Source organism: Actinomycetospora atypica (genome assembly GCF_042653685.1).
Classification (GTDB): Bacteria; Actinomycetota; Actinomycetes; order Mycobacteriales; family Pseudonocardiaceae; genus Actinomycetospora; species Actinomycetospora atypica.
Window position 1 is genome coordinate 221,949 of record NZ_JBHSIV010000002.1, and the last position, 56,292, is coordinate 278,240.

54 protein-coding genes (2 of these 54 running past the window's edge) are annotated in these 56,292 nt (G+C 68.7%); 32 read left to right on the forward strand and 22 right to left on the reverse strand.

The window, feature by feature from the left end; translation table 11 throughout:
- The 4 genes in view from drmB to ACFPBZ_RS02860 are tightly spaced (each overlapping or abutting the next) and all read right to left on the reverse strand, a layout consistent with a single transcriptional unit that may run on beyond the window.
- A protein-coding gene (drmB, locus tag ACFPBZ_RS02845) for a DrmB family protein (RefSeq protein WP_378034484.1) crosses the window boundary here: on the reverse strand, positions 1-728 show its start. Its footprint begins 1,165 nt before the window's first position; 728 of the gene's 1,893 nt are visible here — the first part of the coding sequence; it begins with the start codon at positions 726-728; its stop codon lies off the left edge, out of view.
- Entirely contained in the window at positions 728-4,252 is a 3,525-nt protein-coding gene (locus ACFPBZ_RS02850) for a helicase-related protein (protein WP_378034485.1), read from the reverse strand. The genes drmB and ACFPBZ_RS02850 overlap by 1 nt, the downstream gene beginning before the upstream one ends.
- Entirely contained in the window at positions 4,252-5,952 is a 1,701-nt protein-coding gene (locus tag ACFPBZ_RS02855) for a nuclease-related domain-containing DEAD/DEAH box helicase (protein WP_378034486.1), read from the reverse strand. The genes ACFPBZ_RS02850 and ACFPBZ_RS02855 overlap by 1 nt, the downstream gene beginning before the upstream one ends.
- The gene (locus ACFPBZ_RS02860) at positions 5,940-7,196 is read right to left on the reverse strand and encodes a hypothetical protein (RefSeq protein ID WP_378034487.1); all 1,257 of its coding nucleotides are present in this window, start codon (positions 7,194-7,196) and stop codon (positions 5,940-5,942) included. The genes ACFPBZ_RS02855 and ACFPBZ_RS02860 overlap by 13 nt, the downstream gene beginning before the upstream one ends.
- A gap of 1,853 nt (positions 7,197-9,049) precedes the next feature.
- On the opposite strand from ACFPBZ_RS02860, the gene ACFPBZ_RS02865 reads away from it, so the two are divergent.
- The 5 genes from ACFPBZ_RS02865 (at position 9,050) to ACFPBZ_RS02885 (ending at position 11,256) form a co-directional block, all read left to right on the forward strand.
- On the forward strand, positions 9,050-9,406 hold the full coding sequence (locus tag ACFPBZ_RS02865; RefSeq protein WP_378034555.1) for a hypothetical protein: 357 nt from the start codon (positions 9,050-9,052) through the stop codon (positions 9,404-9,406).
- The gene (locus ACFPBZ_RS02870; protein ID WP_378034556.1) at positions 9,295-9,879 is read left to right on the forward strand and encodes a DDE-type integrase/transposase/recombinase; all 585 of its coding nucleotides are present in this window, start codon (positions 9,295-9,297) and stop codon (positions 9,877-9,879) included. The genes ACFPBZ_RS02865 and ACFPBZ_RS02870 overlap by 112 nt, the downstream gene beginning before the upstream one ends.
- 155 nt (positions 9,880-10,034) lie before the next feature.
- On the forward strand, positions 10,035-10,433 hold the full coding sequence (locus tag ACFPBZ_RS02875) for an IS110 family transposase (protein WP_378034488.1): 399 nt from the start codon (positions 10,035-10,037) through the stop codon (positions 10,431-10,433).
- 270 nt (positions 10,434-10,703) lie between these two features.
- The gene (locus ACFPBZ_RS02880; protein WP_465251505.1) at positions 10,704-11,066 is read left to right on the forward strand and encodes a transposase; all 363 of its coding nucleotides are present in this window, start codon (positions 10,704-10,706) and stop codon (positions 11,064-11,066) included.
- Positions 11,062-11,256 (forward strand): integrase core domain-containing protein, encoded by a 195-nt coding sequence (locus tag ACFPBZ_RS02885; RefSeq protein WP_378034557.1) that lies wholly within the window; start codon positions 11,062-11,064, stop codon positions 11,254-11,256. Before ACFPBZ_RS02880 ends, ACFPBZ_RS02885 begins: the two co-directional genes overlap by 5 nt.
- Before the next feature lie 838 nt (positions 11,257-12,094).
- Here ACFPBZ_RS02885 and ACFPBZ_RS02890 read toward each other — a convergent pair.
- Positions 12,095-12,631 carry a very short patch repair endonuclease gene (locus ACFPBZ_RS02890; protein ID WP_378034490.1) on the reverse strand — a complete coding sequence of 179 codons (537 nt, stop codon included), beginning with the start codon at positions 12,629-12,631 and terminating at the stop codon, positions 12,095-12,097.
- Positions 12,632-12,928: 297 nt separating this feature from the next.
- Between ACFPBZ_RS02890 and ACFPBZ_RS02895 the strand changes: the two genes are divergently transcribed.
- On the forward strand, positions 12,929-14,191 hold the full coding sequence (locus ACFPBZ_RS02895) for a DNA cytosine methyltransferase (protein ID WP_378034491.1): 1,263 nt from the start codon (positions 12,929-12,931) through the stop codon (positions 14,189-14,191).
- Between the two features lie 34 nt (positions 14,192-14,225).
- Here ACFPBZ_RS02895 and ACFPBZ_RS02900 read toward each other — a convergent pair whose 3' ends face one another.
- Positions 14,226-15,098, reverse strand: coding sequence for an NgoMIV family type II restriction endonuclease (locus ACFPBZ_RS02900; RefSeq protein WP_378034492.1), 873 nt, complete (start codon positions 15,096-15,098; stop codon positions 14,226-14,228).
- Positions 15,099-15,459: 361 nt separating this feature from the next.
- On the reverse strand, positions 15,460-16,227 hold the full coding sequence (locus tag ACFPBZ_RS02905; protein ID WP_378034558.1) for an HNH endonuclease signature motif containing protein: 768 nt from the start codon (positions 16,225-16,227) through the stop codon (positions 15,460-15,462).
- A 794-nt stretch (positions 16,228-17,021) separates the two neighbouring features.
- Here ACFPBZ_RS02905 and ACFPBZ_RS02910 point away from each other — a divergent pair.
- From ACFPBZ_RS02910 to ACFPBZ_RS02950, 9 genes are all read left to right on the forward strand, one after another.
- Positions 17,022-17,690: a hypothetical protein gene (locus tag ACFPBZ_RS02910; protein WP_378034493.1), complete on the forward strand. Its 669-nt coding sequence runs from the start codon at positions 17,022-17,024 to the stop codon at positions 17,688-17,690.
- 720 nt (positions 17,691-18,410) lie between these two features.
- Positions 18,411-20,516: a hydantoinase/oxoprolinase family protein gene (locus ACFPBZ_RS02915; protein ID WP_378034494.1), complete on the forward strand. Its 2,106-nt coding sequence runs from the start codon at positions 18,411-18,413 to the stop codon at positions 20,514-20,516.
- 2 nt (positions 20,517-20,518) lie between these two features.
- Complete coding sequence (locus ACFPBZ_RS02920; protein WP_378034495.1) at positions 20,519-22,825, forward strand: hydantoinase B/oxoprolinase family protein; 2,307 nt, start codon at positions 20,519-20,521, stop codon at positions 22,823-22,825.
- Entirely contained in the window at positions 22,822-24,429 is a 1,608-nt protein-coding gene (locus tag ACFPBZ_RS02925) for an FAD-dependent monooxygenase (RefSeq protein WP_378034496.1), read from the forward strand. The genes ACFPBZ_RS02920 and ACFPBZ_RS02925 overlap by 4 nt, the downstream gene beginning before the upstream one ends.
- Positions 24,426-26,021, forward strand: a complete 1,596-nt coding sequence (locus tag ACFPBZ_RS02930; RefSeq protein ID WP_378034497.1) for a (2,3-dihydroxybenzoyl)adenylate synthase — start codon at positions 24,426-24,428, stop codon at positions 26,019-26,021. Before ACFPBZ_RS02925 ends, ACFPBZ_RS02930 begins: the two co-directional genes overlap by 4 nt.
- A complete protein-coding gene (locus ACFPBZ_RS02935) occupies positions 26,018-26,791 on the forward strand; it encodes a maleate cis-trans isomerase family protein (protein WP_378034498.1) in 774 nt (257 codons plus the stop codon). Before ACFPBZ_RS02930 ends, ACFPBZ_RS02935 begins: the two co-directional genes overlap by 4 nt.
- A 72-nt stretch (positions 26,792-26,863) precedes the next feature.
- Complete coding sequence (locus tag ACFPBZ_RS02940) at positions 26,864-27,577, forward strand: DUF4253 domain-containing protein (protein WP_378034499.1); 714 nt, start codon at positions 26,864-26,866, stop codon at positions 27,575-27,577.
- A complete protein-coding gene (locus ACFPBZ_RS02945) occupies positions 27,556-28,137 on the forward strand; it encodes a hypothetical protein (protein ID WP_378034500.1) in 582 nt (193 codons plus the stop codon). Before ACFPBZ_RS02940 ends, ACFPBZ_RS02945 begins: the two co-directional genes overlap by 22 nt.
- Positions 28,134-28,541, forward strand: coding sequence for a hypothetical protein (locus ACFPBZ_RS02950; RefSeq protein ID WP_378034501.1), 408 nt, complete (start codon positions 28,134-28,136; stop codon positions 28,539-28,541). Before ACFPBZ_RS02945 ends, ACFPBZ_RS02950 begins: the two co-directional genes overlap by 4 nt.
- Before the next feature lie 105 nt (positions 28,542-28,646).
- On the opposite strand, the gene ACFPBZ_RS02955 is transcribed toward ACFPBZ_RS02950, so the two are convergent.
- Positions 28,647-29,594, reverse strand: coding sequence for a hypothetical protein (locus ACFPBZ_RS02955; protein ID WP_378034502.1), 948 nt, complete (start codon positions 29,592-29,594; stop codon positions 28,647-28,649).
- 229 nt (positions 29,595-29,823) lie between these two features.
- On the opposite strand from ACFPBZ_RS02955, the gene ACFPBZ_RS02960 reads away from it, so the two are divergent.
- From ACFPBZ_RS02960 to ACFPBZ_RS02975, 4 genes are read left to right on the forward strand one after another with little or no spacing between them, the layout of a single operon-like run.
- Complete coding sequence (locus tag ACFPBZ_RS02960; RefSeq protein ID WP_378034503.1) at positions 29,824-30,558, forward strand: TetR/AcrR family transcriptional regulator; 735 nt, start codon at positions 29,824-29,826, stop codon at positions 30,556-30,558.
- A 31-nt stretch (positions 30,559-30,589) separates the two neighbouring features.
- Positions 30,590-31,222 (forward strand): VOC family protein, encoded by a 633-nt coding sequence (locus ACFPBZ_RS02965; protein WP_378034504.1) that lies wholly within the window; start codon positions 30,590-30,592, stop codon positions 31,220-31,222.
- The gene (locus ACFPBZ_RS02970) at positions 31,219-31,461 is read left to right on the forward strand and encodes a hypothetical protein (protein ID WP_378034505.1); all 243 of its coding nucleotides are present in this window, start codon (positions 31,219-31,221) and stop codon (positions 31,459-31,461) included. Before ACFPBZ_RS02965 ends, ACFPBZ_RS02970 begins: the two co-directional genes overlap by 4 nt.
- Entirely contained in the window at positions 31,458-32,708 is a 1,251-nt protein-coding gene (locus ACFPBZ_RS02975; protein WP_378034506.1) for an alpha/beta fold hydrolase, read from the forward strand. The genes ACFPBZ_RS02970 and ACFPBZ_RS02975 overlap by 4 nt, the downstream gene beginning before the upstream one ends.
- Positions 32,709-33,186: 478 nt before the next feature.
- Here ACFPBZ_RS02975 and ACFPBZ_RS02980 read toward each other — a convergent pair whose 3' ends face one another.
- Positions 33,187-34,167 (reverse strand): helix-turn-helix transcriptional regulator, encoded by a 981-nt coding sequence (locus tag ACFPBZ_RS02980; RefSeq protein ID WP_378034507.1) that lies wholly within the window; start codon positions 34,165-34,167, stop codon positions 33,187-33,189.
- A 97-nt stretch (positions 34,168-34,264) separates the two neighbouring features.
- Between ACFPBZ_RS02980 and ACFPBZ_RS02985 the strand changes: the two genes are divergently transcribed.
- Positions 34,265-34,720: a VOC family protein gene (locus ACFPBZ_RS02985; RefSeq protein ID WP_378034508.1), complete on the forward strand. Its 456-nt coding sequence runs from the start codon at positions 34,265-34,267 to the stop codon at positions 34,718-34,720.
- A gap of 4 nt (positions 34,721-34,724) precedes the next feature.
- On the opposite strand, the gene ACFPBZ_RS02990 is transcribed toward ACFPBZ_RS02985, so the two are convergent.
- The 3 genes from ACFPBZ_RS02990 to ACFPBZ_RS03000 form a co-directional block, all read right to left on the reverse strand.
- Positions 34,725-35,150 carry a Rieske (2Fe-2S) protein gene (locus ACFPBZ_RS02990; RefSeq protein ID WP_378034509.1) on the reverse strand — a complete coding sequence of 142 codons (426 nt, stop codon included), beginning with the start codon at positions 35,148-35,150 and terminating at the stop codon, positions 34,725-34,727.
- A 79-nt stretch (positions 35,151-35,229) separates the two neighbouring features.
- Positions 35,230-35,460 (reverse strand): hypothetical protein, encoded by a 231-nt coding sequence (locus ACFPBZ_RS02995; RefSeq protein WP_378034510.1) that lies wholly within the window; start codon positions 35,458-35,460, stop codon positions 35,230-35,232.
- A gap of 27 nt (positions 35,461-35,487) precedes the next feature.
- Positions 35,488-35,904, reverse strand: coding sequence for a hypothetical protein (locus ACFPBZ_RS03000; RefSeq protein ID WP_378034511.1), 417 nt, complete (start codon positions 35,902-35,904; stop codon positions 35,488-35,490).
- Positions 35,905-35,995: 91 nt separating this feature from the next.
- On the opposite strand from ACFPBZ_RS03000, the gene ACFPBZ_RS03005 reads away from it, so the two are divergent.
- Positions 35,996-36,427, forward strand: coding sequence for a VOC family protein (locus ACFPBZ_RS03005; RefSeq protein WP_378034512.1), 432 nt, complete (start codon positions 35,996-35,998; stop codon positions 36,425-36,427).
- Here ACFPBZ_RS03005 and ACFPBZ_RS03010 read toward each other — a convergent pair.
- A complete protein-coding gene (locus ACFPBZ_RS03010; protein ID WP_378034513.1) occupies positions 36,408-37,223 on the reverse strand; it encodes an SMP-30/gluconolactonase/LRE family protein in 816 nt (271 codons plus the stop codon). The two genes, ACFPBZ_RS03005 and ACFPBZ_RS03010, sit on opposite strands and share 20 nt — an antisense overlap.
- Positions 37,224-37,295: 72 nt before the next feature.
- On the opposite strand from ACFPBZ_RS03010, the gene ACFPBZ_RS03015 reads away from it, so the two are divergent.
- Positions 37,296-38,681, forward strand: coding sequence for an amidase (locus ACFPBZ_RS03015; protein WP_378034514.1), 1,386 nt, complete (start codon positions 37,296-37,298; stop codon positions 38,679-38,681).
- On the opposite strand, the gene ACFPBZ_RS03020 is transcribed toward ACFPBZ_RS03015, so the two are convergent.
- The gene (locus tag ACFPBZ_RS03020) at positions 38,623-39,411 is read right to left on the reverse strand and encodes a HemK2/MTQ2 family protein methyltransferase (protein ID WP_378034515.1); all 789 of its coding nucleotides are present in this window, start codon (positions 39,409-39,411) and stop codon (positions 38,623-38,625) included. The genes ACFPBZ_RS03015 and ACFPBZ_RS03020 overlap by 59 nt on opposite strands.
- A gap of 271 nt (positions 39,412-39,682) precedes the next feature.
- Between ACFPBZ_RS03020 and ACFPBZ_RS03025 the strand changes: the two genes are divergently transcribed.
- A complete protein-coding gene (locus ACFPBZ_RS03025) occupies positions 39,683-40,675 on the forward strand; it encodes an iron-containing redox enzyme family protein (protein ID WP_378034516.1) in 993 nt (330 codons plus the stop codon).
- Here the strand turns inward: ACFPBZ_RS03025 and ACFPBZ_RS03030 are convergent.
- The 4 genes from ACFPBZ_RS03030 to ACFPBZ_RS03045 are packed head-to-tail and all read right to left on the reverse strand — an operon-like array spanning position 40,612 to position 43,142.
- Positions 40,612-40,875 (reverse strand): CDGSH iron-sulfur domain-containing protein, encoded by a 264-nt coding sequence (locus ACFPBZ_RS03030; protein WP_378034517.1) that lies wholly within the window; start codon positions 40,873-40,875, stop codon positions 40,612-40,614. The genes ACFPBZ_RS03025 and ACFPBZ_RS03030 overlap by 64 nt on opposite strands.
- A gap of 46 nt (positions 40,876-40,921) precedes the next feature.
- The gene (locus ACFPBZ_RS03035; RefSeq protein ID WP_378034518.1) at positions 40,922-41,365 is read right to left on the reverse strand and encodes a hypothetical protein; all 444 of its coding nucleotides are present in this window, start codon (positions 41,363-41,365) and stop codon (positions 40,922-40,924) included.
- A 2-nt stretch (positions 41,366-41,367) separates the two neighbouring features.
- Positions 41,368-42,180, reverse strand: coding sequence for an ABC transporter permease (locus tag ACFPBZ_RS03040; RefSeq protein WP_378034519.1), 813 nt, complete (start codon positions 42,178-42,180; stop codon positions 41,368-41,370).
- A complete protein-coding gene (locus tag ACFPBZ_RS03045) occupies positions 42,177-43,142 on the reverse strand; it encodes an ATP-binding cassette domain-containing protein (protein WP_378034520.1) in 966 nt (321 codons plus the stop codon). Before ACFPBZ_RS03045 ends, ACFPBZ_RS03040 begins: the two co-directional genes overlap by 4 nt.
- 319 nt (positions 43,143-43,461) lie before the next feature.
- On the opposite strand from ACFPBZ_RS03045, the gene ACFPBZ_RS03050 reads away from it, so the two are divergent.
- From ACFPBZ_RS03050 to ACFPBZ_RS03065, 4 genes are all read left to right on the forward strand, one after another.
- A complete protein-coding gene (locus ACFPBZ_RS03050; RefSeq protein ID WP_465251504.1) occupies positions 43,462-45,285 on the forward strand; it encodes a DHA2 family efflux MFS transporter permease subunit in 1,824 nt (607 codons plus the stop codon).
- Positions 45,282-45,947 (forward strand): TetR/AcrR family transcriptional regulator, encoded by a 666-nt coding sequence (locus ACFPBZ_RS03055; protein WP_378034521.1) that lies wholly within the window; start codon positions 45,282-45,284, stop codon positions 45,945-45,947. Before ACFPBZ_RS03050 ends, ACFPBZ_RS03055 begins: the two co-directional genes overlap by 4 nt.
- A gap of 181 nt (positions 45,948-46,128) precedes the next feature.
- Positions 46,129-46,524, forward strand: coding sequence for a hypothetical protein (locus tag ACFPBZ_RS03060; RefSeq protein WP_378034522.1), 396 nt, complete (start codon positions 46,129-46,131; stop codon positions 46,522-46,524).
- Positions 46,525-46,604: 80 nt separating this feature from the next.
- A complete protein-coding gene (locus tag ACFPBZ_RS03065) occupies positions 46,605-47,528 on the forward strand; it encodes an NAD(P)-dependent alcohol dehydrogenase (RefSeq protein ID WP_378034523.1) in 924 nt (307 codons plus the stop codon).
- A gap of 18 nt (positions 47,529-47,546) precedes the next feature.
- Here the strand turns inward: ACFPBZ_RS03065 and ACFPBZ_RS03070 are convergent, their stop codons facing one another.
- Positions 47,547-47,888 (reverse strand): hypothetical protein, encoded by a 342-nt coding sequence (locus tag ACFPBZ_RS03070; RefSeq protein ID WP_378034524.1) that lies wholly within the window; start codon positions 47,886-47,888, stop codon positions 47,547-47,549.
- Between the two features lie 147 nt (positions 47,889-48,035).
- Positions 48,036-48,173: a hypothetical protein gene (locus tag ACFPBZ_RS03075; RefSeq protein WP_378034525.1), complete on the reverse strand. Its 138-nt coding sequence runs from the start codon at positions 48,171-48,173 to the stop codon at positions 48,036-48,038.
- Positions 48,174-48,465: 292 nt separating this feature from the next.
- On the opposite strand from ACFPBZ_RS03075, the gene ACFPBZ_RS03080 reads away from it, so the two are divergent.
- The 4 genes from ACFPBZ_RS03080 to ACFPBZ_RS03095 are packed head-to-tail and all read left to right on the forward strand — an operon-like array spanning position 48,466 to position 53,389.
- A complete protein-coding gene (locus tag ACFPBZ_RS03080; RefSeq protein ID WP_378034526.1) occupies positions 48,466-49,167 on the forward strand; it encodes a hypothetical protein in 702 nt (233 codons plus the stop codon).
- Positions 49,167-51,215: an Rv1355c family protein gene (locus ACFPBZ_RS03085; protein WP_378034527.1), complete on the forward strand. Its 2,049-nt coding sequence runs from the start codon at positions 49,167-49,169 to the stop codon at positions 51,213-51,215. Before ACFPBZ_RS03080 ends, ACFPBZ_RS03085 begins: the two co-directional genes overlap by 1 nt.
- 28 nt (positions 51,216-51,243) lie before the next feature.
- Positions 51,244-53,094 (forward strand): putative bifunctional diguanylate cyclase/phosphodiesterase, encoded by a 1,851-nt coding sequence (locus tag ACFPBZ_RS03090; protein ID WP_378034528.1) that lies wholly within the window; start codon positions 51,244-51,246, stop codon positions 53,092-53,094.
- A complete protein-coding gene (locus ACFPBZ_RS03095; RefSeq protein WP_378034529.1) occupies positions 53,072-53,389 on the forward strand; it encodes a hypothetical protein in 318 nt (105 codons plus the stop codon). The genes ACFPBZ_RS03090 and ACFPBZ_RS03095 overlap by 23 nt, the downstream gene beginning before the upstream one ends.
- Here the strand turns inward: ACFPBZ_RS03095 and ACFPBZ_RS03100 are convergent.
- Positions 53,355-53,564 carry a hypothetical protein gene (locus ACFPBZ_RS03100; RefSeq protein WP_378034530.1) on the reverse strand — a complete coding sequence of 70 codons (210 nt, stop codon included), beginning with the start codon at positions 53,562-53,564 and terminating at the stop codon, positions 53,355-53,357. The genes ACFPBZ_RS03095 and ACFPBZ_RS03100 overlap by 35 nt on opposite strands.
- A 47-nt stretch (positions 53,565-53,611) precedes the next feature.
- Between ACFPBZ_RS03100 and ACFPBZ_RS03105 the strand changes: the two genes are divergently transcribed.
- Positions 53,612-55,546 (forward strand): S9 family peptidase, encoded by a 1,935-nt coding sequence (locus ACFPBZ_RS03105; RefSeq protein WP_378034531.1) that lies wholly within the window; start codon positions 53,612-53,614, stop codon positions 55,544-55,546.
- A gap of 85 nt (positions 55,547-55,631) precedes the next feature.
- Here the strand turns inward: ACFPBZ_RS03105 and ACFPBZ_RS03110 are convergent, their stop codons facing one another.
- Positions 55,632-56,292, reverse strand: partial view of a LuxR C-terminal-related transcriptional regulator gene (locus ACFPBZ_RS03110; protein WP_378034532.1) — the end only. 902 nt of this gene lie beyond the right edge of the window; 661 of the gene's 1,563 nt are visible here — the last part of the coding sequence; its start codon lies beyond the right edge, outside the window — the gene reads right to left on this strand; its stop codon occupies positions 55,632-55,634.

Genomic DNA, 56,292 nt, shown 5'->3' on the forward strand with positions numbered 1-56,292 from the left:
GCCCTTAGTGGTTGACCACAGCCAGACCCGGGGTCCGCGACCCAGGGGCGACTACCCTTGCACGGGAAGGGCTCCTGCTTGGAAAGCTCGGTTGTTAGGGCGGTCTCCTCCCCGCGGTCCGTCCGCTTTGAGGTCGTTACACGGTCAAGGGTGCGCTCGGCGCCGCACTGATCGCAATGGACGATTTGGCCGGCCAACGAGCCACCACCACGAGCAAAGAGACGAAGGGGCCCGTGGCAAGAGGGAGCCACGTTCCGATGCACCCACTCAAGCCACGGGAAGTCATCAAGATGCCCAGACTCACAGATGGTTACGAAAGGCACCTGCACCATCGGCGGGCGTCTCTTCATCTCGTTGTGCCGATCATCCTTACAACGAACACGTTCAGACAGAGACAGCGGACTCCGCTGCAGTCTCTTGCAGTAGATACAGAACGACCAGCGAGGGAACCTCAGGACTGGTACGGACAAGTTGCGATTGATCGGACTCTGGCCAGCCGAACGCCTTCGATAGTCCGGCGGCAGCCGAAGCTGGTGAACGTGAAGTCGCTCTTCGAGTCGCCATTCGGGCGCCACAAACTCGTCCACAGAGACGTTACTCGGGTCGTCGCTTACGAACCACTGGTCTAGACCGGCCGTGATAACCGACGTACCGTCCACTAACATACTCATGGCGCCGACGCCAAAAGGGCTCACTAACTGCGATCGTCGCATATTTCCGGTGCCCATTACTCGTCTCCCTCGTGAGCCGACGGGACAGACAACGTGTAGTTTGAAGTTATGCGGAGCATGCACTCCGAATCGACTGACCTCATACTTGTGGGAACCTCCCAGCTCATCCCAGCACCCTCCATAGGAGGAACGCCCGGGAAGCGCATAAGACCCTGAAGAGGGTTTCCGCTACCGCGGTCAGACGCATCCCATTCAGTCCGTTCGCCACGCTTCCACTGTTCGGCTCGCTGACTAGCCACCCGGTCGAAACTCGCGAGTTCGTCTGGATCGGAGAGTGCCGCCCTTTCTCGTAAGACCTTGGTTGCAGCTTCTACCCAATCTGAGGGGTACGGATCGGGCACGAGGTTTATTGGTGCTTGTTGCCTGATGTAAGACAACAACGCTCCCACGAACGCTCGCTGTAGGACGGGCGGTGAGAACGGGGTTAGAGAGGTGGGTTCGACTTGGGCGTACAAGCGCTGGTGGTAAGCAGCAAAGCGCTCGAAATGGCTTCGGTCCCTAGGGCGAGAAGGCGCATAGATCGTGACGACGAGTCCTGGTCGCTCAGCCCACTTTCGGCCAACGCGCCCTGAGACTTGGATGTACTGTGCAGTCGTCTTCGGCTGGCCCACGATTGTCATTAATGACAGTCGGTCGATGTCCACGCCAACTTCGATGATATTCGAGGCTAAGCAGACGTCTACACAGCCGTCCTTGCCGTAGGTGAGCGAAAGCTCCTCAATGGCTTTCGGAATCTCGTCACTCCGTCGTCGACTAGTGAGCTCGAGGACGTTGCGTGGATTACGAAGTCCGCCACGCTCAAGGCCATCGCGCCGCCAAACGCCCTGAAGGTAGTCGGGGATGTCCGATTGCAGTAAAGATACAGTGTTACCCAGCTCTCGCAGGCTGTTTAGGAAGTTCAAGTTTGTCCAGTACGGGTCCCGTTCATCAGGGGGAAGACTCTGGACGGCTTGGAGCGATGCAGCTCCAACCCGTACCTGTGCCGACTGGATTGAACCTAGTGCCGGAGCAAGTACACCGAGATACCGTCTACCAGGCGCAAGTCGTCCATCAGGCAACCGCGCAGGCTCTGCAAAGAACGAATGACCCTCCTCCAGGCCGTGGGGAGGAAAGAGTGCCGTCCGAGTTCGGCCATATAGATCGCGGACTTGCCGTTCGAATTGTCTAATGGTCGCCGTAGACGCGATAATCTTTGGTTTCACTTCTGACCTATCGCGCCGGTCGGTGCACAAGTCCTCAATCACCGACTCGTATAAACCCACCATCGAGCCAAGAGGTCCCGAAATAAGGTGCAGCTCGTCCTGGATGATGATCGTTGGAGGCGAAAATGCACGACTACCGTCATTTCCAAGTCCGAAGATTGCTCTAGCCTCGGGTCTCCATGCCAACATCGCAAACTTGTCCACAGTTCCGATGACAAGAGAAGGTCTCTCAAGATAGATATCTTCGTCGATCACATATACAGGTAGCCCCCGCCGCCCGCTGAAATCACAGTCGGCATCGGGACAATGCAGTCGCACTTTCTTATTCGCTTCGGCCGAATACCCGGCCATCTCCTGATTTCGCTTCGTGCCTTGAGATGCAATAGGCCCCATTCTCGCGCCGCACCAAGGGCAGCGAAGTAGCAGAAATCGATTCTCGGCCGATGGCTCGGTACGCAGTCTCTTGAGGGTTTCGAGCGCCACCCTGTGTGTATTCGGCGTCGAATCGCCGCCTAACCAGATGCCGATACTGATGCGTCTCATTCCCATATCGCCATAATGAAGGCGTTGGTTCTCAAGGACGCAGATTAGAGATGCTGCCCTAACGAACTGCTGTGCAGTAAGTAAACGAAGCGTATAACGCATGATGACGTCGGTACCGCCATCGGCTGGGTCGCGCAAGCGACGAGAGATCAGACTAATCGCCGCTGCTCCGAGGTATGCTTCAGTCTTGCCTCCACCCGTAGGAAAGAAGATTAGCTCGACAATTTCCCGGTTGGGGTGATGCGGGTAGACGATTTCTTCAAGACAGGTAAGGATGAAAGCAATCTGGAAGGGCCGCCAGTATCCTTCCAGAGTCATCGGATCAACGACGGGCTGCTGGCCGTCGACTTGGAAAAGCCGATTCTTGTCCAAACGAACGGCTCGCAGCGGTAGTCGTGATCGAACTTGCTGAAGCAACATTGCTTCGTTCGCCCGACAGAACGCAGTACGCACGTAGTTATCGGTCTGGACGAGCGACCATCCGGACTCCATCCTAGCGAGTGCATCTCGACATTTCTGCATATGCACCATCGCCTGGCTTTGCAAATGTGCGGAAAGCTCTCCGATCTCAGCTTCTCGCGACTCGATCCATGCCTTGTAGGCAGCTAGTAGTTGCTCGACCTCGCGGTCGGCTGAACCGTCGTCAATCCCGTAAGCGAGAGTGCGCATACTCACTTGCAACTTCTTGATATCCCCATCTGCACCCGTGACAGTGATGTCAGGGGTGAGGCTAGGAACTTCGTAAACAGGCAGGGGATCGGCGCGGACGAACTCAATTGGGCCGTTCTCCCGATCGTCCCAGGCTGCAGCACAACCGTGGCCTACTGCGTACGGCTGCTTGTGACGGTATAGGAGCTGCTGCGATAGTTCCTCCGACTCTTCGACCACGTAATCGCCCGATTCCCTCGCCGGATAGGCTTCAATTGCCGCCTTCGCGCTTGGGACTACCTCGAAGCCGGCCTGAAAGAAGGCACCTGCGGCCCCACTCACCTTTGAGGAGTTGATGACAGCAACAGTTACGATGTACGACCCGTGTATGTCTTTCGCGTGTCTCTTACGTGCATACAAAGCGATCTGCGGCACGATAGACGCTGCCGGAGGCTGGGGATTGCTATTGAGCGTGACGAGTCGGTGTTCAGCAGATTTGATCGTCTCATGATCTACGATGGTGTGAATCACTACCGGACGGCGAACCCACCACGTAAGCTGTTTCTTAGAGGCTGCCACCGACACCTTTACGGCTTCGTAGTAGGCCCCTGAACATCTGATCGATATTGTCCCGGTAACGTCTTGTAGATCGAGTCTAAACGATAGGCCTTGTGCACTTGGCTGGAAGGAGTTCGCATCGCTGAGGTCGAAATCGTCGCTATCGGCATCCGCCGACTCGGCTAACTGCCGTGGAACGATTTCGGCGGAAGTTGGGGCAACGTCGGGATCGTCGTTCGTCGGCAGGTTCACGACCCCGATGAGTGCTTGTTCAACCCCGCCACTAGGCCCGACTTCGTCTACGTTCTGCTGTTTCTTGTCTCCCACCGAATCGGTCGCCCGCCCGCGGGGAAACAGAATCCCTACGCCATACCGTCGCAGCGGATCGGTCTCAGTCAAGATCTCTTGCTTCGAGATCTCGTCATGCCACGGCCCACGGGCCTCTTCCCAGGTCTGGAAAAGGACGGGACGAGTCGAAATGTCCAGAGCCCGCCCTAACGGTGCTGCTGATTCGATCGGGCCAAAGAGCTCGCGCCGGAGCTCGTTCTCCATGTGGTCACGGGCCTTCATTAGAACGTCCTTTCCGGCAGAACCTGGCTGCCGATGGCGTCTCTAGTCGCAAGAATAACTAGGCGATCTGTCGCGCGGGACAAACCAATATAAAGAAGGTCAGCGAAGTCGCGACGCGAAGAATCGTCAATGTCGGTCAGAACCACTGCGGCGGATTCGAGGCCCTTGAAGGAGTGAACAGTGCATGTGCGTATTCGATTTGCCGGGGCCTCAGTGCTTTCCGAGAGCTGCGGGCTCAACCACGAGTCGTCGCACCGCGCAGCGGCGGAGTCTTTCGCGCGAAGGCTGAGGATAACGATCTCTCCAGCCGTGAAGCCCTCATCTCGAAGCTCACGAACCGCGCGAATCAAGAGAGGAACCTGCTGGTCGTCGGTTTTATACCAGTAATGCTTTGTGGTCTGTCCATCATCCTGGCGCCGGAATCTTGCGTAACCTGGTTCCATGTTCGATAAGTATTCAACGGTATGGCCGATTCGCGGAAGATTTCGACAGTTCGAACTCAACTTATAGCTGACCAGCGTTCCTGCGCGCGATTTCAGGACATCGCGACCGTCTCGTGCTCCATAAATTGCCTGCCGATCAAAGTCTCCGAAGTACAGGCACCTTCCGCCGGCTAGCCCGCCTTTCACCAGTAGGTCTAGTACGTCAAGGTACTGAGGAGAGCAGACGTCTTGAATCTCATCTACTACTAAGAAATCGTAAGCATACTCAGCATCAAGCAGGATCTCGACCGCCGCATTGGGTAGTTCGTTAGTCCAGAATTCATCAGTTGGACTCTCTGGCACTTGCAGTTTCGTCAGCTGCAGCATGAAGCGGTGGAGCGTGCTCACTTCCAACCCTGCGATCTGCACAGTGCGCTCTAGATGCCGACCTAGCCCACTATTAAAACAGAGAAGTAGACCGGTGGCATGGTTAGATACTTCCCGCCTGCACGCTTCAACAGCGAGAAAAGTTTTTCCAGAGCCAGCTGGGCCTGTAAAGATGACTGTTCGCTCTTCGGCCATAGCGTCTAGAGCGTCGTACTGCTCCTCCAGAAAAGAACTCAACGCGCGACTTCGGCTGGTCTTTAGCTCATTCGCAGTGGTCGCCAGTTCAAATTTAGGGCGCAACGCGGACACAATTGCGGCAGTCTTCTTCGAGCTTGGCTGATCTGCATCAATCTGAAGCCCCGAGACCCGGTCCCTGAGGTGCTTTCGACCTGCCTCGAGCGTCCTTGAGACTGCAGAGCCTGGGCCTCCTTCTAGATCGTCTCGATCTAAGAGCTGCCACGGATGCCATTCAGGACTGGTAGGGAGGATCCTGCGTGCTCTAATGTGAGTGAACCACACGGCAAAGACGATGGGAGTTCCTTGAAGTGCAACTCTGCGCTTCTGTAAGTAGTCGCGAATGCTGTGCATCTCGTCTGAGGCCTGCTGAAATGGACTCTTCGCGCGAGGTGGTTGCGACCCGAGCACCCAAGTTCCGTTTTCTTCCCTGCGTATGCTTCGATGAGATTTCACCTCGATCACGGCTACGCCCAGTCCCGGTGCAACTACAACGAAGTCAGCCTCACCTTGAACCTGCCGACGATGGCGTGCGATATCGAGCGAGTGTAATACCGACCAGCCTGCTGTTGAGGGGTCGGACGCAAAGCGCTCGAACAACATTCTCTCGCCCGGCGGGCAGCCCTCTGGCATGATTGGAGGAATCATTCGAGCCATCGGGCACTCCTATCGAACTCGGGAATACGTACAGCGGTTCGGGGGACGAGGTACTCGTCGGGGGAGATCGCAAGTACTCGTGCGGCGATGATGCTGGCGAATCCTGATGTCTCTAGGCGCAGCTTAACGATGCCGTTGGCGCGAAGGAGGTCGAGGTCCGTGGCGCTTAGTGCGCTTTCAAGCGCGCCTCGTACTTCGTTCACAGCCCGGTACCTCGCACGCGAGTAATTGTCGGCGTTCGATATGTACGTTTCTACTGGTTCGAGACCTAACCAGACCAGGAGATTTCGAAAGTCATTGGTACTCTGAGGTCGAGCAAGAGTTGGTTCTATCCATGCTGGGGCGCGCGTGGAAGCCTCAACGCCTGCTCGGTCCAGCTGACGAGCGACTTGGTGAGTCCCGTGCCGACGGAGGGCCCGCGCAAGTGAATCCTTCCACTCACGTTGAGCTGTTTCTACCGCGTGTCGCTTTTCCCCTAGAACGTACATGGTCAGTTCGTAGAGTGCATCGGAATTGGTAATGCCCTCGCGTAAGATCAGGTAGACTCCAGGCACGATCGTCTTCTCATCCTGCTGGTAAACCCTCTCGCCAGCGGGTTGGTCAGGGTCGAGTGCGCGAATCCAGCCGCCATCTTGGTCTAGTAGCATTGAGCGCCCTCCCGCAAGCATCACGCGCCGGGCGAGTACTTCATCATCAAGCGGGGCTCGCGAGGGTGGAGACACGTCGGACCAACTGAGATTAGAATGAGTATCATCGACGAAGTCGTCGTCAGATTGTTCGTGTACGTCCTCGTGGTCCAAGGCGTCAGTAACGGTCGTATCAATCGCGATCCGTATAGATGGTTTAGGGCGGACACCATCAGTCGAGTGCTCCGTTAGAAATGATATGGGAAGAGCACGATCAGGAACCCAGCGTGGGTAGATGTAGGAGAGCTTGGGGCACGTCGGCGCCAGGTAACTCTTTGGTCCAAGTAGAGCAGGTGGACCGAGGAGATAGGAATGACAGTCCCGTTGGACGTCACCCCGACCGACCACCTGTATATTGGCCGGCTCAAGGTCGCAATGTGACAGCCAGTCGCGAATTCCCTGCTCCGCACGGGCATTCATCACAACAATAACGGATTTGGCATGTCCGCTCGTCTGAACGGCTTCGAGAAGTACATTGCCCATTGGGGATGGGCTGCTTGCGAGGCCGTCGGCGTGATCCGACAGCATCCGCAAGAAGTCCCGCGTGTCGGAGCCCACGAAAGGGGCTCCTCGTGCCACGACCCCGTGTAGTTCCTCCACGGCTTTCGCGTGCCGAACGCTGAACGTTGCGGGGAAGGGTTCAGTCGAGCGAAGACGCCTGAGGTACCTGGCGATTGGGAGAAGATCTTCCCACATCTCGAGTGGTTGCTCTAGCTGCAAGCGCCCGGCAGCTCTTACTAAGTTGCTGAACGCCCTACCGCGCTTGTCCTCGACTATTACTAGTTCTACTGCATCTGCCGCTCGGCTAACCGATGCAGAAGCAGTGTAGCGGCTGTTTAGCGATTCGATAGAAGTTTCTGGAGTCGTAGTCACAGTTTGACCTCAAAGGCCATGCATTCCACACCGGGTATCTGCCGCCAGCCGAGAAGTCCCGGGTTAGCCGGTTTACCGTATGCGCGGTGTTGCATGATTGTTGCCTCAGCTGATTCGACTGCGGCGCCTCGATCGACGATAGCTAGAATGAGCGGGCATTCAAGGAGTGGAAGCCAACGAATTGCTGAACTGCCGTCTAGGATTGCAATCTTAGTGTTTGCTGATAAGTTAGGTTGCGCTTCGCTTGAACCCGATTCGAGATGAGTGCCCCAAGCCGGGGTGCGTCCGGTCCTGGGCCTCAGTAGATTTTGAAGGGAATCAGGCTGTGCAGATGCAGAACCCGAAACGAGCTGCAGACTCAGTTCTTCCAGAATGCGAACCTTAGAGCCAATAATGGAGAGTAAATCGGGGCTTCCTGCGTAGTAGTACGGCCAAGCAGCAGGACTGATGTGAGTTTGAACGAACGATCCTGGACGAGGCACTGCCGCGCCGCCAAACTCGTCCTGGTGGGCGTCAACGGGTGTGACACTCAGAATGTTCTGAACACGCCATGATGACGGGCCGACCTGAATGGTTCCTGGACGACGTTGTCCGTGGAACCTACCGAGGACTACTCTCTGTTCGGTTAGGAGCCTTACTAGCTCACCATGCTCGAGCGCGTCGATCTGGGCGTCGACGTCGTTGCGATTCTTGTGAGAAGATCGTCCCACTAACCATCCTGAGCCAATCAGTGCCGCTGCATACTTCCTACTTGGAACAGTCAGTACGAGTATTCGTTGCCGGTCTGCCAGCTCTTGGATTTTAGCGACACGCTTACCGAAGGCGACAAGTCCGCCTGCCCATGGAGCCGGCAGCGCCGGGCCTCCGCCCTCAGAAAGGAGCAGGGGCCGGGGTGGCGCGCTCCCCGGCCCGCCAGGACGTTGCCCTGCCCCCACTGCGCCTGCCTCGAGTGTCGTGGTTAGTGGTGTAGATCTCTATCACACTGAGTCGGAGCGGAGGTCAGGCCCCACAGAGAACGTGGTCCAGCTGGTGAGGCCGCTCGTGCGACGCGTGGGGACGGTGCCCCACGTATGGTGCGGTCACGCATGACAGACGGGCAGCCGACTCATGTCTGCACACCGATGTCCAGAGAACTTGGCGGCGGCATCAACGTCCGACTCCTGCACCGGCGGGCAGTTGGGTGCCCTCAACTGCACCCGTGTCCGCACGCGCTCTGGCCTCGTGTTTGTGGACCCAGCCGCGTATCGATACCGAGCGCGTTCGGTGGTGCTCTTAGAGACCGCGCTGGAGATCGTAGGTCTGGCAAGCGCACGTAATAACTAGGTGGCGCGGAGTGCGCGACGCGTCGTGACCCGAGACGTTGTGTGAAGCGGCGTATCGGGTTGATCGAGGAGGGCCTCCGAGGCGGGGTGGGTGTGTCTGACGCATCCATCTCGACTACCGGAGGCACTCGGTGTCGCACCGTAATGCCCCCCTATCCGTGCACGTGCGCGTGCTGATCGTTCGCCGCAAACCAGGCCGCCTGGGCCCAGGCCCGCATCGCCGAGCAGCTCGAGGTCTCCCGCGCCACGGTCGCCAAGTGGCTGGCCCGCTACGAGACCGAAGGCCCGGCCGTGCGCGGGACCGCCCGTCGCGCCCGCACTCCAGCCCGCGGCGCACCAGCGACGAGATCGAGGCCCATGTACTTGAGCTCCGCGCCCAGTATCGTCTCGGGCCGGTGTTCCTGGCCGGTGAGCTCGGCCTGGTTCCCTCCACCGTCGGCCGGATCCTGGCCCGCCACCAGGTGCCGGCCCTCGCGGCGATCGACCCGATCACCGGTGAACCGGTCCGCCGCCGACGCGGCGGGCCACGCTACGAACGCCGCCGCCCCGGTGAACTGCTCCACGTCGACGTGAAGAAGGTCGGGCGGGTCCCCTACGGCGGCGGATGGCGTGTACACGGACGCCAGGAGGCCGTACCGGGACGCGGCATCGGCTACGACTACCTCCACGTCGCGGTCGACGACCACTCCCGGGTGGCCTACATCGAGGCCCTGCCCGACGAAAGCGACCCGACCTGCGCGGCGTTCCTGCACCGCGCCGCCAGCTGGTTCCACGACCACGGAATCCACATCGAACGGGTCCTCACCGACAACGCGCTGAGCTACCGCCGCGGCCGCAACTGGCGTGCAGTCTGCGTCGCACTGGGCATCCGGCGACGGTTCACCAAGCCCGGCTGCCCCTGGACCAACTGCGAGGGTGTGATCACGCCCGTTCCCGGGGTCGGCCTGACTCGTAGACCAACCGGCCCACTGGTGCCTTGTTCCCGAAGCGTCGACCGGTCCCGGGGCGGGCGTGTTCGGGCTGCCGAGTCCCGGTTCGTGACCTGATAGGAGCCTGGCCAGAGGCCCCGTCGCAGTTCTGTCCGTCCCCCGAGCCCGGCAGCCCTCGCCACCGCGAGAACGAGTCCCGGGAGGACACCGCAGTGACTGCGTCCAGCGTCGCACCACACCCCGCCGACGTCACCGCCGAACCTGCGGGCGTCATGGTCGGGGTCGACACCCATTCCGATGTCCACGTCGCGGTCGCCATCGACACGCTGGGACGACGCCTCGGACAGCTCTCGATCCCGGCCACTCTGGAGGGCTCGCAGCGCCTCGAGGCCTGGAGCGCCGGCCTCGGCAAGGTCGAAGCGTTCGGAATCGAGGGCACCGGCAGCTGGGGCGCCAACCTGACCCGATTCCTGCTCAGCGGCGGGCACCGCGTTCTCGAGGTCAACCGGCCCGACCGCTCCGTCCGTCGAAGTCGCGGCAAGAGCGATCCGATCGACGCCGAAGCGGCCGCGCGAGCGGTGCTGGCCGACAACGTGACCTCGACGCCGAAGTCCGGCGATGGGCACGTGGAGATGATCCGCTCGTTGCACCTGGTGCGGCGCTCGGCCTAGAAGGCCCGACGTCAGGCAGCCAATCAGCTCCACGCCCTGGTCGTCACCGCCCCCGACGATCTGCGCGACCAACTCCGGGTTCTGTCCATCGACAAGCTCGTCGCGCTGGCGCTGACCTGGCGTCCTGGATCGGCCTCGACCGCCACCTCGGTCAGCAAGCTGGCGCTGCGCAGTCTCGCTCGTCGCTACCAGCCACTCGATGCCGAGGCCGCTGAGCTCGACCGACACCTCATCCGCTTGATCAACCAGGTCGCCCCGCAGCTGCTCGCGGTGAAGGGGCTCGGCCCGCACACCACTGCCGCGCTGCTGATCGCCGCCGGCGACAACCCGCAGCGGCTACGCAACGAGTCCGCCTTCGCACACCTATGCGGGGCGGCGCCAGTCCCGGCCAGCTCGGGCAAGACCGTCCGCTACCGACTCAGCCGTGGCGGCGACCGACAAGCCAACTACGCCCTCTACATCCTCGTGGTCTCTCGCATGGCCTGGGACCCCGTCACCCGCGCCTACGTCGCGCGCCGCACCACTGAAGGCAAGACCAAGAAGGAGATCATCCGCTGCCTCAAGCGTCACGTCGCCAGAGAGGTCTACAAGCTCCTCGTCCAGCCGCGAACAGGGCTCGCAGGCAGCGATTGACACCCATAGGAGCTTCGGCAAGGCTGAACGGCTCAACCGCACCCTGCAGAACGAGTTCGCCTACGCCCGCCCCTGGACCAGCAACCACCAGCGGCCCGCCGCCCTCGACAGCTGGGTCAGCAACGACAACGCTCGCCCAGCCCACTCCGCCCTCCGCGGCCAGCCACCGATCACCCGGCTCGCATGCTAACAACGTGGGTCACGACAGCTAAGGGGTCTGAGTCGAGGGCAGGTGGGGGGTATCCGGGGCCCGGGAACTCATCATCGGTGCCCCTTGCCGCACGTCGGCAGACCGCCGGAGACCGTGCGAAAGCCGGACTCTCTGTGTATTGGCGCTGGTAGCTCTGTCGGCTTGACCTTGCCGGGCCTTTGTAGATTGGCACGTAAGACAGTGACGGCCTGACCGGAGTCAAGAACCACTCGAGCAAGCTTAGGGTCCAGGTCCGGAGAAGGAACGACCGACACTAGCCGTCCCTCCAGCGCGCCGCGTATTATCACTGTACGCCGGAATCTCATGTGCTTCCGCTTTCCCATGCAAGCATCTCGCGAGGGTGGCGCCGAGCGTTTCAGGTGTCACCTGTTCGTGCGACGAAGTTCAGCCGAACAGCTAATTGCGGCAGCGGATTGCGGCGTCCTGCCGACGTGGACGCCGAGCGTGGCCAGCAGGGCTCGATGCTGGCTTCCGCTTGCGCCTGCCAGAGGACGCTCTGGGGAGGCCCGGGCGGCTAAGGCCGCCCTTGGGAGGACGACAGGGGTGTGACAGTCCACCGCGGGCCCAGGTCCGAGGCCCGGAGACGCGGCCGAGGAAGGCGGGCGGGCCCGTGGGGTTGAGCTTCAGAAGGCTGTTCTGCGGCATGGGCCGCAAGCTCATACCGCAGCGCCGGGTCCTGCGGCTGTGGTTCCCCAACTGCACGCCCCCACCCGGCTTCGCTTCGCCTCGCCTCGCCTCGGCTTTCGCGTCCATCCTTCAATGGGCCTAGGGCCGGATTGGAGCCAAGGCCGTGATCGCGCTGAGAACGCGGCTTGGCTTACGATGTGGGCGTATTGTTTGCCTGATTTTCAAGGTCGCTCGGGTACGTTCGGGCTGGAGGGCGGCGAGCGGCAACTGCACCGGCCACCACCTCTGCGACGTGCTCAGGCGGATCGTGTTCCCAAGCGCGCACGACGAGCCAGCCGGCGGCTGCAAGTCGTCGGTCCGTGTCGGCGTCTCGATCACGATTCCGCTGAATCTTCTCGGGCCAGTACCAAGCGTTGCTCCTCGGGCGGGGGTTGCCGTGCTCGGGACACCCATGCCAGAAACAGCCGTCGATGAAGACTGCGACTCTGGACGGGCCGAACACAAGGTCAGCGCGACGTCGAAGGCCTGGCAGCGGCGGGCGATCGACCCGATAGCGGAGTCCCTGAGCGTGCAACAGCCGTCTAACGGCCATCTCTGGCTCGGTGTCACGGGTCCGCTGGAGCTGCATGCGGCTTCGTACGCCACCGCTGCTGGCGTACGAGCCGACGGCGGACTCTGGCCGTGGTTCTCGGGCTGTGTGTACCGGGCGGCGGCTGCCGTCGCGCATCCTCTTCTCCCGCAGAGTCAGGCTGCAGCCGAGTGCAGGTAGCGACCGTCATAGAGGTCAAGCGGAGTAGTCCGTGTGGCTCGCCCGTGCAGGGTCTGGACTCCGGTGCCTAGACTGACCGGTCCCTCGGCCGTTGACCTGCAAGGCGAGACTAGCGGGCGGTGCTCGGCCAGGGCCGCTCCAACGTCCCGCCGACACAGCTACGGCGCCTGCTTGGAGTGTCGTCATGCTGGGGCATGATGCTCTGGAGGTCTTAGCGGCCTGGGCTCGTACGGGCGAGGGTGGGAGGGAGGCGCCATGAGCAGGCCACTGAGGGTAGTTGAGATCTGTGCCGGCGCAGGTGGGCAGGCGCTCGGCCTGGAGAAGGCCGGCTTCGAACACGAACTTGCCGTCGAGCTAGACGCCCATGCCTGCGACACCCTGCGCCGCAATCGCCCGGCCTGGAAGATCGCTGAGGGCGACGTGGCCGACCGGCTCACTTGGGATCCTCGGTCCTATGCGGGCGTGGATTTGCTGGCCGGGGGTGTGCCGTGCCCGCCGTTTACCGTCGCAGGGAAGCAGCTCGGAGCGACCGATGAGCGGGACCTATTCGCTTGGGCAGTAGAGCTGACCTCAACCGTGACACCGCGGGCGCTTGTGCTCGAGAACGTCCGGGGTCTGAGTAGCCCGCGCTTCGCTGGATACCGTCAGCATGTTCTTGACCGACTCGCGGAGTTAGGGTACGTCGCGCAGTGGAAGCTGCTACACGCCTCGGACTTCGGCGTGCCGCAGCTTCGGCCACGTTTCGTGCTCGTTGCATTGCTCCCGGAGGACGCGCGCTACTTCAGATGGCCACAGCCCCGGGGCGAGGCTCCCTCCGTTGGCCGGGCGCTCGCTGGACAGATGGCAAGCGGGGGGTGGGCAGGTGCGGCTGCATGGTCCCAGCTAGCCAACGATATTGCCCCCACGATCGTCGGTGGATCGAAGAAGCACGGTGGCGCCGACTTAGGCCCAACTCGTGCAAAGCGGGCGTGGGCCCAGCTAGGCGTGGATGCGCTTGGGGTGGCAGATAACCCACCATGCCCGGAGGACATCTTTGCTGTCGGTCCAAAGCTTACGACCGAGATGGTTGCGGTCCTGCAAGGGTGGCAGCCCGGCGAGTGGGAGTTTGTCGGCCGTAAGACAGCGAAGTACCGGCAGATCGGCAATGCGTTTCCCCCGCCGGTCGCAGCTGCTGTTGGCGCGAGCGTGCGGGCAGCACTCGAACACACTGGAGAGCCAGCCTCGGACGTAGCGGGCAACTCGGAGCAGGATCCGCTCTACCGCACGTTGCGAACCGCTCGACAGCGTGACGGCAACACGTTCTTGTCGCATGCTCAGATTCAGCGGGCAATGGGCCAGCAAATTGAGGTGGCGGAACTGGAGCGCAGGTTGGCGCTGCTTAGTCGAGATTTCGATCTAGAGATAAGCGAATTGAAAGGAGCAGTCACCTACCGGCTCGGCGATTTCAAGGCCTTTGTCGGGCAGGACCTGCATAGGCGGCACGAGGTATTCGCGCTCAATCGAACCCGTATTAGTTAGAGGGAGCAGAGCCGCACGTCGCCCGCCTACGAGGTTAGACTGCAAGATCCAGTGGCAAGTCAGCGATATCTTTCAATCGATTACCAGTGATCATCGTGTTTAAGAGGTCGACTGCGTCGTCGGCGCCGTGCTCGTCGACCGCTGCGACAAGCTCGGGTAGGGCGAAGTGATACACGCAATCAATGTCGCCGGTGCCGAGCGCCAGCGATGAAATTCGTGCGGGTGTCGGTTCGCCGGTTACGACTGCTACATGCGGGAGCCGCCCTTTACGATTTCGGATGAGATTTAGCGCCTCACTCCGGGCGTTCTGTGCCCTGTCGGTCCGTAACGTCCACTTGCAAGAGATTACCGCGTGCAGGATCGGTAAGGGCTGATTGGCGCGTCGGATGGCGGCCTTCCGAGCGACCGTGTCGTCGACTAACTCGTCGTAGGCGTTGATTTCTGAATCTGGCATAGGTGATCGAGAGATGACAACGTCCGGGGCGATCCCATAGTCGTTGCCCAGGATGGCCCGGAGCGATTGATTCATTCGGACAGCCTCGTCGAGGTCCGCGAGGTGGCTGTATTGCTCGAAGCGCGCTACTCCTGATGCTGCGCGCCGACCGGGCATCTTCTCAACCTTCCAAGTGCCGGGGCGAAGGTGCCCAAGCTCAAGAAAGGTAGCCTGCGCGAATTCGGCACACACGCTTTCGAAACGCTCACCTGCAGTCTGTCCTGCAAGTTTCTCGTTCCGAACCCGAGCGCCGAGGGCGTCAGCGATGTGGGCAGCATAGAGCCTACTCGCCTTCTGGTCGCCGTCAGCGTTGCTCGCCACGCCAGCCGCCGTCAAAGTGAGCACTTCCTCCTCGAGTAGCCTGCGGTGGTACGAATGGCGCTCCCGCGTGAACAGCGCCCCTCTGTACACCATCTATGCCTCCCTGCAGTCATCTTGATATCCGGTGTAGATCGTGGCACGACAGCTATCTGCGGGTCGCAGCCGCCCTTGGAGTCGCTTGCTGGACCGCACCGTGTCAACCGGCAACCCTGCGAGTCTGCAGCTCCGTGAGTCCGTCTGCGTTGCCGTTAGGCACGAAGGATTGCTCCTTGGAGGAGTGCGTGGTTTATTAGCGCTCTAGCAGGAGTGGCGGTTGTCAGGTGAGTGCACTATCCGCGCAGCTTGAGCTGCGTTGGGATGATTTGGTCACTGACAAGCACTCTCTCTGTGTGGCTGTCTAACCGGCGGCAGACGGCTCCTCTTGGTAAGACCCTCACGAGAAGATGTCGTGCCTTTACAAGCCAGTCATGCGTCGGTACCTGTCCCATGCGATCTCGAGTGCTTTTCGGCGAACCTCTAGATTGTGTCCGCTCAGGGCTGTCATTCCAACAAAGCCTCCGTACTCGGTGGTTTGAAGGCTCTGGGCGATATGCACCTCCCCAGTCTGAGGATGGATCGCAAGTAGGTCACGATCTAGCAAGGTATGGAGGTCAGTCCGGAGGAGGAGTCCATTAGAGACTACATTTGATGCCGTTCCTTTATACGGCATAATGTGAGCGGCGTCTAAGACAGCTCGCACCTCGCAGCCTGAAATTACGCAGGCTCCGTCTAGACTACTTATCTGTTCAGATCGAAAGTTTGCTTGTCCTCGTCGAGCAACGATTGTTCTTTCTACGCGAAGTCGAGCATCGTAGTCGTCTGGAATCTCTACAACAGAGCTCTGCGAGGATATTTCCGCGTCCGCGGTCAAAATGTCCTGAAAAGTTCTTGTCCTTTCGGAGGGCTCACCGTTGGTCACCGCTGCGCTCAGCGCGAGATGGTCGCCTACCCAATCGTCAACGGTTGCCAGACCTTTTACAAGGTAGCTCGACTTGCGGCCCTTCTTCTCTTGTTCAATGAGCACCCCGACAGGGACGTCGTCATCCAAACACCTGCGGATTCCACGATTTGCGAATTCTTTGACGCGATCTTGTTCGCCAAGGCCCTCTTGGTGGTACGTGAGCATCCACTTGCCATCTGACCGATGGAAGATTTGCCCGTCGCGATAAGGACTATTCCGCATGACTCGGACACTGAGCGCGTAATCGCTGTCGGCCGGCTTGTAGATGCCCTTCGGGCTTGACACCAGCCGGAATGCTTCCTGGGACAAGTCAGCCCATTGCACCACGTCGTCGGCGTTCTCCGAGAACCACGTCCGTCGGGGGTCATCCTTTGCGTCCACTGTCCGAGAGTAACTCCACACTGAGGGGTGCGGCGTCCGGGGTCAAATTCTCCGACACGGAGGTAGCCGAAGAAAAGAGCTTGCGCGCGAAAGGAAGTTCGACGAACTTCAAGACCACAATTGTGGCCCGACGCCTTTGACGCCTACCGGACATGGCGCAGACGGAAGGTCGATTCTAGACGTGATGGGCGACCGGTAGTTGTGAAGGTCTGGTGCCACGAGCTGACGCATGAAGAGCGATTGAGGTCAGCGCCATCCGGGCCTTGCACGATCTTGCGCTGTCAGTTGGCTCGCAAGACATGGAGCTCAGGAGGTGAGGCGAGCTTGCGACTCCCAAGTTAAGATAGAGTGTGATATAAAATGAGATCTTGTTCTTCGAAGAGTGACTCAATCCGTGCGCGCCAGGGAGAAGAACCATCTACTCGAACTTTGATGGGCCTACCGCTTTGGCCGAACTCGATCGTCTCGGCGACGCCTGGGCACTCACTCTAAACGGACGGTTTCAAGTTCCCGAACCTGCAATGAGTTTGAACCTTGAGCCTCGCATTCATTCTGTGAATCGGTCGGTCCGTCATATACATCAACATTGTTGCATGCATCAAAAGAATTTTGTGGCCGCCAATAAGATTAGGCATATGTATCTGGTAGACGCTTTTCTGAGCTTAGCGGAAGGGGAAAACGCATTGGCAATGTGCGCGATTGCGCGCAGTATGCTCGAGTTGAGTGCTTTTCTCCATGAAGTGCATGCCCGCCTCCTGGTGGCTAGCTTCACGGCGAGCCCGACCGATTGGCGGCAGGCGGGCGAGAAGTTTTTCGGGCTGGTCCTCCGCGCGCGGTTTGCAACTAGTAGTTCCTGGAAGCGCGATTGGTTACTGAAGGAGGGCGTTCCTGTTGGTCGGCTTAAACCATTCAATATCGGCAGTTGCGTATCCGGATTGTCTTCCCAATCCGGTCAAGAGGATGCGGCGTCCCGATATGATCAGCTATGCGATTTCGTTCACCACAATCTGAGTGGCGCAGCACTTGTGAACTCTGGTGATGCCGACGCGCATTACGCGGACCTTCCTGCAGGGGTCAGAGTGATCAACACAAACGGAGCAATGCGCGTGACTCAGTACGAGTATCCCGCTAGTGGAAGCAACTACACGGATCTGCTCGACGATCTAGCAGTAGGATTTCTGCGCGATGCGAACGCGAGCGTCAGATGGCTAGATGCCACTCCTGAGAGTCCATACAGCCCAGAACTTCTGCTAAGTCTGACTGGAAGCTCGTCGGGTGCGATCGACTTACGCAATAACGATTAGATAAGCCCGTTCTCGACTGTCGGACTCCTTGCTTATCTCGTCGACCGATCTAGCTCGAGCTGTGTCGATGTAGCGTGAGATGAATCCGAAACGCGAGAAACAGAGCGGTGTCGAGTTACGCATGTTAACGCGTAGTCGACTCGTTAGTCCGATCCTCGGATGCCGTGTCGCAGCGCAAACCACTGCGGCATGACTCAGTAGTTGGCTCCAAGGAAGTCCCGTCGGGAAGAGTTGAGCCAGGTGGGCGCAGTTGTTTGTTCGGCGTCCATGTATTCGCCGTGTGGCAGGTCGAGACGTTCCTGTGTCTAGCGGGACTGCAGTCTTCTGTAGGACGCCACGACGGCATCGTCGCCTCGGTATGCAACTTGATCGTCCACCACGGAATCATCGAGGCTGCCACCGCTGCCGCATACCGTCAGGCCGCCGCCCTTCAGCTCACTGCCTCTCGGTATTGGGCAGGGCAAGCCAGCTTCTGTTTCACCTGGTGCGGTAGCTGTCCGTCCGCTGCCCTCACCGGTCCCCGTCCGGTGAGGGCACTGAGGTCTCCAGACGGTGGCCCATGAGGCCGTCCAAGCACTATGGCCGCCCGGCGAAGGGTCCGGCTCAGTGCGGTCGCCCGAGCGTCGGCCGCTTGACCGAATCGTCGTATGCGTCTAAGAATCAACGCCACCGTCAAACTCGTGGCCTGGGTCACGACGAACCTCAACGAGGAGCAGGCTCATGGCCTACGTGATCGGCGTGGACGTGGGCGGGACCTTCACCGACGCGGTGCTGGATGACGACTCCGGGTCCGTCATCGCCGCCAAGGCCCCGTCCACCCCTCCGGACTACTCCCAGGGCGTCCTCGACGTCCTCGAGCTGCTGGCCGAGCAGCTCGGACGTCCGCTCGAGGAGATGCTCGCGGAGACCCACCACATCGCGCACGGCACCACCTCGAGCCTGAACGCGCTGGTCCAGCGGAAGGTCCCTGACGTCGGGTTCCTGACCACCAAGGGCCACCGCGACTCGATCTTCATCATGAACGTCGAGGGCCGGTACCTGGGCCGGAGCCCGCACGAGCTCCAGCACGTCCTGGCGCAGGACAAGGACCACTACCTGCTCCCGAAGCGCCACGCCCTCGAGGTCACCGAGCGGATGGACCGCGACGGCAACGTCATCGTCTCCCTCGACGAGGACGAGGTCCGCCGGCAGGTCGCCAAGCTCCAACAAGACGGCATCACAGCCATCGCGGTCTCCCTACTCTGGGCCTTCCGCAACCCGGCCCACGAGAAGCGCATCCGCGAGCTCGTCCACGAGATCGACCCCGACATCTACGTCGCGCTCTCCAGCGAGGTCAGCCCCCGCATCCGCGAGTTCGCGCGCAACTCCACGACGATCATGTCAACGCAGGTCGGGCCCGGTCTGCGCGACTACCTCACCAACCTCGAAGGCAGCCTGAAGAGCAGAGGGCTGAACGGGCCGCTGCTGGTCATGCAGTCCAACGGGGGAGCGGTCGCGGCCAGCGAGGCCCCGCAGCAGGCCATCTCCACCGTCGGCTCGGTGCTGACCGGCGGGGTCATCGGCTCGACGCAGCTCGGGAAGCGCCTCGGCCACCGCAACATCATCTCCACCGACGTCGGCGGGACCACGTTCCTCGTCGGGCTGATCGTCGACGGCGAGCCCGAGCGTGACACCACGACGGTCATCAACCACCACCCGATCAACGTCCCGACGCTGCGGGTGCACGCCATCGGGTCAGGTGGCGGCGCGATCGCGTGGGTCGACGCCGGCGGCAACCTGCGGATCGGCCCGCACAGCGCGGGTGCGGTGCCCGGGCCGGCCGCGTACGACCAGGGCGGTACCGAGCCCACCAACACCGACGCCAACCTCGTCCTCGGGATCCTCCCGACGACCGGCCTGCTCGGCGGCCGCAAGGCGCTCAGCGTCGAGAAGGCGCGGGAGGCGATCCGGACGAAGATCGCCGAGCCGCTCGGACTGTCAACAGAGGACGCCGCGGCCGCCATTCACGCCGCGCAGAACGCCCAGACCGGCGACCTGCTGCGCAAGACGGTCGTCGAGGCGGGGTACGACCCCCGCGACTTCGTCCTCTACGCCTTCGGCGGCTCCGGCCCGGCGTTCTGCGCCAACTACGCGCGCCAGCTCGGGGTGGAGGACGTCGTCGTCCCGCTCGGGCCGGTCGCCTCCGCGTTCTCCGCGTACGGGCTCGCCGCCTCCGATATCGCGTTGGCCCAGGAGCTCTCCGACCCCGCGCAGCTCCCGGTCGACCCGGTGCGCGCGGAGAAGAACTTCGCCGAGCTCGAGGACCGGGTCCGCCAGGGTCTCGACCGGCAGGGCCTGAAGTTCGACTCCGTCGAGATCGTCCGCGAGATCGACATGCGCTACGCGATGCAGCTCGCCGAGGTCACGGTGCCCGTCGGGGACGGGCTTATCGACCAGAACGCCCTCGACAAAGCTGCCGAGCGGTTCGAGACCAAGTACGCCGAGCTCTACGGGAAGGGCTCGGGCTTCCGGGAGGCCGGCGTCCAGGCCATCACCTACCGGGTGCGCGGCCGCGGCGTCCTCCCGTTCAGCCCCGAGCTGCCGCCGCTCGAGAGGGCCACCGGCCCCGCGCCTTCGTCGGGAAGCCGTCCCGTCTACCTCGAGATCGGCCAGGGCTTCGTCGACACCCCGATCTACGACTACGCGGCGCTGCGCGCCGGCCACGTGATCACCGGTCCCGCGGTGATCGAGGTCCCGACGACGACCGTGGTCGTCCCAGGCGGCCGCACCGGCACCGTCGACGAGCTCGGCAACCTCCACATCACGACGACGCGCAAGGGAGCCTGACCATGGTCATGGCCGTGCCCGGCTCCGAGAGGTTCTCGAGCCGCCCGATCGACCCCGACACCCTCGCCGCGCAGCTGCCCGCGAGCCTGCCGGTGCACACCGTCACCCAGGAGCAGATCGACGCGCTCGACCCGCTGACCTACGAGGTGGTCCGCCACCGCCTCTGGTCGGTCACCGACGAGATGGGCGAGGCGCTCAAGCGCATGTCGGGCTCGCCGATCGTCACCGACGCGAACGACTTCGACTTCGCGCTGTCCGACGAGCTGGGGCAGGAGGTGCAGGTCGGGCTCTACAACACGATGCTCGTCGGTGCCGTCGACCTCGCGATCTACTGGACGCTCAAGCACCGCGCGACGAACCCCGGCATCGCCGAGGGCGACATGTTCCTGACCAACGACCCGTGGGTCGGCGGCGGGCTGCACCAGAACGACGCGATGGTGTTCCAGCCCGTGTTCTGGGAGGGGAAGCTGTTCGGCTGGACCTCGGCGATCGCCCACCAGCCCGACCTCGGCGGCGTGGGGCTCGGCTCGTTCTCCCCGGCCGCGCAGGATGTGTTCTCCGAGTCGCTGCCCACCCCGCCGGTGAAGGTGGTGCGCGACGGGCTCCTGCAGGACGACATCGCGGACATGTGGGTGCGCCGCTCGCGGGTGCCGATGATGATCGGGCTCGACCTGCGGGCGAAGGTCGGCGCCAACACCGTCGGGCGCGACCGCATGCTCGCGGTCATCGAGCAGTACGGCGCCGACACGGTCAAGGCCGTGATGAAGCGGATGATGTCCGACGCCGAGTCGCGGCTCCGGGGCAAGCTCCGCACCCTGCCCGACGGCACGTGGCGGGCCACCGGCTACCAGGACCAGTCGCACTCCGCCGACCGCGGCCTGCACAAGATCACGGTCGCGATGACGAAGACCGACGGTCACCTGGCGTTCGACTTCACCGGGACCGACGAGCAGTCGGGCGTCGTCAACTGCACGTACGCCGGCATGCGCGGCGGCGTGATGCTCGCGCTGCTGCCGATCCTCGCGGGCGACATCCCGTGGTCGGCCGGCGGGCTGATGCGCTGCTTCGACCTCATCGCCGAGGAGGGCACGATCAACAACGCGAGCTTCCCGGCCGCGGTGGGGCGGGGGCCGATCGGGCCTGCCTGGTTGACCGGCAACCTCGTGGCCGAGTGCCTGTCGCAGATGCTCGACCAGTCGCCGAACCTGGACGCGCACGTCCAGTCGAGCTGCTGCGGCACGTGGGACACGGCCGTCATCGCCGGGCTCGACCAGCGCGGCGCGGTGCCCACCCCGTTCCTCTCGATCCTCATGGACCCGATGGCGGGCGGCTACGGCGCGCAGCCGCAGGCCGACGGCATGGACACCGGTGGGCTGTTCTGCATCCCGCTGGGCCGCGTGCCCGACGTTGAGATGACCGAGTTCCTCTACCCGGTGCTCGCGCTGTGGCGCCGCGAGGAGCCCGACTCGGGCGGCCCCGGCCGTCGTCGGGGTGGCGTGTCGGCCTCGATGGCCATCACCCCGCACGGCACGAGCTTCCCGATCGGCCTCGTCCTCGCCTCCAACGGCAAGGCGATCAGCCAGAACAACGGGCTCGCCGGCGGCTACCCCGGCAACACCGGGATCGAGTGGATCGCCCGCGGCGCCGACGTCACGACGATGCTCGGTGTCGGTCAGCTGCCCTCCGACCTGTCCGGCATCGGCGGCGACGCGGAGCTCCAGCCCTGCTACGGCGAGACCTACGTGGCGCCCGGCGAGGTGTTCACCATGTTCTGGCAGGGCGGCGGGGGTTACGGGGATCCATTGACCCGCGAGCCGGAGGATGTCGCGCGGGACGTGCGGGAGGACAAGGTCACGCCGGCCTCGGCCGAGGCGAGCTACGGGGTCGTGCTCGACGGCGCCGGTGCGGTGGATGCCAAGGCGACCGAGGGCCGTCGTCGGGAACTGCGTGATGCGCGTCGGTCCCGCAGTGCTTCGCAGGACGATCGGCCCACGGTCGACCTGGCCGACGCGCGGCGGCTGGACGACAACCTCGTTGCGGTCGGCGACCAGGTGGCGTGCACGCACTGCGCGACGGTGCTCGGGAGCGGTGCGGTCGGCGAGCTCGACCTGGTGCGCCACGAGGGCCCGGTGTCCGAGGCCGGCCCGCAGGTGATCGACGCCGCGGGGGAGTACGTCGACGGCGAGGTGCACTTCCGCCAGTACTGCTGCCCGGGGTGCTTCACGGCGATCTCGACGGCCGTGGTGCCGGTCGACCACGTCGACGACGTCACCCGCACCAGCCGCGTGCTCGCGGACGCCCGCTCATGAATCTGGAGAGGGTCGCCGTGCTCGGCGGGGGACCGGGAGGTCTCTACGCCGCACGGCTGCTCAAGCTCGCGCGGCCGGACTGCGAGGTGGTGGTCCACGAGCAGGGCGTTCCCGACGAGACCTTCGGGTTCGGCGTGGGGCTCGCGGCCCGCACTCAGCGTCGACTGGCCGAGGCCGACCCCGCCTCGCTCGACGACATCCTCGGATGTGCCTGGTCGCACGACATGCGGATGCGCGTCGGCGGCCGGGAGGCGGGGATGAGCGTGTCGTCGCTGGTCGCGGTGGGTCGGGCCGAGCTGCTGTCGGTCCTGCAGCGGCACGCCGAGGACGCCGGGGTGAAGCTCGAGTTCGGTGCTCGCCGTACGGCCGCCGAGCTCGACGCCGACCTGGTGATCGCGGCGGACGGGGTGGGGAGCGCCTCCCGGGCGGCGGGGGAGTTCGGGGCGGAGGTGGAGGTCGGGACCGGCTGGTACCTGTGGGCCGGCACCGACGTCGCCCTCCCGCACGCGCTGTTCGCGCCCGAGCGCACCGAGCACGGCGTGTTCGTCACGCACGCCTACCCGTACGCGGCGAACCGCAGCACGTTCCTCGTCGAGACCGACGAGGCGACGTGGCGGGCGGCGGGGTTCGATCGGACCACGGCGGCGCTGAATGCGGACGAGTCCGACTCCACGGCGTTGGAGTACCTCTCCGACGTGTTCGCCTCGCACCTGGACGGGCACCGGCTGATCGGGAACCGGACCCGGTGGCTGCAGTTCCGGACGGTGCGGTGCGACCGGTGGCACGACGGGAACGTCGTGCTGCTCGGGGACGCCGCACACACCGCGCACTACTCGGTGGGCTCAGGGACGAAGCTCGCGATGGAGGACGCGATCGCGCTCGTTCATGCCCTCGGGGAGGCGGACGATCTCGAGTCAGCGCTGACCGCCTACGAGGGTGCCCGCCGCCCGGCGGTCACCCGCATCCAGGACATCGCCGAGCGCTCCCGCCGCTGGTGGGAGACGTTCCCGGAGCGCCTGGAGCTGCCGGTGGAGCAGCTGCTCGTCGCCTACATGAGCCGGGCGGGGAACGTCCCGCTCGACCGGTTCGCGGCCAGCTCGCCCGAGGTGGTGCACACGGCGCTGCGGCAGTGGGCGGGGGAGGAGTGTCAGCACTGCGGCCTTGCTGACACTGAACGTCACAATCGCCACAACGTCGGCCCGCTGGCGGAGTGGGTGCTCACCCGGTCGCTGCGGCCCTCGACCCAGGGGCAGGACCCCGAGGTGATCGACGAGCCCGCCGGGCCGCGGGGCTTCGACGCCCGCGTGGTCCCGGACGACCCGGCCGCTCTCGACGCCACCGTGCTCGACCTCGGCGCCGACGCCCGGCCCTCGGGGTCGGAGGAGGTCGTCGAGAAGGCCGTGCACCAGGGGGCGTCCACGACCGGCTGCCTCTGGCTCACCGGCGCCGACGAGCGGGGGAGCGTCCTGACGAGGCTCGAGGTCGCCGAGCGCCTGCGTCGCCGGACCCCGGCGCTCGTCGTGGTGGCCGGCCCGGAGGCACTCCGCGAGGACTTCGCCGACGCCCTCGTCGCCGACCGCACCCACCTGGTGGCCCTCCGATGACCTATCCCCAGGAGTTCGTCGACCAGTACCGGGAAGCCGGGCTCTGGGGTACGCGGACGATCGCCGACGAGTTCCACGCGACGGCGACCGCGCACCCCGACCACGACGCCCTCGTCGGAACCGAGGGCCGGCTCACCTACGCCGAGCTCGACGCCCGGACCGACCGGCTCGCCGTCGCCTACGCCGACCTCGGGCTCGAGCCGGGCGACCCGGTGATCGTGCAGGTGACGAACCGGCTCGAGTCGGTGGTCGCCTGGTACGCGCTGCTCAAGGCCGGGCTGGTGCCGGTCGCGACCCTCGCGGCCCACCGCGGCCACGAGATCGCCCACATCAGCCGGGCCGTCGGGGCGCGCGCGCACCTCGTCGAGCCCGGGACGCGCGGAATCGACCTGGTCGAGTTCGCCCACGAGCAGGCCCGCGACCACCCGACGATGCGCCACGTCCTCGTCCTCGGGGAGGAGCCTCCCGAGGTCGATCCCGACGAGGCCCGCAAGTGCGTCGAGGAGATCCAGCACGGGATCGGGCCCGACGACGTCGCGGTCTTCCAGCTCTCCGGCGGCACCACCGGGGTCCCGAAGCTGATCCCGCGGCTGCACGCCGAGTACTGGTACAACGCCCGCGCCTACGCCGACGTCCTCGGCTGGACCGCGGACGACCGCGTCGGGCACCTCATCCCGATCATCCACAACGCCGGCGTCGTCTGTGGGATCCACGCCCCGCACACCGTCGGCGCGTGCCTCGTCCTCACCGACCACGACCTCGACACCGCCATGCCGGTCCTCGTCGCCGAGCGCACCACCTCGGTGCTCTTCGGCCACGTGCACTACCGCGCGCCCGCCCACCCGCTCTACTCCGAGCTCGTCGGGACCCTGCGCGTCGTCGTTCTCTCGGGCGCGAAGGTCTCCGAGGAGCTCTTCACGACGACGGCCCGGGGAGGCGCGCAGGTCGGGCAGCTGTTCGGGATGGCCGAGGGCATGTTCCTCGTGACCCCGCTCGACGCCTCGCCCGAGCTCCGCCGCACCACCGTCGGGGTCCCGATCTCCCCGCTCGACGAGGTCCGGGTGCTCGAGCCCGGGACCGAGCAGGAGGTTCCCGACGACGAGGTGGGCGAGCTCTGCTGTCGGGGTCCGTACACCCTGCGCGGCTACTACGGCGTCGATCGTCCGGAAGCCTTCACCTCCGACGGCTTCTACCGCACCGGCGACCTCGCGAAAGTCACCGTGATCGACGGGCACCGCGCCCTGTCGATCGAGGGCCGCATCAAGGACCTCATCAACCGTGGCGGCGAGAAGATCAACGCCGAGGAGGTCGAGCTGCTGCTGCTCGGCCACCCGCACGTGCTCGAGGCCGCGCTCGTCGCGATGCCCGACCCGCGGCTCGGGGAGCGCGGCTGCGCCTACCTCACCACCGACGGCACGCCCGTCACCCTCGCCGACCTGCAGGACCACCTCCGCGCCCTCGACGTCGCCAAGTTCAAGTGGCCCGAGCGCGTGGAGCTCGTCGAGACGATGCCGCGGACGAAGGTCGGGAAGCTCGACAAGAAGGCCATGACCGCCGACATCACGACACGGCTGGAGTCCGAGATCGCATGAGCCACCACCGCATCGGGATGATCGTCCCCAGCTCCAACGTCACCGTCGAGACCGAGATCCCGGCCCTGCTGGCGCGCCACGCGAGCGCGACCTTCTCCTTCCACGGCAGCCGCATGCGGATGGCCAAGGTGTCGCCCGAGGAGCTCGTCGCGATGAACGCCCAGCGCGGGCGCTGCGTCGACGAGCTCGCCGACGCCGGCGTCGACGCCCTGCTCTACGCCTGCCTCGTCGCGATCATGGCGCAGGGCCCCGGCGAGCATCGTCGGGTCGAGGAGGCCGTGGCGGAGCAGCTCGCCGAGCGCGGGCTGCCGGCCGCGCTGGTGTCGAGCGCGGGCGCCCTGGTCGACGCGCTCGAGGCCATGTCCGCGCGCCGGGTCGCGCTCGTCATGCCCTACCTGCGCCCGCTCGCTGAGCAGGTCGTCGCCTACCTCGAGGCCGAGGGCGTCGAGATCGTCGACTGGGCCGCGCTCGAGGTCGGCGACAACGCCGAGGTCGGCTGCATCCCCGGCGACCGCGTGCTCGAGGCGGCACGGTCGCTCGACCTCCGCCACGCCGACGCCCTCGTCATCTCCTGCTGCGTGCAGATGCCGTCGCTGCCGCTGGTGCCGGTGGTCGAGAAGGAGCTCGGCCTGCCGGTGCTCTCGGCCGCGACCGCCGGCGCGTTCTGCCTGCTCCGCGCTCTGGGCCTCCCGGCGGAGCTCCCCGACGCCGGCTCGCTGCTTGTGGCCTCCGGCCTCGTGAGCACTTCGCGGGGTCATAGCCCCTCTTAGTGCTCACGAGCGCGAAGTGCACCCGCGCGAAGTTCATGGAACCGATCCGGCCCGGGGTCACTCAGAATAGATGTGAGGACCCAATACGAGGCAGTACCGAACCTGCTCGAACTCCATGACGATCCGGAGGCCTCGACCTACCGGCAACTGATCCGCGATGCACGTCGCTCACACCGGTGTCCGGTGCTGCTGTACGACGCGACCCTCGAGCGATGCGGCTGGAACACGGTCGGCGGGGACCAGGCACACGTCGACGCTGACCCGTACGAGGTGCTCGCCGGCTGGTGGCCAGGTCCGTGCCTGCCGGACTGTCCGTGCGACGAGCCCCTGGCCGCCGAATTCCCGCCGCTGGCGCGCACCGGAGAGGACCTGTCCCAGAGCCCGGCGACCTTCGCCTCGGCCTCCGGCTTCGTCCGTGCGGTGCGGGAGCTCTCGTCGCTGGCGGTCGTCCAGGCCGGGCGGCCGGCAGACGTCCCCTTGGCCCTGCAGTGGTCCGGCGCGTGCAACTACGCCAGCCACGACCTGGCACGGCTGACCGCGGTCCTGCGAAGCTGGGAGGAGCGGTTCGGGGCCCTGGTGCTTTTCATGGCGCCTGACACCCTTCTGCTCTCGGTCGCGCGACCACCGCGTCGCAGCGAGGAGTGCAGGTCGGTCGCCGCGGAGCACCTCGCGTTCTGTCCCGATCAGATCGACCCTCAGACCGAGATCCGTACCCGCCCACTGACTCTGTCGGAATACGCGGACTCCCTTCGCGGGGAGCCCCTGTGGCGGTTCTGGTGGGACTGAGCGAGCCGTTGACCTCACCATCAGTGATGGGAACCGGCATCTCTCGTGATGAGAGGACATCACACGTAGTACGACTGGCCGCCATTGTCTGTGCGGCAGTCGTTCTGCTGCTCGGCGCGCCCAGCACGGCGGCCGCGCAAGTGGCCGGCCCGTGGGGAGCGTGTGGGCGAGGAACCGATGAACAGAAGACCGTGCAGACCTTCCCCGCCCCTGGCGGACAGCTGGCACTCCTGTGCGGGGGACCGCGCTACAGCCCTGCGCCGACGTGGGGATACCGGCACCTCCTCTGGAGACACAAGACGGACTTCGAGGGAGCCGCAGGTGGGACGTATCAGAACTGGCGCGACGTCGCCGACCTCGCGATGCGGGCCATCGCCGCGGACCCGGACGCGACGTACCCTGCGCGCGGGGACCAGACCTGTCGATCGCGTGTGCTGTTCCTGAAGGATCTGCGGACCAATCAGGTGGTTCGGCAGGTCATCTTCACCATGTACTCCCAGAACGGGGTGAACAGGATCAACACCGTGTTCCCGAGCAACCGCCAGTGTGGGCCGTTGTGAGCCGAGACGATCTGCTCGACGAGCTGGTGACCGCCCTTCGACAGGAAGGCCTCGACGCTCAGCCGGCTGAAGACGTCGACCGATTCGTCGTCGGCTCGATGCATCGGGGAGACCACGCCGTACCGGCCGCCGTGCACATCCCGGCGGCGGAGGGGCAGAAGTACCTGCAGGAGCTGCAGGAGGGGTGGGCCGGCGACGACCCGGAGGAGTACGCCTTCGGCATGCTGGTGATGCTCCTGGTCGAAGCCCTCAGCACGATCCACGACGGCGAGAACAACCTGGTGACGGAGATCGAGTTGAGGCGCGGCCTCGAAGGGCGGCTCGCACTGCACGAGACCCGACTCGAAGGTGGTGCACCGTTCCTTCCGCCGGGAGGCCTCTACGGGTGGACCGCGGAGCGCTGACCACGAACTCGGCTCGCTGGGTCAGGTAGCGGCTCGAGTGGTGCACGGTCGACGTGCACCACTCGAGCCGCCCGACGACCTAGCGGAGGCCTCCGGGGCGGTGGATCACTGGAGCCGTGCGAGTGCCCCGGCCAGGAGGTCCTTGACCTGCTCCTTGTCCAGCACGCCCGCATCGATGAGTCGGGTGACGAAGTCGATCGCCTGCTGCCGTTCGTCGAAGGCCTCGGTGCTCAGGAGGTCAGCCACCGCCGAGGCGTCCTGCGGGCTCGCCGCCAGTCGCAGCGCCGCCTGGTCGAACTTGCCGGCCCGCATGTACTCGCGATACGCGGAGACCCGCTCCTTGAGCAGATCGTGCTCGTTCTCCTGCCGGAGCTTGCGAAGTTCGTAGTTGCCCGATTCGAGCTCCAGCTGCTGGTCGAGCTCCCGCTTCGCGGCGCCGTGGTGCACCAGCGCCCGGTCGCCGGAGAGCCGGACCCAGAAGGCACACCCCACTCCGTACCGCGCCCCGATGCCCGAGGACGCCAGGGCGTTGAGGGCCGCCTGCTCGGCGTCCTCGATCGCGGTGATCACGTGCTTCCTCGTGGCGGCTGCCATGGTCCGCCGCATCGCGGGGACGAGGGCTCGGATCACGTCCTCGACCCGGTCGCGGACGACGTGCTCGACGTCGACGACCCGCCACTCGATGTCGACCCAGGCGTAGAACGGGAACTCGTCGCCGCGCGCCGGGAGGTTCACGACCACGCCGTGGTGGTGGAGACCGGTGTCGACCTCGTAGACCACGCCGCCGGCCGCCCGCAGGAGGTCCGTGACGGTCGGGCGCTTCCCCTCGGTGAACACCCTTGTCTCGCCCCGCCGGCTCACCAGTGCCACGGCCGAGCACGGATCGAGCTCGCGCCGCACCTGGAAGACGTTGTGCCGGTGCACCGGTCGGCGCCGTCGGATCGGACTGCCCGGCGTCCCGCTCCGGACCCTGGCTCCGCGCAGATGGCGGGGCGCTCCGCCTCCCGGCTCCTCGTCGAAGCGGGTGGTCGCGCGCTCGACGGTGTCGGTCACGTCGGCACCTCCGTCCCGACGATCCTGACTCGTTCGGACGTGCTCCTCGTCATCGGTGTCCCCCCCGGACTCGGCCGAACTACAGCTCGTCAGCAGTATGCGCGCCCGCACGGCGAGTTCATTGGGCTGAACGAGGGAACGGGCAGCGACGACATTCGATTGTTGTCGCTCTCGGCGACCGATCGCGCTGAGCGGGCGCCCGGTCGGGGCGTCGGTATCGTCGCCGGTCATGAGCGCGCTCGAACCCGTCCCCGACGAAGCCCCGGCCCGGCGGCCTCGTCGGGAAATGGTGGAGGCGCAGATCTACGAGCAGGCGACGCGCCTCTTCGCCGAGCGTGGTTTCGCGGGCACGAGCCTGCAGGACATCGCGGATGCGATGGGCATGACCCGGCCGTCGCTCTACTACTACGTCAAGAACAAGGACCAGCTGCTCGCGCGGCTCGTCACCGAGATCACCGAGGCGCCGGCGGCCGCGACCGAGGAGATCGCCGAGCGCGAGGTCGACGCACCGACCAAGCTGCGCGAGCTCGTCCGGCTGATCGCAGGTCAGCAGGCGCGGCACGCGGCGCGGTTCCAACTGGTGATCCGCTCGGAGTCGGAGCTTCCCGACGACCTCGCGGTCGCCCACGAGGCCGCCAAGCGCCGCGTGCTCGACGGGTTCACGCGCATCGTCGACCAGGGGGTGCGGAGCGGCGAGTTCCGGCCACGCCCCGTCCGGACGACCGCGCTGGCCCTGATCGGGATGTGCAACTGGGTCGCGTGGTGGTTCAACCCGGCCGGTCCGCAGTCGCCCGAGGAGGTTGCGGAGCAGATGGCGGAGATGGCGGTCGCGCTCGTCGCGCAGGCCCCCGACCGCACGCCCGACGTCCCCCGTCCCGACGATCCGGCGGCCGCGCTCGCGTTGTTGCGCCAGGACCTGGACTACCTCGAGAGCGTCATCACGACGCCGACGTCGAAAGATTGACGAGCGCGTAGACAACTTCTACGCTGGGGCCATGGCACTGGAGCACAAGGTCCGCGGCGTGGACCACACGGCGTTCCCGACCTTCGATCCCGCCGCGACGGTCCGGTTCTACCGCGACGTCCTCGGCTTCCCGGTGGTGCACTCGATCTGCGCCGCGGGGTGGGGCCCGGAGAACCACCCCGACTTCATCCACTTCTTCTTCGACATCGGCAACGACGACCGGATCGCGTTCTTCTACTACTTCGGTCTCGAGCCGATCCACTCCCAGGAGCGCGGTGACGTCTACGCGGGCTTCGGGCCCGACGTGCCGGAGTTCTTCGTGCGGTCGCGTCACCTCGCGATCCACGTGGACGACGAGACCGACCTGCTGGAGTACCGGCGCCGGCTCGACGACTCGTCGTGGCCGGTCGAGATGCAGATCCAGCACGAGACGATCGAGTCGATCTACACGCACGACCCCAACGGCTACATGGTCGAGTTCACCCGCGCGATGCGTCCCGTGACGCCGCAGGAGGACCTCGACGCGAACCTGACGATCGACGCGCTGCTCGACGTCGTCGCCGAGCCGGACCCGTCGTTCGGCAAGCTGCTGGCGCGCAAGGCCGAGCTGATCGTCGAGCGGGCGGCCGACTGGGAAGCTGCTCGGGAAGGCGCGCAGGTATGACGGCCCTCTACGTCCTCGACGTCCCGGAGAACACGTCGGTGGCCAAGGTCGCGGCGGAGGCCGGGGCGGTCGTCGGGAAGGTCGGTCCGTACTTCGAGATCACGTCCGACGGGTCGATCGTGGTGGATCGTCGGGCGACCGGGTGTCGGCACGCGGTCTGGTACAGCTGCATCGCGGGCGTGGCCGGCGGCACGATCGTGCAGCACGACAAGAACGCGCTGCAGGTCGACCCGGCATGAGCGCCCCGACCCGTCTGGGCGCGGGACGCTATGTCGCGGTGGACGAGCGGCCGACCGCGACGGTCACGAGCGTCCACGAGCTGACGACCGCCGACGGCGCCACCGTGCGCGGCGTGCTCGCGACGGTGCCGGGCGCGCGGACCGTCGTCTGTCTGATGCACCCGCGCCAGGACGTCACGCACCACGCGCTGGTCCCGCACCTGCTCGCGGCCGGGGCGGCGGTGTGGACCCAGCACACCCGCTCGGTCAACAACGACCTGACGCTGGTCCATGAGCAGGCGCTGCTCGACGTCGCGGCCGGGATGGTGTTCCTGCGCGAGCAGGGGTTCGAGTCGATCGTGCCGCTCGGGCACTCCGGCGGCGGCACGCTCTTCGCCTTCTACCTCGAGCAGTCCGGGCTCGCTCCGGGTGAACGGATCACGACGACCCCCGGCGGGCGCCCGACGAAGCTCGCCGACGCCGCGATGCCGATGACGGACGGCGTCGTGTTCCTCGCGCCCCACCCGGGGCAGGGGCGGCTGCTGCTCGGCTGCATCGACCCCTCGGTCGCCGACGAGACGGACCCGCTCGCAGCGGTGCCCGAGCTCGACGCGTTCGACCCCCGCAACGGCTTCGCCGAGCCGCCGACCTCGTCGTCGTACAGCGAGGACTTCCTGACGAGCTACCGTGCGGCCCAGCGTGCCCGGGTCGCCCGCCTCGACGCCCGGGCCCGCGAGCACCTCGCGCGCACCACCGAGGCCCGGGCTGCGCACAAGCGCACAGGTGCGGCCGCCGATCGTCGTCGGGCACTCGCGCCGGAGATCATGACGGTGTTCCGCACGGATGCGGACCCGCGCACGGTCGACCTCGCGCTCGATCCGAGCGACCGGCCCTACGGGTCGCTGTTCGGGGCCCGTCCCGACCTCATCAACTACGGGCAGGTCGGGTTCTGCCGGCTGACGACGCCGGAGGCGTGGCTCTCGACGTGGTCGGGGCTGTCGTCGAACGCCGACTTCGTGCGGTGCGCGCCCGGGGTCGCGGTGCCCACGCTGTTCGTCGAGCTGACCGGGGACCAGGCCGCGTTCCCGTCCGACTCGCGCCGCATGGTGGATGCGCTGGGTAGTAGCGACCTCACGCACGTCGACGTGCGAGGGACCCACTTCGGCGGGGCGATCGCGAAGGGCGAGCCGACCGGGAACGAGCTCGCGGCGGAGCGGATCGCGGCGTGGCTGGCGGAGCGGCACGAGTTGGCGCCGCCGACATCCTGACCGAGCTGCGGGTCTGCTCACGAAGCGTGACCTGCGGGTCTGGCAGGTGCTCGAGAACCGGGTCCTCGGGACCCGGTTTCCACGGGATGTCCGCCACCTGGAGCCCAGACAACTCGGTGGCAGGGCGCTCGAGCCACTGCTAGCTTCCGCCGGACCGTGCGCGAGAACGAGGAGGTGGTACCCGTGAGCGTTTCGACGTGGGTGCTCCCTCTCGGGATCATGGTCGGGCGATAGGTCGTCCGGGCGAGGCCGTTCAGGCGGACGAGCCGTTCGCGGTCACGCGCGCCAGAGCCGGCCTGTGATGCCGTGTACGAGGTACAGCCGGTCGGCGACGATGTCGCCCTCTTCGTGGTCGAGGACAGGGCTCGCACGGTCGTCTGGCTGTGGCAGGTGACCGTCGCGCCCGACCCCGGTGTCTGACCGGATCGACGACGAAGTCTGGACGACCGAGTCGTCGTGACTCGGTTCGGCTGTCAGTTCACGAGCCTGCGGCGCGGGCCGCGCGGTGGGACAGAGCCGTGAAGGCCTCGCGAAGCTCAGCTGGTTCGACACCTGTGACGTCCACGTCGAACCTTGCGAACGAGGCGGCGAGGCCGCCCCACGACCAGGCGCCGAGGGCGACACGGCAACGGTCGTTATCGACGGGCTCCACCACCGCGTCGCCCACGTAGGGCACCACCTCGGCGGCCGGGCACTCCAGGACCGCCTCGCCCCGGCACGGCCACTCGTCAGCGCCGTCCGAGCCCTTGAACCGGGCCGACAGGAACGCCGCCACGTCGCCGCCCGGCACCTCGCGGGGCGTGAAGCGGGGGCCGGTCGGGGTGCGGGGCGACATGCGGTCGGCGCGGTAGACCCGCCAGTCCTCCCGGTGCGGGTCCCACGCGACGAGGTACCAGCGCCCGGCCCGGGCGACGAGGTGGTGGGGCTGCACCCGCCGCGGCGGCTCGTCGACGTCGGGGCGGGCGGGGGAGGAGTAGTCGAAGCGCAGCTCCTCGCGGGCCCGGATCGCGGCGCCGATCGCGAGGAGGACCGACGGGTCGACCTGCGGGGCACCGTCGCGGGCGGCCACGGTCACGTCGAGGCCGTCGATCCGGGAGCGCAGCCGGGCGGGCATCACCTGGCGCACCGTGGTCAGGGCCCGGGCCGCCGCCTCCTCGATCCCGGCGCCGGTCCCCACCGCGATCCGCAGCGCGACCGCGAGAGCCACGGCCTGCTCGTCGTCGAACAGCAGCGGCGGGAGCTGGCTGCCGGCCTCGAGGCGGTACCCGCCGTCGGGTCCCTTGGTGGTGTGGATCGGATAGCCGAGCTCGCGCAGGCGGTCGACGTCGCGGCGCACCGTCCGCTCGCTGACCTCGAGCCGGGTGGCGAGCAGCCCGCCGGGCCAGTCGCGGCGCACCTGCAGCAGGGAGAGCAGGGCGAGCAGGCGACTCGAGGTCGTCGGCGCGGAGGTCGTGGGCACGGGTTCACCCTCGCACGAGAAGAGGACGATCCCTGTCCACTACTGCTGCGAGAGTCGTCCACGTAGTCAGATCAAGGACGACCAGGGAGCACGCAGCATGTCGGTCAGCACCGTCACCCACCTCAACTTCCTCGGGCAGGCCCGCGAGGCGCTCGAGTTCTACCGCTCGGTGTTCGGCGGGCAGGTCATGATCGCCACCTACGCGGACTTCGGGATGCCGGCGGAGGTCCCGGGTGCGGGCGACGTCGTCTGGGGCCAGGTCGTCGCCGAGAACGGCTTCACCGTCATGGCCTACGACGTCCCGGCCCGGCACCGGACCGACCGGCCCGCACCGGTGACCCGGCGCGAGCAGGGCACGACGATCACCGACCAGCCGTTCTTCGTGTCGGTGCGCGGCGAGAGCGTCGACGAGGTCGAGGTCCTCTGGAAGGGGCTCGCCGAGGGCGCGACCGTCGTCGAGCAGTTCGGCCCCGCTCCGTGGGCGCCGGCGTTCGGGATGCTCACCGACCGCTTCGGCGTGACCTGGATCCTCGACGTCGCCGCGAGCTACTGACGGCCTACGTCACGACGATGCTCTGACCCTGCACCGCGACGGGGACCGCGGGCAGGGGCCGGTCGGCCGGGCCCTGCTGCACGGCGCCGGTGGTCGCGTCGAACACCGACCCGTGGCACGGGCAGGTCAGCGTGGCCCCGGCGCCGGCGACGGCGCAGCCCTGGTGGGTGCAGATCGCGCTGTGGGCGACCACACCGGCCTCGGTCCGGACGAGGGCGACCGGCGCGCCGTTCGGACTGGTGACGACGGTGGTGCGGCCGACCGGCACCTGGTCGAGCGTGGCGAGCGGGCCGGGAGCGGGCGTCGTCGGGGTGGTCTGCGGACCGCCGCAGGCCGAGAGGGCGCCGGCCCCGAGGATCGCGGCGCTCCCGGCGAGACCGGCCTGCAGCAGCGGGCGGCGGGCGAAGCAGGGACCGTCCGGTCGGCTCATGGCCGCACCGTAGGCCGGGGCGCTTCTGCCGGCCGTGTGGCGACCGTGTCCATCGGACACGGTTGCGAAGGGCCTGTCGTCAGTCGCGGGCGTCGCGCAGAGCGAGCACCACGCGCACCACCCGCTCGACCGCCGACTCGAACATCGCGCCCCGCAACTCGCCGCGGTCGGCCAGGTTCTGCTCGGCGAACCGCACCATCTGCTCGGGGCCGAGCCGCCGCACGAGGACCGCCGCCGTCTCCTCGAGGTCGAGGTCGGGGTGGTCCAGACGTGCGAGGGCGAACTCCACGATCAGTTCCTCGTCCCGCACATGTCCTCCCGCAGCCCAGCCTAGGCGCTAGCGCTCCGTGCGGTCGTCGTCCTCCGGGCTGCCGGCGAGGTCGCGGGCCCGGGCGGCGTCCTCGTCGTCGAACCCGAGCCCCCTGACCTCGTCGCGTCGGTCGACCTGTGCCTCGATCCAGCGGTTGTGGGCCTCCCACGCAGCCTGGCGGGTGGTGCCGAGGGCCTGCCCGATCGCGGCCCACGACGCCCCGGCCCGCCGGGCGCTGCGCACGGTGAGCTGCCGCCCGGCCACGGCCTTCTGGACGATCACCTCGCTCAGCGCGAGCAGCTCGAGGGCCTCCGGGCGGTCGAGCGGGGCGGGACCGTGGGGATCGTCGGGATCGAGGAGGGCCTCCTGCAGGCGCAGCTCCTCGTAGCGGGCGACCGCGGTCCGCAGCGTCTTCTCCCGGTGCAGCTCCTGCGGCGTCGTCATGCCGACAGGTTCTGTCAGGTCACCTTGACTGTCAAGGCGTCCTGACGGGGCATTCTCCGGTTGTCCGCGATCGCATCGGGTACCACCGATCATGGCACTCGTCCAGAGCTCGGGCTTCGCCCACGTCCGTCTGACCGTCACCGACATCGCGCGATCCAAGGCGTTCTACGACCGCGTGTTCGGCTGGCCGGCCGCCATCGACACCTCGGACCAGGTCGACGAGCCGGGGGTGCGCGAGTCGCCCGAGAAGTTCTACGGCGGCGTGATCTACCAGACCCCGCAGGGGACCCTGTTCGGGCTGCGCCCGGTCGGCTCCGACTCCTTCGACTCCGGCCGCACGGGGCTCGACCACGTCAGCTTCACCGTGGACTCCCGCGCCGACCTGGACCGGGCCGCGTCCGCGCTGAGCGACGCCGGCATCGAGCACGGCGGGATCCACGACATGACCGACGCCGGCATGGCGATCCTGTCCTTCCAGGACCCCGACGACATCAACGTCGAGCTCACCGCGGTCCTGTCGTGAGCTCCGGGATCTCCGCGACGTAGATGCGCGACGATCGCCGCGCCTGCACCTCCGCCGCCTTCTCGATGCCCTCCCACTCGTTGCACAGCAGGAACAGCCGGCCGTCGCCCACGGCGCACGCGAAGCAGGGCATCGGGGTCTCGACCCGGTGGGTGATCTCCCCGCCGTCGAGCACCCGGACGACGGCGCCGGCGGGAGCGTCGGGGTCGCCGGAGTGGGCGAAGGTGTCGGCTGTCTGGGCCCAGATGCCGCCCTCGTCGTCGATCGCGATCCCGTCGGGTCCGAGCCCCTCGGCCCACGTCCGACGACCGCCGAGCGATCCGTCGTCGTGGATATCGAACGCCGTCAGGCAGCCGCCGACCGACTCGGCGATCACGAGCGTCGAGCCGTCGGGGGTCGCGACCATCCCGTTGGGGAACCGGATGTCCCCGGCGACCCGGCGCGAGGTCCCGTCGGGCTCCACCAGGTCGATCCAGCCGGGCGTGGTGAAGGAGAAGTCTCCGTCGAACCCGTCGACATAGACCCGCCCCCGACGGTCGACCACCACCTCGTTGGCGCCGCCCTCGCGCAGGACCGTCCCGTCCACCCGCACCGCGTCGCCGGTGGTGACGAGGCGCCCGTCAGGCAGCCAGTCGATCGCCCAGCCCATCTGCGCCGGGCCGGGCGCCATGACCTCGGCGTTCCCGTCGAGGTCGACGGCCACCACCTCGCCGACGCCCCAGTGCGCGAACCACAGCCGCCCGTCGTGCCACCGGGCCGACTCGACCATCGCCAGGCCGCTGAGCAGTGTCTCCATCGGGGTCGCTCCTCGAGGTCGGGGCCCGCCGCCATGACGACCGACGGTCCGCCGCATGATTCCCTGACCGGCGTGAGCTTCACCGACGACGCGCTGGCCGACGACGACGCCACCGGGCTGGCCCAACGCCTGCGCTGCCGTGAGGTCTCACCCGTCGAGGTCCGCGACGCGGTCGCGGAGCGGCTCGCCCGGGTCGACCCGACGATCCGTGGCCTGGGCCTCGACCGGGTCGCCGACCCCGTCCCCGGCGACCCCGACGGCCCGTTCGCCGGGGTGCCGACCCTGGTGAAGGAGAGCACCGCCGTCGCCGGCTGGCCGACCACCCATGGCAGCGCCGCGGTCGTCCCGGTGCCCGCCCCGGAGCACGGCGCGGTCACGCGGCAGCTGCTCGGCCTCGGGCTCGACCTCGTCGGGACCAGCCGCATGCCGGAGTTCGGCCTCAACGCCACCACCGAGTTCGTCGACGCCGAGCCCACCCGCAACCCCTACGACCCGGAGTTCAGCGCCGGGGCCTCGTCGGGCGGGGCCGCGGCCCTGGTCGCGGCCGGGGTCGTTCCGCTGGCCCACGCCAACGACGGCGGCGGGTCGATCCGCATCCCGTCCGCCGCGTGCGGCCTCGTCGGGCTCAAGCCGGGCCGCGGGGTCACCGCGCCCAGCGCCTCCGGGGCGGTGATGCCGATCGACCTGGTCGCCGAGGGGGTCGTGACCCGCTCGGTCCGCGACACCGCCCGGGCCTTCGCGGGGATGTCCGGCCAGGCCCTCGTCGAGGGGCCGGGCTCCCGGCGGCTGCGCATCGGCCTCGTCCTGCACAGCCCGGCCGGGGGAGAGGTCGACGGCGAGACCCGCGCGGCCGTGCTCGCCACGGCGCACGCGCTCGAGGCGCAGGGGCACGTGGTCGTCCCCCACGTGCCCGCGGTCGGCCCGGCGTTCGTCGACGACTTCCTCGTCTACTGGGGCCTGCTCGCGTTCTCGATCACCGTCGGTGGGCGGTTCGCCTTCGGGCGGTCGTTCGACCCGTCGCGGCTCGACCCGCTGACCCACGGCCTCGCCCGCCACTTCCGGACGACGGCGCCGCGCCGGCCCGGGTTCCTGCGTCGCCTCCGCGCGGTCGGGGCGACCTACGCCGACGAGTTCGTCCACCACGACGTGCTGCTCTCACCGGTGCTCGCCCACCGCACGCCGCGCCTCGGCCACCTGCACCCGGCGGTCCCGTTCGACGAGCTGCGCGAGCGGTTGGTGCGCTACGTCGGGTTCACCCCGCTGCAGAACGTCGCGGGCGCCCCGGCGATCGCGGTGCCCGCCGGGGTCGACGCCCACGGCCTGCCGGTCGGGGTGCACCTCGCGGCCGCGCGCGGCGACGAACGCACCCTGCTGGAGCTGGCCTACGCGCTGGAGGAGCTCAGGGGCGGCGGGCCCGGATCACGACGAGCTCCTCGGTCCGCTGCCCCTGCTCGATGAGCCCACGCTGTTCGAGCAGCTCGGCGCGGGCGGTGAAGACCGGCCCGAACGGATGGGTGCAGCGGGTGACGACGTCGGCCCGGAGCCCCTGGGCCTCGAGCCGGCGCAGCGTCTCGTCCACGCCGTTGATCGCGGAGTGCACCATCAGCAGACAGCCGCCGGGGGCGAGCACGGCCGGGGCCTCGTCGCAGACGCGGTCGACGACGAGGCGGCCGTCGCGGCCGCCGTCGAAGGCGCGCATGACGCCGCGGGTGGGGAGGTCGTCGCCCGCGCCGGGGACGTAGGGCGGGTTCGCGACGACGAGGTCGAACCGCTGGGTGGCGACCGGGGCGGTGAGGTCGCCGCGACGGACCCGGACGCGACGGCGGAGCCGCCGGGCGTTGAGTGCGACGCTGAACAGGGCCTTGCGGGAGCAGTCCACCGCGGTGACGTCGGTGTTGTCGAACCCGGCCGCCACCAGCGAGAGCGCGCCCGCGCCGGCGCAGACCTCGAGGACGCGGCAGGGCGTCCCGGGCGCGTCGAGGAGCTCCTCGCGCAGTACGTCGGCGAGCAGCCACGTGTCGCGCTGCGGCGGGTAGACGCCAGGTCCGCGGAGCACGGGCAGGTGCGGTCTGCTCCCGTCGAGGACGGGACGGGGCGGGACTGGCGCGAGGACTGGCCGCGTCGGCAACGCCGCGGCGGCGACATCCGCGCTGGTCAGGGCAGGGGAGGGCAGGCGATCGACGGACACGTGGGTGCTCCTCGGTTGGACTCGCGAGGGAGGGGGCGACGAGGCACGCAGAGGGGTGCCGTGTGGTCCCCGAAGAGCAGCTGGATCCTCAACCGGCGGGGACGATCTCCGTCTCGTGTTACCCGCAGGTTGCGGGGTGCACTCGTTCTTCTCGGGGGTGAACCGGGGGTGATCCGCCCCTCGCGTCCCGCCGGCCGAGGGTGGGTAACCAGGTCCCCACTGCCGGTTCGGCCGCATCTCGCGGGCCGGTATCCGACGCCGAGGAGGCACCGTGCTCGACCAGAACCCCGTACTGCCGCGGGCCCGTGGCCCGGTCTCGCAGGCCGTGCTCGAGGTGTTCGCGGGGGAGCGGGCGGCCCGTGACCTGCCGACGCCGGAGGGCCTCGACCCCTACGGCGACGACCTCCACCTCGCGCTCTACCTCTGCTACGAGCTGCACTACCACTCGTTCCCCGGCGTCGACGCCGAGCTCGAGTGGGACCCCGACCTGCTGCGCCTGCGCCGCGAGCTGGAGCAGCCGTTCCTCGCCGCACTGCAGGCCGACGTGGCCGGTGGCGACGACGTGGACGCCGAGATCGACGCCCTGCTCGTGGAGGCCACCGACGGCGACAGCCCCTCGTGGCGGCTCGCCCGCGACGGCGAGCTCTGGCAGCTGCGCGAGTACGTCGCGCACCGGTCGATCTACCACCTCAAGGAGGCCGACCCCCAGGCGTGGGTGATCCCGCGCCTCGACGGCCAGGCCAAGGCGTCCCTGGTGACGGTGGAGCACGACGAGTTCGGCGCCGGGCGCGCCGACCGGGTCCACGCGAAGATCTTCGCCGACATGATGGACGAGCTCGGCCTCGACTCGCGCTATCACGCCTTCCTCGACGAGGCCCCCGGCATCACGCTCGCGACGGTCAACGTCATGTCGCTGTTCGGGCTGCACCGCCGCTGGCGGGGCGCGTCGGTGGGGCAGTTCGCGCTGGTGGAGGTCACCTCGTCGCCCGGCTCGGCACGGCTGGTCAAGGCCATGCGGCGCCTCGGCACCTCCGAGGCGGCCACGGCCTTCTACGCCGAGCACGTGGAGGCCGACGCCGTCCACGAGCAGCTCGTGCGCCGCGGCCTGCTCGCCGACCTCACCACCCGGGAGCCCGAGCTGGCCGCCGACATCGTCTTCGGCATCCAGGCCTCGACGCTGCTCGAGGACCGGATGGCCGACTACCTGGTGGCGGCCTGGGATTCCGGCTCGTCGTCGTTGCGTCGGGTGCCCGAGCCGGTCTGACGGACCTTGCGCCGGTGGCTGGTGTCGCAGAAGGGGTAGCGCTTGCTGCGCCGGCACGCGCACACCGCGACCACCGGGCGCTCGGACCGCACGATCGTGCCGTCGGGGGTCTCCAGCTCGATCGGGCCCTCGACGAGGATCGGGCCCTCCGTCGTCAGGGTCACCCGCGGGGCACGGCCGGTCTCGGGGAGCTGTGTCATGAGGCGCGGCTACCCCGCCCCGACGGCCCCTCACCCGTCACCCGGCTCACCCCGGGAGTTCGTCGGGCATGGCGTGGGGCTCGGGGGCCCGCCAGACGGCGTCGGGGGCAAGCCCGTCGAGGAACGCCCGCGTCAGGTCGATCCACCGCCGCGCCGGGACGCCCGTGCCCTCCTCGAGGCGGGCGCATGCCGCGGTCAGGTCCCACTCGTCGTCGCGGAGCTGGGGCACGACGAGGCCGCGCGAGCGCACCCACTGCGCGATGCGCAGCCCGCGCCGGCCGGGGCTGCGGGCGAACGTGTCGACGAGCTGCGGGGTGCGCCGCACCACCGGGTACCGCGCCGCCCACGGCCACCCGTCGAGGGCGTGCTCCAGGGCCGGGTCGAGCGGCGCGGTGGGGGCGAGCGCCGTGACGCCCACGACGAGGCAGCCCACCGCGAGGCCCTCGCCCATCTCGCCGCGCTGCCGCGTGGTCGTCGCTCCCGATGCCACGGTCAGCGACTGGCGGCCCGGCGGTACTGCCAGGACGCGAGCGGGGCGAACACCGCGACCACCACCACAGCCCAGATCAGCGTGTAGAGCTGCGGGTGCTGCAGCGACCAGGCGGTGGAGACCTGGGCGGCAGGGTTGGGGTCGGCGTTGCCGAACAGCTCCCGCGCCGCCTGCGTCACCGCCGAGACCGGGTTCCACTCGGCGAACACCCGCAGCGGCCCGGGCAGGGTGCCGAGCGGGACGAACGTGTTCGCGACGAACGTCAGCGGGAAGATCACGATGAACGAGGCGTTGTTGATGACCTCCGGGCTGGGGATCAGCAGGCCGAGCCACGCCATGATCCACGAGATCGCGTAGGCGAAGATCAGCAGCAGGGCGAAGCCCCAGAGCGCCTCGAGCGGGCCCGTGTTGATGCGCCACCCGACGATCAGCCCGGTGATCGACATGACGACCAGGACGATCACGTTGTTGACGACGTCGGAGAGCGTCCGCCCGGTCAGCACGGCTGACGGCGCCATCGGCAGGGACCGGAACCGGTCGATGATGCCCTTCTTCACGTCGTCGGCGAGGCCCGCGCCGGTGTTGGTGGCCCCGAAGACGACGGTCTGGGCGAAGATCCCCGCGATGAGGAACTCGCGGTAGGCCGCCCCGCCGCCGGAGGGGTCGATCGCGCCGCCGAACACGTAGGCGAACAGCAGCACGAACATGATCGGCGAGAGCGTGGTGAAGACCAGCAGGTCGGGCACCCGCTTGATCTTGATCAGGTTCCGCTTGGCGACCACCGCCGCGTCGGTCACCACGTCGAGGGCGCTCACTGCCCGGCCCCCGCGGCGTCGTCGCCCGTGGTGCTGCCGGTGAGGGTGAGGAAGACGTCGTCGAGCGTGGGGCGGCGCACCCCCGCGTCGTCGACCTCCAGCCCCTCGGTCTCCAGTTGGTCGAGCGCCTGGCGGAGCACCTTCACCCCGCCGGTGACGGGCATCGTCACCGACCGGCGGTGCGCCTCGGTGACCGCGGGCGCGACCCCGAGCGGGGAGACCACCCGGACCACGTCGTCGAGCTGCGCCGGATCGCTGACCGTGAGCTCGAGGCGCTCGCCGCCGACCTGGGCCTTGAGCTGGTCGGCCGTGCCGCGGGCGATCGCGCGGCCGTGGTCGATGACGACGATGTCGTCGGCGAGCACGTCGGCCTCCTCGAGGTACTGGGTGGTGAGCAGCAGGGTGGTGCCGTCGGCGACGAGCCGCTGGATCACGCCCCACATCTCGGTGCGGCTCCGCGGGTCGAGCCCCGTGGTGGGCTCGTCGAGGAACAGGATCGGGGGAGCGGCGACGAGGGCGCCCGCGAGGTCGAGCCGGCGGCGCATGCCGCCCGAGTAGGTACGGGTCGGCCGGTCGCCGGCCTCGGTGAGGCTGAACTGGGCGAGCAGCTCGCGGGCCCGCTCGCGGCTGTGCTTGCGCCCCAGGTGGTAGAGCCGCCCGATCATGTCGAGGTTCTCGAACCCGGTGAGGTACTCGTCGACCGCGGCGTACTGCCCGGAGAGCCCGAGCCGGCGCCGGACCTCGCGCGGGTTCGCCAGCACGTCGACCCCGTCGATCGTCGCGCTGCCCTCGTCGGGCTGGAGCAGCGTGGTGAGGATGCGGACGATCGTCGTCTTCCCCGCGCCGTTGGGGCCCAGCAGGCCGAGCACGGTGCCGCGCGGGACCTGCAGGTCGACCCCGTCGAGCGCGGTGACCTCCTTGTACCGCTTGACGAGACCGGCGACCTCGATCGCCACGTCCATGGAGTTCCCCCTCGGTGATCAGACCCGGCGCGAGAGTAGCGAGGGGGTCCGACAGCGTCGCGTCAGATTCGTCCGGATCGGGGCCCGCCGTCGAGCCGGCGGCGATTGTGACGTCCAGTGTCAGCATGGCCGCAGTGCGGACACGTGCACGACGAGCAGGGTCGCGCGATGTGCAAGACGGCACAACGAGCAAAGTTGCACGGCATGCAGCGAAGCGTAAGGTCGTTGGTGTCGCGAACGGAATCGCCGCGGCCTCGTCGTCACTCACGGGAAAGCCGGACCCATAACCGCACCGCCCGCCCCCACGAGCCGCCGCGCCGTGCTCGTGCCGCTCTCGGGCCTGCTGATGGCCCTGTTCGTCGCGATCCTGTCCTCGACGATCGTGTCCAACGCCCTGCCGCGGATCCTCAGCGATCTGGGCGGCACCCAGGCCGAGTACACGTGGGTGGTCACCGCGTCGCTGCTCGCGATGACGGCCTCCACCCCGATCTGGGGCAAGCTCGCCGACCTGTTCTCCAAGAAGTTGCTGGTCCAGATCGCGATCGCGGTCTTCGTCGTCGGCACCATGCTCGCGGGGCTCTCCACCTCGACGCCGGAGCTGATCGGTTTCCGCGTCATCCAGGGCCTCGGCATGGGTGGTCTGACCGCGCTCGCCCAGGTGGTGATCGCCGCGATCATCCCGCCGCGCGAGCGTGGCCGGTACTCCGGCTACCTCGGCGCGATCATGGCCGTGGCCACCGTCGGCGGCCCGCTGATCGGCGGCGTCATCGTCGACACCATCGGCTGGCGCTGGTGCTTCTACGTCACCGTGCCCGTCGCCGTGATCGCCCTCGTCGTCCTGCAGCGCACCCTGACCGTGCCCACGGTCAAGCGCGAGGTCCACATCGACTACCTGGGCGCCCTGCTCGTCGCGGGCGGCGTCTCCGCCCTGCTGATCTGGGTGTCGCTCGGCGGCAAGAACTTCGCCTGGGTCTCGCTCGCGTCGCTCGCCTGGCTGGCCGCCGGCGTCGTCGCGCTGGGGCTCGCCGTGCTCGTCGAGTCGCGGGCGAAGGAGCCGGTCATCCCGCTGAAGCTCTTCGGGAACCGCACGGTCGCGCTCGCCACCGTCGCCGCCCTGTTCGTCGGGGTCGCGATGTTCGGCTCCTCGGTGTTCCTCAGCCAGTTCTTCCAGCTCGCCCGGGGTGCCAGCGCCACCGAGGCCGGCCTGCTGACCCTGCCGATGATCGCCGGGCTGTTCATCGCCTCGACCGTCGTCGGGCAGCTCATCTCGCGCTACGGCCGCTGGAAGCCCTACCTGGTCGGCGGCGGGATCTCGCTCGTCCTCGGACTGCTGATCCAGGGCTCGATCATGAGCGCCGACACCCCGTACTGGGAGCTCGCCGTCTCGATGGCCCTCGTCGGGATCGGCGTCGGGGCGACCCAGCAGAACCTCGTGCTCGCCGTGCAGAACCAGGTCGCCCTGCGCGACATGGGCGCGGCCAGCTCCACCGTCGCGTTCTTCCGCTCGCTCGGCGGCGCCGCGGGTGTCGCCGCCCTCGGCGCGCTGCTCTCGAGCCAGGTCTCGTCGTCGATCACCTCGGGCCTCACCGCGGTCGGCATCCCGGCGTCGGCCACGTCGTCGTCGGGCGGACAGATTCCCAACCTGGCGACGCTGCCCGAGCCGGTTCGAGCCGTCGTCGAGAACGCCTACGGCGACTCGGTGGCGCTGATGTTCCTGGTGGCCGCCCCGCTGGCGCTGATCGCCCTGATCGCGATCCTCTTCCTGCGCGAGGTGCCGCTGCGCGACACCATCGACATCGAGGAGACCGCGCCGGTTCCCGACGATGCCCCGGTCGCCGTCGTCGAGGGCACCGTGCGCGACGACGACCGCCCGGCCGCCGGCGCCGTGCTCACCCTGATCGACCGCTCCGGGCGCCAGCTCGCGAGCGGGACCGCCGACGACGACGGCCGCTACCGGCTCCCGGTCACCGGCGACCCGGTGCCCTACCTGCTGGTCGCGCAGTGGCGGGGGAGCCCGCACGTCGAGCTGCTCGGCGGCGGCACCGGCGTCCAGCGCCGCGACGTGCGCATCACCCAGGGCGCCCCCACCGGGCGCCACGCCCTCGACGCCGCGACCGACGTCCTCCCGGCGGTGGCCCGATGACCACCGCCGCCCCCACCCGGCCCGCCTCGCGGGAGACTGGCCGGGTGGTGGGCCGGCGGGAGCGCAAGAAGCAGGCGACGCGGGAGGCGCTGAGCGAGGCGGCCCTGCACCTGTCGTTGGAGCACGGGGTCGAGAACGTGACGATCGAGCAGATCGCCGACGCCGCCGACGTCTCCCTGCGCACCTTCTTCAACTACTTCTCGAGCAAGGAGGAGGCGGTCGTCGCCGGCGACTCCGCCCGCGGCGAGGTCCTCCTCGAGCGGTTCCGCGACCGGCCCGCGACCGAGAGCGTCCTCGAGGCCCTGCAGGTCGCGGTCCAGGCCCACGTCGAGGACCTCACCGACGAGACCCGGATGGAGGCGCTGCGGATGGTGCGCCGCAGCCCCTCCCTGCTCGCCCCGCAGCTCGCGGCCTACGCCGAGCGGGAGCGGGAGCTCGCGGTGGCCATCGGCGAGCGTCTCGGGGAGATCGACCCCGACGACGAGGGCACCCCCGAGGTCGGGCTGCACGCCGCCCTCGTCGCCGCCGTGGCAATGGCCGCGATGCGGATCGCGATGCAGCGCTGGACCGACCGCTCCGAGCCCGGCGCCCGCGACGTCGATACCCTGCGGGCCATGGTGCGCGAGGTGTTCGACGACCTCGCGGGCGGGCTTTCCCGGTAAGGCGGCACGGCCCGCACCGGAATGGCCCGGGGTTGGCCGGAGGTCGCGCAGGTCACCATTCGATCTGCTTGTCGGAGAAGCTGCAGGGCGAATCGGGCGAGCGGTCCGCGACGCCGTCCGCGGTGGCAGAATCGACTTGTCGGCATCGATGCCGACGACTCGTTCCGACAAAGGATTCACCATGTCTTCCCCGTCGCTCGCCGCCCGAGCCGACAACGTCCAGTCCGAGACCCAGACTTATTCCGGAACGACCAGTTGTCCCGAGGTCCTCGTGGTCAGCGTCCGCGCCGACGAGCAGGGCACCCGCGAGGCGGCGCGCTGGGCGGAGCGGGTGGAGGGCGCCTCCGCCGAGGCGCTGTCGAGCACCGATGCCCGGCTCGACGCCCGGCTCGACACCGCGCGACGCGTCCTCGTGCTCGACCCCGGTGCGCTCGCGGCCTGGCGGGGTTTCGGCGCGCGGGCGACCGCGAGTGAGCGGCTGCAGCTGATCGCCCGGCTCGCCGGGCGCGCCGGGAACGTCACCTGGGCCTCCACCGCTGCGCAGGCCACCCAGTGGGTCGGCGGGGTCCGGGCGTAGAGCCCCTGCCGTCCGGGACGAGGGGCCGGGGGATCGCGGTGCGGGTCGGTTGTTTCGCCGAGTTCGGTGACGCCTCGGTCATGCGGATCGAGCACCGGCCCGATCCCGGCCGCCCCCGGGGCGCGGAGCTCCTCGTCGCGGTCGAGGCCAGCAGCATCAACGGCACCGACCTCGGCCTCCGCCGGGGCGATCTGCCGCCCGCCACGTGGGGGCGGATGCCGTTCGTGCCGGGCTTCGACCTGGCCGGCCGGGTCCTCGCGGTCGGGCCGGCCGCCACCGCCTTCTCGCCCGGCGACCGGGTCGCGGCCCTGCTGCCGCATCGCGGCGGCGGGCTGGCCGAGCAGGTCCTCGTCGGGCAGGACCGCGCGGCGCGGATTCCCGAGGACGTCGGCGCGCCCGAGGCCGCGGCGGTGACGCTGGCCGGACTGACCGCCCTGCAGGCGCTGCACCGGCAGGGCCGGCTCCGCGCCCGGACGGGCCCGGGCGGCCGACCGGCCCGCGTCCTGGTGTGCGGCGCGGCCGGTGGGATCGGCTCCCTCGCGGTCCAGCTCGCCGCCCTCGCGGGCGCGGAGGTCGTCGGCACCACCAGCCGGGACAAGCTCGACTGGGTGCGCGATCTGGGCGTGCCGCGGGTCCTCGACCGCCGCGCGGACGACCTGGACCGGCAGCTGCGCGACGCCGGACCCTTCGAGCTCGTGCTGGACGCCGCGGGCCGCTCCCGCCACCGCGACCTCGCGCCGTCCCTGGCCCCGGGCGGGATCGTGGTGTCGGTCCGGCCCCTGCACCCCGACGTCCTGCGCTCACTGCGTCCGGGACGCGCCGACTTCACGGCGGTGCGCACCGCGGCCCGCAGCGCCGACCTCGCCCACCTCCTGCAGCTCGTCGCCACCGGGAGGCTGCGGGTGCCCGTCGAGCACGTCGTCCGGCTCGGCGAGGTGGCCCGCGCCCATCAGCTCGCCGAGGCCGGGGGCCGCGGCAAGGTGGTCGTGGACCTCACGGCGTGACGCGTCAGCGCTGGGCCGTCACCCCCGGGCCGGCTCCTCGCTGACGGCCCGCACGACCCCGTCGACCAGCACGAGGTGGTCCTGACCGGGCTCGCGGACGAGGATGGCCTCCTCGATCTGGGCGAGCAGCGTCTGCAGGCGGCCCGCCTCGAGGTCGTCGACGTCGTCGACCTCCGCCGGCCCGCCGACGTGGTCGGCGAGGGTCGTGGGATCGACGTGCAGGCGGACGGCGGGCTCGATCGGCTCGCCGTCGAGACCGGCGAGGGACAGCCCCGGCGCCGCCTCGTCGGCGGTCTCGGCGAGGTCGGCGCGGAAGCCGAGGGCGGAACGGAACCGGTCGTAGCGCTCCTGCGGGTTCATGTCGGGCACCTCCGGGTGGGGAGCCTCCGATGCTCCGCACCGCCGGACCCGGGCGCCATGCCGGGGCGGTGTGACGCGTGGCGACCGGACCGTGACGTGCCTCGCGGAGGTGGGTCCGCTCACGCGGGGTCTCGACGGCCGGTCGGTCTAGTCGACCGGACGCCGCGGGACCGCCTCGATCTCGACCACGGGATCGTCGGGAACGGGCGAAGGAATCACATCGGGCTCGAGCGCGGTCGCGTCGTACTCGCCGAGGAGCTCACGCAGGCCGAGGAGCATGCTCATCGGGCGCTCCTTTCCCGTCGTGGACGCCGACGACCACAGGGTGGCCCATGAGGCCCGGATCACAAACCGTTCGGTCGGATTCGGGCGCTGAGCGGTCGTCGGGAATACGTCGGACGACAAGTCCCGCGCGACGGACGGTTTGGACCGGACGGGCTCTACGGACCGTAGCGAATGGTGTCCCTCGTTCGGCGGGTGGACGAATCGATCGTGACGGAAGGACACCCTGAACGGCGGTTCTGCCCCGTTCGGCTCACCCACAAGATCCTCGGGTACCCGAACGATGGAGGATCGGATGACCGAGGGGATCGTGCTGCACAGCCGGTCCGGAGCTCCGTGGGGCGTGAGCTACGAGGTCGCGCACACCGGTCACCGGATGGTCGTGTCCACCCCGCAGGCGTCCCCGGAGCTGTGGGAGAGCTACCTCGAGGGCGCCCTCGCGGTGTACGGCTCGCACGGGGTCGCGCCGGCGCTCGAGCTCGACCGGGAGCGCACGTCGCTCGTGTTCGTCGCCCTCGCGCCCGACGGCCGGCCCGTCGGCGGCATGCGCGCCCAGGGGCCCTACGAGCGCGCCGAGGAGGCCCAGGCCCTCGAGGTGTGGGACGACGACCCGGAGGTGCACGCCCGCATCACCGACCGGCTCGCCGACGGCATCGTCGAGTCCAAGGGCCTGTGGGTGGCGCGCGACGTGCCCGGGCGCCGGCCCGTGGTGCAGGCGTTCGGCCGTGCACCCGTGCACGCGAGCACGATCCTCGGCGCCCGCTACGGGCTCGGCACCACCGCCGCGCACACCGAGCGCCTCTGGACCTCCACCGGCGCGGTCCTGCAGCGCGACATCCCGCCGGTGCCCTATCCCGACGAGCGGTACCGCACGCACCTCATGTTCTGGGACCGCTGGCACCTCCCGCCGGAGGTCTCCGACGACGAGATGCGCGCCGTCGACGCCGAGACCGCGGCGCTGCTGCGCTCGACGATCCCGGCCCCGCGAGCGGCGTGATGGAACACCGCTTCCTGCCCGACGACGCCCCGGAGCTCACCGACCCGGGCGTCACCGTCCTCGACCAGCGCGAGGCCCAGCGCCGCGACCTCGCCGCCCTGCGGACCGACCGGCCCGACGACGAGGGCACCACCTGGGTCTACTACCCCTGGCGGCGCACCGCGGTGGCCGTGCTGAACGAGACCGCGTTCCGCCGGCTGCGCACCGACCGCAACCGCAACAAGATCACCGCGGCCGAGCAGGAGCGGCTGGGGTCGCTGACGATCGGGGTCGCCGGGCTCTCGGTCGGCCACGCCGCCGCGTACGCGCTCGCGCTGGAGGGGCTGGGCGGGGAGCTGCGCCTCGCCGACTTCGACGCGCTCGACCTCTCCAACCTCAACCGCATCCCCGCCTCGGTCCTCGACCTCGGGGTGAACAAGGCCGTCGTCGCGGCGCGCCGGATCGCCGAGCTCGACCCCTACCTGCGGACGCGCACGTTCACCGACGGCATCACCGCGGAGAACCTCGAGCAGTTCCTCGACGGGCTCGACGTCCTCGTCGAGGAGGCCGACTCCCTCGACGTCAAGGTCCTGCTGCGCGAGCGCGCCCGGGCCCGCGGCATCCCGGTGCTCATGGTGACCAGCGACCGGGGGCTGCTCGACGTCGAGCGCTTCGACCTCGAGCCCGACCGCCCGCTGTTCCACGGCCTCGTCGGCGACCTCGACTCCGCCTCGCTCGCGGCGCTGGCGACGAAGGAGAAGGTCCCGCACGTCCTGCGCATCCTCGGGGCGTCGGAGCTCTCGCCACGGATCGCCGCGTCGATGGTGGAGGTCGGCACCACGCTGTCGACCTGGCCGCAGCTCGGCGGCGACGTGGAGCTCGGCGGCGCGACGGTCGCGGCGGCCGTCCGGCGCCTCGGGCTGGGCCGCGAGCTGGCGTCCGGGCGGATCCGGGTCGACCTGGAGGAGGACCTGGACGCCCTCGAGGCGACGCCGGTGGAACCATCGTCGGGGGAGCAGGAAGTCCTTGACGACCCCCTGGACGACGCGATCCTCGAGGCCGTGCGCCGCGCCCCGTCGGGCGGCAACGTCCAGCCCTGGCACGTCGAGACCGACGACGCGGGCCTGCGCCTGCACCTCGACCGCAGCCGCACGACGACGATGGACGTCGCCTTCCGCGGCAGCTACGTCGCGCTCGGGGCGGCGCTCTACAACGCGCGGGCGGCGGCGTCGCGCCAGGGCCGGCTGGGCCCGGTGGCGATCCTTCCCGACGAGGCCCGTCCCGACCTGGTCGCCACCCTGCAGTTCGGCGCCGGCCGCGACGAGCGCCTGGACGCCGTCGACGTCCTCGCCCGCGGCACCGACCGCGCCCTCGGGGTGCCGCAGCCGCTGCGCACCAGCGACCGCCTCACCCTCGACGAGGCCGCGCGCGACGAGGGCGGCCGGCTGCGGCTGCTCGAGCCCGGCCCGGTGCTCGACCACGCCGCCGACGCGATGGCCGAGGCCGACCGCGTCCGCTACCTGACGGCCACGCTGCACCGCGAGATGTTCTCCGAGCTCGTCGACGCGGGGGCCACCTCGGGGATCGACGTGGCCTCGCTGGGGCTCGACGACGCCGACCTCGCAAAGCTCGCGATCGCGCGGCGCCCGGAGGTGATGACGCTGCTCGCCGACTGGGACGCCGGGACGGCGCTCGCCGACGACACCCGCGACCGGGTGCGGTCGAGCTCCGCCCTCGCGGTGGTGACCGTCGACGGGGCGGCGCCGGCCGACTTCGTCCGGGGCGGGCAGGCGGTGGAGTCGGTGTGGGTCACCGCGCAGTCGATCGGGCTCGCGGTGCACCCGGTGTCGCCGGTGTTCCTGTTCGCGGTGGACGACGCCGACCTCGTCGAGCTGTCACCGTCGCTGGCGGGGGAGCTCGGCCGGGCGCGGCGGGACTTCCGGCTGGCGGCCGGTCTGGAGCCGGGGGAGCAGGTGGCGCTGGTCCTGCGACTGAGTCACGTCCGCGGCGATTCCTCTCCGCCACGCAGTCGGCGTCGCCCGGTCGGGGAGATCCTTCGTCCTGCCTGAACGGCCGAGCATCGGTTACGCTCCGTAGGTGTCATGTGCGGAGGACGACATCGGGACGGCGAATCTCGACGAGCTCGTCACCGCGGTCGCCACCACGCTCATGGGGGTCGACTCGGCCGGCCTCGAGGACGCCGCCCGATCGGTGCTGCGCACGCTGGTCGACTACTTCCGGGTGGACACGAGCTTCCTGCGCTTCCACGACGACGTCCGCCACGCCACCGTCCTGGTCGCGGAGTGGCCGGTCCGCGCGGAGATTCCCGACCCCGACCCGCTCGGCGTCATCCCCTTCGCGACGGCCGACCCGATCTTCGCGGCGAGCGAGCACCTCGCCGAGATCATGGTGATCCGCCCGACGACCGACTCGGCCGACTACCAGGAGCGGGTGCGTGTCGGCTCCGGGGTCGCGTCGACGTCGCTCGCGGTGGTGCCGCTGCGCTCGCACGGGACGACCACGGGCACGCTCGGGTTCATCAAGTTCGGCGACCGCGGCTGGGCCGACGACGAGCTGCGGGCCCTGAAGACGATCGCGCTGCTGTTCGCGCAGATGCAGGGACGGATGGCGGCCGAGGAGCGGCTGCGCCACATCGCCCACCACGACGAGCTGACCGGGCTGCCGAACCGGCGGGCGCTGATGGAGGTCCTCCACGGCATCGTCGGGAACCCCCGGCCCGAGACGACCCGGCCGGGGCCGCGCGCCCTGCTCTTCCTCGACGTCGACCGGCTCAAGGCGATGAACGACTTCCTCGGCCACGAGGCGGGGGACCGGTTCATCGTCGCGATCGCGCAGCGGATCCGGGCGGCCGTCGATCCCGACGACGTCGTGGCCCGCCTGGGCGGCGACGAGCTCGTCGTGGCGGTCGCGGGCGTGTGCGACGAGGCCCGCGCCGTGGCGGTGGCCGAGCGCATCCAGGCGGCGGTGGCCGAGCCGATGCAGCTCGGCGGGCAGTCGCTGGCGCGGACGGTGAGCGTGGGGATCGCCGTGATGGAGCCGGGCTCGGTGTCGCTGGCCGAGTGGCTGCGCTCGGCCGACCAGGCCGTGCTGGTGGCGAAGGGCCGCGGCGGCAACCACGTCGTCGTCTTCACCTCGGAGATGCAGACCCGCGAGCAGGTGCGGGTCGCCGTGGAGATGAACCTGCTGAACGCCATCCGCGACGGGGCGCTCACGGTGGCCTACCAGCCGATCGTCGACCTGCGCTCCCGCAGCCCCGTGGGGGTGGAGGCGCTCGTGCGCTGGAACCACCCCACGCTCGGCCCGGTGGCCCCGGAGCTGTTCGTCGGGGTCGCGGAGGCGACGAACCTCGCGGGCGAGCTCGGCGACTGGGTGCTCGGGGAGGCCTGCCGGCAGCTCGCGGAGTGGCGGGCCGACGGGGTGGCGGCCGGGGTGATGATGTCGGTGAACGTCTCGCCCGTGCAGCTGATCTCGATCGACTTCGTCGCGTCGGTGGCCGAGGTGCTGGCCCGCCACGGCCTCGTCGGGGGCGACCTGATGCTCGAGGTCACCGAGCACGTGATGGTCAGCGACGACGTCGCGGCCCTGCGGACGCTGCACGGGTTGCGGGAGCTGGGCGTCGGGATCGCGATCGACGACTTCGGCACCGGCTACAGCTCGCTCGCCCAGCTCAAGGCGTTCCCGGTGACCACGCTGAAGATCGACCGCGGGTTCGTGCACGACCTGGGGCGCAACGAGGACGACCACGCGATCGTCCGGTCGATCGTGAAGCTCGCCGAGTCGTTCGGGCTCGACCTCGTGGCCGAGGGCGTGGAGAGCGAGATCGCGGCGGCGACGCTCGTCGCGCTCGGGTGCCGGTCGGCCCAGGGGTACCTGTTCGCGCGGCCCATGGGCGGCTCCGCCGCTCGTGAGCACTTTCAGGGGCTATAGCCCCACGAAGTGCTCACGAGCGCTTCGCGCACAGGGCGACAACGCGACCGCCCGGGCCACCGCCACCGGGAACGACAAGTCCGTCGCCTACGCCGGCAAGAACGCCACGGCGACGGCCGCGAGCGCCCAGGGCTCGACCTCGTCGAGCGTGAGCTGCGGCGGGGGGAATGCCTACGCGGCGAACAAGAACGGGAGGACGTTCTGCGTGAGCAGCAGGTACTACTCGTTCACCTACGCGCCGAACAAGGTCGACCTCCAGCTCACCCTGCCCAAGCCTTCGACGTCCTCGGGCTGAAGGAGAAGCCGGCCTCGACGTCGAAGGACTCGTCGGACTCGAAGGACTCGTCGAGCAGGTCCACGTCGTCGAAGGACTCGTCGGGCCGCAAGGACTCGTCGAGCGGGTCCCAGAGCGCCTCCTCGTCCTGACCCCGGCCGTGGAACCGGGTCCTGGAGACCCGGTTCCACGGCACGGTCGGCCCGGGAAGTGGTCTGCGGCGTGCACCGGCACGATGGACCCATGATCGCTCCGTACGGCTCGTGGCCGACCCCCGTGACCTCCGAGCTCGTGGTGACCGCCGCCGTCCGCCTCGACGCGGTGCACCCCGACGGCGACGCGGTGATCTGGGGCGAGGGCCGCGCCGCCGAGGGTGGGCGGGTCGCGCTCGTGCGCCGCGCCGCCGACGGCACGACGACCGACCTCCTCGGCCCCGACGCCAACGTGCGGACGGCCGTCCACGAGTACGGCGGCGGCGCCTGGTGGGTCCACGACGGGGTCGTCTTCCTCGTCGACTGGGCCGACCAGCGCCTGCGGCGGCTCGACGACGGCGCGGTCACCCTGCTCACCCCGGAGCCCGCCGTGTCGCGCGGCGACCGCTACGCCGACGGCGACGTCGCCCCCGACGGCACCTGGCTCGTGTGCGTGCGCGAGCACCACCCCGCGGCGGACTCCCCGGCCACGGACGTCGTCAACGAGGTCGTCCGGCTCGACGCCCGGGCTCTCTCGACCCCGGAGGTGCTCGTCAGCGGCCCCGACTTCGTCGCCGCGCCCCGCCTCTCGCCCGACGGCTCGTCGCTCGCGTGGCTCTCCTGGGACCACCCCTCGATGCCGTGGGACGACGTCGTCCTGACGGTGCGGTCGCCGGCGACGGGCGAGGACGTCGTCGTCGCGGGCGGGCCGGGGGAGTCGGTGACCGAGCCGGCCTGGCAGCCCGACGGGTCGCTCACCTTCCTCTCCGACCGCACCGGCTGGTGGAACCTCTACCGGTGGTCGCCGTCCGCGGGGGTCGAGCCGCTGGTGCAGATCGACGCCGAGATCGGGGAGCCGGGCTGGCAGCTCGGCGGGTCCCGGTACGCCGTTCTCGACGATGGCCGGGTGGTGTTCGCGCGGTCGTCGGAGGGCTTCGACGCCCTCGTGGTCCGCGCCGCCGACGGCACCCTGACCGAGCTCGACGCCGGCTTCTCGGCCATCCGGTCGGTGCGGGCGGACGGCGACGGGGTCGTGTGCCTGGCGGGTGCGCCGACGGCGGAGGTCGGGGTGCACCGGGTGTCGGCCTCCGGCGGGGTGACCACGCTGCGGGCGCCGCGCGACCTCGGCCTCGACCCGACGACGATCTCCGTCCCCGAGCCGATGACGTTCGCCTCGGTGGACGGCGACGGTGCGGCGCGCGACGCCCATGCGCTCTACTACCCGCCGGCGGGCGAGGGGTCCGACGGCGAGCTGCCGCCGCTGCTCGTCGTCATCCACGGCGGCCCGACCGGGGCGGCCGCGCCGGTGCTCGCCGTGGGCCTGCAGTACTGGACGAGCCGCGGGTTCGGCGTGGTCGACGTCAACTACGGCGGGTCGACCGGCTACGGACGCGCCTACCGCGAGCAGCTGCAGGGGGCGTGGGGGATCGTCGACGTCGCCGACTGCCTCGCCGCCGCGCGGGCCCTCGCCGACGCCGGGCGGGTCGACCCCGAGCGGCTCGCGATCCGCGGTGGCTCGGCGGGCGGGTTCACGACGCTGGCCGCCCTCGCCCGCGCCGACACCCCGTTCTCCGCGGGCGCCGACCACTTCGGGGTCGCCGACCTCGAGGCGCTCGCCGCCGACACGCACAAGTTCGAGTCGCGCTACCTCGACGGGCTCGTCGGGCCCTACCCCGAGGCCCGCGACGTCTACGTCGAGCGCTCGCCGTTGACGCACGTCGCCGAGTTCGCGACGCCGCTGATCGTCCTGCAGGGCGACGAGGACGCGATCGTCCCGCCGAACCAGTCGGAGATGATCGTCTCGGCGCTGCGCGACCGGGGGGTGCCGGTGGCGTACCTGCTGTTCGCGGGGGAGCAGCACGGGTTCCGCAAGGCCGAGAACATCCGGCGGGCCCTCGACGCGGAGCTGGCCTTCTACTCCCGGCTCTTCGGCTTCTCGCTGCCCGAGGCGGAGGGCATCGAGCCGGTGGAGATCGAGAACCTGTAGTCCCGGGCCGGAGCGAACGGCACTCCCGCTGCTTCTACGTGAGCGAGAGTGCCGTTCGCTCCACCAGGGGGATGGGCCGGACGGACTAGCGGCCGCAGGCGCCCCGGAGGTCGGCGAACAGGTCGGTCCGCGACCCGGAGCCGAGCCGCTGGCGCATCCCGCGCACGTGGTGCTCGACGGTCTTCGCGGTGATGAACAGCCGGTCGCCGATCTCGCGGTAGGTGAGCCCGTCGAGCAGCAGCTCGGCGACCTCCTTCTCCCGGTCCGACAGCACGGCCGGCCGCGGCGGAGGGGCGTTCCCGACGACCGGCGTGGCCGGCTCGGGTGCCTCGTCGCCGCCGCGGGGAGTGGAAGCCTCGGCGGGCCCGGCGAGCAGGCCGCGGGCGAGCCCGAGCATCGCGGCGAGGACCCGCTTGTCGCTGGTGCGGACGGCGGCCTCCTTCGCGAGGCGGGCGCCGTCGTAGACCATCCCGGCCCCGGCGAGGGCGGCGCAGACCGCGTCGAGCTCGTCGGCGTCGACGTCCCCGGCCAGCACGTGCAGCCAGGCCCGGGCGGCGCGGGCGAGGACCCCGGCGAGCGAACCGGCCTCGGCGGCCGGGTCGGCGGCGGCCTCGGCGAGGTGCGCGGCGTGGCGCTGGGCCGAGGGCGGGTCCTCGGCGGCGACCGCGGCGAGGAACGCGCTCCAGTGCCACGGCGACGCCCAGAGGACGGGCTGGCCGAGTCCGGCGAGCAACTCGTCGCCCGCG

Excerpts from the sequence above, each read along its gene's own strand:
- ACFPBZ_RS02850 (WP_378034485.1), bottom strand. The coding sequence starts at position 4,252 with ATGAAGGCCCGTGACCACATGGAGAACGAGCTCCGGCGCGAGCTCTTT.
- ACFPBZ_RS02855 (WP_378034486.1), bottom strand. The coding sequence starts at position 5,952 with ATGGCTCGAATGATTCCTCCAATCATGCCAGAGGGCTGCCCGCCGGGC.
- ACFPBZ_RS02875 (WP_378034488.1), top strand. The coding sequence starts at position 10,035 with ATGGTCGGGGTCGACACCCATTCCGATGTCCACGTCGCGGTCGCCATC.
- ACFPBZ_RS02890 (WP_378034490.1), bottom strand. The coding sequence starts at position 12,631 with ATGCGCGACGGCAGCCGCCGCCCGGTACACACAGCCCGAGAACCACGG.
- ACFPBZ_RS02895 (WP_378034491.1), top strand. The coding sequence starts at position 12,929 with ATGAGCAGGCCACTGAGGGTAGTTGAGATCTGTGCCGGCGCAGGTGGG.
- ACFPBZ_RS02900 (WP_378034492.1), bottom strand. The coding sequence starts at position 15,098 with ATGGTGTACAGAGGGGCGCTGTTCACGCGGGAGCGCCATTCGTACCAC.
- ACFPBZ_RS02905 (WP_378034558.1), bottom strand. The coding sequence starts at position 16,227 with ATGCGGAATAGTCCTTATCGCGACGGGCAAATCTTCCATCGGTCAGAT.
- ACFPBZ_RS02910 (WP_378034493.1), top strand. The coding sequence starts at position 17,022 with ATGTATCTGGTAGACGCTTTTCTGAGCTTAGCGGAAGGGGAAAACGCA.
- ACFPBZ_RS02915 (WP_378034494.1), top strand. The coding sequence starts at position 18,411 with ATGGCCTACGTGATCGGCGTGGACGTGGGCGGGACCTTCACCGACGCG.
- ACFPBZ_RS02920 (WP_378034495.1), top strand. The coding sequence starts at position 20,519 with ATGGTCATGGCCGTGCCCGGCTCCGAGAGGTTCTCGAGCCGCCCGATC.
- ACFPBZ_RS02925 (WP_378034496.1), top strand. The coding sequence starts at position 22,822 with ATGAATCTGGAGAGGGTCGCCGTGCTCGGCGGGGGACCGGGAGGTCTC.
- ACFPBZ_RS02930 (WP_378034497.1), top strand. The coding sequence starts at position 24,426 with ATGACCTATCCCCAGGAGTTCGTCGACCAGTACCGGGAAGCCGGGCTC.
- ACFPBZ_RS02935 (WP_378034498.1), top strand. The coding sequence starts at position 26,018 with ATGAGCCACCACCGCATCGGGATGATCGTCCCCAGCTCCAACGTCACC.
- ACFPBZ_RS02960 (WP_378034503.1), top strand. The coding sequence starts at position 29,824 with ATGAGCGCGCTCGAACCCGTCCCCGACGAAGCCCCGGCCCGGCGGCCT.
- ACFPBZ_RS02965 (WP_378034504.1), top strand. The coding sequence starts at position 30,590 with ATGGCACTGGAGCACAAGGTCCGCGGCGTGGACCACACGGCGTTCCCG.
- ACFPBZ_RS02970 (WP_378034505.1), top strand. The coding sequence starts at position 31,219 with ATGACGGCCCTCTACGTCCTCGACGTCCCGGAGAACACGTCGGTGGCC.
- ACFPBZ_RS02975 (WP_378034506.1), top strand. The coding sequence starts at position 31,458 with ATGAGCGCCCCGACCCGTCTGGGCGCGGGACGCTATGTCGCGGTGGAC.
- ACFPBZ_RS02985 (WP_378034508.1), top strand. The coding sequence starts at position 34,265 with ATGTCGGTCAGCACCGTCACCCACCTCAACTTCCTCGGGCAGGCCCGC.
- ACFPBZ_RS02990 (WP_378034509.1), bottom strand. The coding sequence starts at position 35,150 with ATGAGCCGACCGGACGGTCCCTGCTTCGCCCGCCGCCCGCTGCTGCAG.
- ACFPBZ_RS03000 (WP_378034511.1), bottom strand. The coding sequence starts at position 35,904 with ATGACGACGCCGCAGGAGCTGCACCGGGAGAAGACGCTGCGGACCGCG.
- ACFPBZ_RS03005 (WP_378034512.1), top strand. The coding sequence starts at position 35,996 with ATGGCACTCGTCCAGAGCTCGGGCTTCGCCCACGTCCGTCTGACCGTC.
- ACFPBZ_RS03010 (WP_378034513.1), bottom strand. The coding sequence starts at position 37,223 with ATGGAGACACTGCTCAGCGGCCTGGCGATGGTCGAGTCGGCCCGGTGG.
- ACFPBZ_RS03030 (WP_378034517.1), bottom strand. The coding sequence starts at position 40,875 with ATGACACAGCTCCCCGAGACCGGCCGTGCCCCGCGGGTGACCCTGACG.
- ACFPBZ_RS03045 (WP_378034520.1), bottom strand. The coding sequence starts at position 43,142 with ATGGACGTGGCGATCGAGGTCGCCGGTCTCGTCAAGCGGTACAAGGAG.
- ACFPBZ_RS03055 (WP_378034521.1), top strand. The coding sequence starts at position 45,282 with ATGACCACCGCCGCCCCCACCCGGCCCGCCTCGCGGGAGACTGGCCGG.
- ACFPBZ_RS03060 (WP_378034522.1), top strand. The coding sequence starts at position 46,129 with ATGTCTTCCCCGTCGCTCGCCGCCCGAGCCGACAACGTCCAGTCCGAG.
- ACFPBZ_RS03065 (WP_378034523.1), top strand. The coding sequence starts at position 46,605 with ATGCGGATCGAGCACCGGCCCGATCCCGGCCGCCCCCGGGGCGCGGAG.
- ACFPBZ_RS03070 (WP_378034524.1), bottom strand. The coding sequence starts at position 47,888 with ATGAACCCGCAGGAGCGCTACGACCGGTTCCGTTCCGCCCTCGGCTTC.
- ACFPBZ_RS03075 (WP_378034525.1), bottom strand. The coding sequence starts at position 48,173 with ATGAGCATGCTCCTCGGCCTGCGTGAGCTCCTCGGCGAGTACGACGCG.
- ACFPBZ_RS03080 (WP_378034526.1), top strand. The coding sequence starts at position 48,466 with ATGACCGAGGGGATCGTGCTGCACAGCCGGTCCGGAGCTCCGTGGGGC.
- ACFPBZ_RS03085 (WP_378034527.1), top strand. The coding sequence starts at position 49,167 with ATGGAACACCGCTTCCTGCCCGACGACGCCCCGGAGCTCACCGACCCG.
- ACFPBZ_RS03105 (WP_378034531.1), top strand. The coding sequence starts at position 53,612 with ATGATCGCTCCGTACGGCTCGTGGCCGACCCCCGTGACCTCCGAGCTC.